Here is a 50,663-nt window from a genome sequence, read left to right on the forward strand (position 1 = left end):
AGGGCCATTTGGTTCATGCGGTGATCCATACCGCCGACATTCAGGACCGCGACGGCGCGCCGCTGGTCCTGCGTGAAATCATCCACCGCTTTCCATGGCTGCGCCATGTCTTTGCCGATGGCGGCTATGCTGGCGACAAGCTCAGGGAAGCGCTCCGGCGTACCGGCAAATGGACTGTCGAGATCGTCAAGCGATCCGATGTTGCAAAAGGCTTCGTGGTTCTTCCGCGCCGCTGGGTCGTCGAGCGAACACTCGCTTGGCTGAACCGCAACCGTCGGCTCGCCAAGGACTTTGAACAGACCATCGCATCGGCAACTGCGTGGCTGTTCATAGCTTCCATCCAGCTATTCGCGCGTCGCATCGCAAGACTATGAAATTTCATCGGATAATTATGAATCAGGCTCTTACCAGCTTCGATTGCAAGTTCGGGGATTGAGATATACTTTGGGACGACCCCTTGCCGAGAAAGGTAACCATCCCAGTATGAATAACGACGCTTCAGCGGATCGAGCGAATCGACGAAAATCGCTACCTTTGAGTCAGGTCGTATCATGCTGTGTCCTCGCGTACGATTATTCGGCAAGTGCGATTACTAAGGCATCTCAGATTGTTAACCGTTTTGTAGCTAAATTATCCAACAGGTAAAGGCAGCTTTCGACGATAGCTGCTATTTCTGTAATGTCTTTCAAAAGGCCGGACCTGGTCGCTTTGCGACCGGCAGCTTTCTCGCTCGAAACCAGACGGACTGCTCATCGGCGATACAGCCCAAACCGATAGCCGGCAACGGCGGCGCGGGGTGGATGGGGGACAGTCGGCTTTCAGTATGATCGTATTGAATAACCGACAACTAGCTATGCGGTTGGGGCTTCAACGTCATCCGACAACTTTCCACGAACCATCATGATCGACAGTGCCGAGTTTGCCTGTTCGCCAATTCTCATGGGCCACGCACTTGTGATCAGTTCCTCGTCTGTCACGTTCCGACCGGTACAGGATGCTGCGCGATCCATCAGGTCGAGCACTTCCGTCAGGGCTTCGCGTTCTTCTGACGATAGAGCAGTGTTAATCGGCAATGGCGGTTTATCGGGAAACACATTCCCTTGACCATCCAGGGAGGCGGTCTTGAGCAGCTGGGTTGGACGCCTGCTTCGCGACCCAATGAGATCACGCTGTTCGAAATCGATGCGCGCGCTGGCTTCGACAAGCCCGCACGCCTTACCAATACAACCATCAAGCGCGGGATCGAAGGCTTGCAGCAGGAGGTGCAATTTTCTGCAGCCACGCCCACGCAACTGCGCAGCGCATTTCGCCAGAATGCGATTGGCAACACATGGCCGACCATCGAGGATGTTCAGTGGCGCTATGACGCCAAAGCGCAGGCCAGCATATTGACCATCGTCGGCACCGGCACCGTCGACTGGGATGATGACGGTAATGGCGTAAAGTCGCTCGCATTGCCGGGTGGTGGTTTCAACCCGCCAGAAAGGCGGATACGCGCCAAAGAGCAGGACCAGGCACTCCCATTCTACAATAAGCGTACGCATCCGATAGCCGCCGCGAGTTGTCGCGGTGCGGGGGTTCAGGCGGCGATTTCTTCGGCGGCCTGCTGCTGAGCAGCTTTCCAATGCCAAGGGAGGAGTTCGTGAAGGCGGTTCTGTGGGATGTCGGCGATCCGTGCGAGGACGTCGGTGAACCAGGCGAGCGGATCAACGTCGTTGAGCCGAGCCGTGCCGAACAGGCTGAACATCATCGCGGCGCGCTGGCCGCCGCGGTCTGAGCCCACAAACAACCAGGCTTTTCTTCCCCGGGCAACGCTGCGCAGCTGGCGTTCCGCGGCGTTGTTCGAGAGGCAGATCCGGCCATCGGCGAGGAAGGTGGTGAAGCCTGCCCAGTCGTTCTGAAGGTAGGCGATGGCCTTGGCCACGGCATCGTGACGAGAGAGCTTGCTGCGCGTCTCGTGCATCCATGCCTCCAGTTCGGCAACGATCGGAGCGGACAGCTCCTGGCGAACGGCCAGGCGCTCGGCGGAAGGCTTGCCGTTGATGTCGCGCTCGATGACAAAGAGCCGATCGATGATCTCGAGCGCCTCGGTTGCCAGCGGCGAGATGAGCGGCGCGGTGCCCTTTTTCTTGTTGCGCTTGAGCTGCTGCCGGATGTCGACGAGCTTGAAGAATTCCCGGCGTGCATGAACCCAGCAATTTGCGCGCGTCATGGGCTTATCCGCCCAGCCTTCCGCGAACAGGGCATTGAAGCCGGCATATCTGTCGACCTGGAGAATACCGGTATAGCCGGCCAGGTGGGCGCGCGGATGCTCGCCCCTGCGATCGCTGGAGTAGTAGCACAGCGCCACTGGCGGCGCCGGGCCGCCGAACGGGCGATCGTCGCGCACATAGTCCCATATCCGCGCCACGCTGGTTTTCAGTTTGGCCAGAAGTGGAACGGTGGTGTCGTCGGCATGCAGGCGGTCAGCGGCGAGCCCATGAGCCTCCAGCAGCAGGAACAGGGGTTTCACCGCCACGCAGATCGCGCCGATCTGATCGGCGAGCGTCGAGAGGCTCAAACGACGGATATTGCGCCTCGCTTTCCCATCCGCATCCGGCTAGCTTTGGTTTCAACAAGAAAGCGGCTGACAAGCCTGCCAGTTCATTCGAGACGCTATGGAGCACATGATGCGGGCCCTTATCCTTTCATTGCTGCTATCGAGCGGTGCCGCAGGAGCAGGTGCGGCGCAAACCCCTCGTCCTGAGGACATTGTCAAGGCCGAGCCAGTTTCGCTCGCGCCTACACAAGATGGCAAACTCGACGTCACCCGTTTCCTGCTTGTACAGAGCCCGCGCGGTGCAGCCCTCTCCGCGGAAGGGACGCACATTGCCTGGATCAGCGACATCACCGGTTCGCCCCAGATCTGGACGATGCCCGTAAGCGGCGGCTTTCCAGACCAACTCACCTACGGATCGGGCGTAGACTGGCTGGAGCCCGGCCCATCGGGGCATTGGCTGTACGGCGCTGATACCGACGGAGACGAGCGCATTGGCATGCACCTACTCACCATCGACGGAAACAAAGAGCGGACAATCGTTGAGAAGTCGCCAGCGTTTCGCAGCTTTGGTGCTTGGAGCCGCGACAGGCGCCGCTTCGCCTATTCCTCGACCGAGCGCAACGGCACCGACTTCGACATCTACGTGACGGACGTCGAGACCGGCCAAAGTCGGCGCGTTTATGATGGAAAGGGAGGCTTTTACGCCGCCGCATGGCAGCCAGGTGGTGATTTGATCGCGGTTAACGAGACCCGCGGGGGTGGTAATAACCTTCACCTGCTCAACGCCGCGACCGGCGAGATGACAACCGTTTTCGAGCCGAAGACTATCGCCGAATACAGCTCTATCGCATGGAAGCCCGATGGCAGCGGTTTCTATCTTTCGACCAACCAATCCTCAGACTATCACGAGATCGCTTTTTATGATGTAGGCCGGGCTCGGCTCGAAACGATAATCAAGCCAGGCTTCGATGTCGGTCAGATCGCGCTCAGCCCCGATGGCCGCTACCTGGTCTGGACCACGATCGAGACTGGGTTCAGCCGTCTGCACGCGCGCGACTTAAGCACCGGCCACGACATCCCTGTGCCAAAACTGCCCTCAGGCACTATGTCTGTCCAGTTCGCTGGGGAGCGGCCAATGCTCCTGATCAGTGCAAACAGCCCGACTACGGCGGGCGAAGTGCTTTCCTGGGATATGTCCGCAAAGGATGTCGCCGCCCGTGTTCTGGTGCCGACCGATGCGCCCGGGCTCGACCTGTCGCAGATGGTGGTCCCAGAGCCAGTCCGCTTCGCCGCGCGTGACGGGGCACCGCTCACGGGGCTCCTGTATTTGCCGACGACATCGCCCGACGGCCGCAAGCCGCCAGTGTTCATGCGTATCCATGGCGGCCCCAGTGCTTATGCTACGCCAGGCTTTTCGGCGGACATCCAATATTATGTCGCCCGCGGCATTGCGGTACTCGACTTCAACTATCGCGGTTCGACGGGCCAGGGGAAGACGTTCGAGCAGCTGAATGACCGTGAGAAAAAGGTCGACGAGGTCGGAGATCTGGCCGACGCGGCGGAATGGTTGCGCAAGTCGGGCCGGGTCGATGGCACCCGTATCGCGGTCGGTGGCGGCTCTTATGGCGGCTATCTCACCAACCAGGCGCTTGGCACATATCCCGACATGTTCGTGGCCGGCGTTTCTATCGTAGGCGTATCGGACTGGGTAACAGCGCTTGAGCAAGCCAGCCCCGGACTGAAGGCCGCTGACAAGCTTGAATTCGGTGATATCGCAGATCCCAAGGTCCGTGCCTTTTTCGCCAAGCTGTCGCCGATCAATAACGTAGCCAAGATTTCCACGCCGATGCTGGTCATGCACGGAGCGAACGACCCGCGGGATCCGGTCGCCGAGAGCGACCGTTTGGTGGAGGGCATTCGAGCCAATGGTGGAACCGTCACCTATCTGCGCTTCCCGGACGAAGGACATGGTATCGCCCGCCTTGCCAACCGCGTTCACGGGTATCGCCGCATCGCCGCCTTCCTTGAAGATCGTTTCGGTCTGAGTCGCTGATCAGCCAGGGCCAATAGTGCCATCCCGCCGACAAGTAGAGAAGCGTCCTGCCTGGCTTGGACAAGGTGCAGCAGCCTCCTTGCGGCGCGGCAGTCCAGCACGATGGATGCGGACTTGTAGCAGTGTCCTTACCAATATCTCGGCGACAATGGGCCCAGCGAAGGCTGCCTGAAAGCTCGTAGACAGGCCGTGGAAGATCACGTCCATCGGCCTCCGAGACTGGGCGCACGGGTTCTGATCAATAAATCTTGGTATTAGACCTTCTCGATCTCGGGCTCTGGTTTCCCACGCCACGTCATTCGATAGACATTTCCTTGCGCAACAGATTGGACGGCATGAGGGAACAGAGCTGCAATACAGGTTCCACCTTCGTGCCGCACCGAAGGGTAAATGATGCCGTTCAAGCCTCGTGCCCGAGCCGCGTCGGCAAGTGCATTGCCTATCGGATAGCCGATCGCTTTTTCGGGATGCAGGCAAATGTGGTCGCTGTGCGATCGTAGATCGACGAACTCTCCCGCAAAACTCGCATAGAGTTCGGCATAGTCGACGACCGCTTCGTAGAGGCCAGCGAGCGAAAGCACCTCCGTCAAATGGTGACGCACTTCGGCAAGACAGGTTTCTAGTTCGAGTGCCGCGTACCATGCTCCGCGCGCCGCGCCGTTGAAGCGGTTCGGCTCGCGGGGCTTGACCATCACGCGGCCAGAAGCCGACGCGATCATCAAGCGTTCGACTGGTGGCTATGCGACCGCCCAGTCGGGACCTGCGCAACTGGCCTTCCTTATCGGCTCGCCGACCGACGATTCTCTCAAGGGCGGGGCATGCAGCATCTTCGATTTTCGCATGACACTCGATGTCGGCGAAGCCGATCGCCTGCGAGCGGTCAGGCTTGCGAGCTATTTTGCCGATGACTGGGTGCAAATACGGGTGGACGGAACGCTGGTCGCATCGGGCCCCACAGCCTGGACCGGTATGGGACCACCTCCGGGCAAATGCGAAAAGCGCAGTAGCTTTCATGCAGCGCCCGAGCTGGACATCAGCGCCGCCATGACGACGGGCCCCCATGAGATATGGATGCGCGTTGCCGTGGGGAACGAGGGTGAAGCACAGGCAAGGATCGTAGCTGACCTTGATCTTGGCTGCCGGGCGAGCGAACGGATCGTCGACCTGTGTGCAGGGATCGCAGGTCAGCAGCAATGCCGCCTGCATGATGAAACCGTAGATGACGTCGTCACTTTCCGGAATGGCGCAAGGACCGGCCTTGCCCCGCTGCCCCAGACCCGCACGCTCGGGACGCCCGCTTGCCAGGTTCAGATCACGCGCGACTTCTTTCGGCGCGATCGCCGCTATGCGTGCGCGATAGATACCGCAAGCCTGCCTCCGCCTGACCTGACGCGCGGCGCCTACATTATCGATCGCTCGACTGAGACCCTTCTGGCCGACCGGGCGCGCAGCGCCGAGGGCAGTTACCAGGAGAGCAGCCGCCCCTTTGCGATGCCCGATCGGGGCGCGGTTGCGGCCTGCGAGCCCATCTGCAAGACGCGCAAACTGCGGGTGAACAGTGATGTAGCGCCAGAAGGCGTGGTGGGATCACTTCAGAACGACCCGCAAGGTTGGGACGTCTTCTACCATAGTTGCACGTCGGATTCCCTTTGTCCGGCAGGTGAAGGCGAGGAACTGGTGTCGGCCTGCGGCTGCCTCGACGATTTCCCCGAAGCCGTCGCCATGATGCAGACGGTCCGCCTCGCTGGCGCCGACCTTGCCCGCGCTCGCCATGATCGCAGGCGACCCGACCAGACCCTATTGCGAGCGCGAGGATGATCCGCCCGCGCCCGCCGCCCATCTTGTCCTTGGCGACGCGGCGCTGTCGGGGCTTCTTGAAGAATATGGCCGGATTGGCGGCGGAAGGGAGGTTCGCGATGCTCAAGCTCGCCTTTCATCTTGGTAAGGCCGGGTCGATCCGTCTCGCAGCGCTTCCGCGCGAGGCAGCAATGGCCCTTGGCGGGGCGGTTGCCGATCAACCGTCAAGCCCTCGCCGTCTGTGGATCGCCAATGCCGTCATCCTTCCGCTCACCTGGATGATCTGGTTCGCCCTTCAGCACTGGGTTCTGGTGATGAGCCCATCGGTCAATGCGTGGGTTGTGCGACCCGCGCCGGGCTTGATCGCAAAGGGCGACCTTGTCTCGTTCGACCTCGTTCATCCGCTTGCAGGCCCGGTGCCGGTGCGCGTGACGAAGCGGGTCATGTGCGTGGGCGGAGAGGATCTGCGCCAGATCGCACTTCCAATCGACGCCAGACATCGCAATGCGCGATCTGCCTATTTGTGCGATGGCAGGCTGGTTGGCGTATCCCGGGCATTCGGGCGCAACGGACAAGCCCTCGCGCCCTATCGGTGGGGCGATCACCCTATCCCACCGGGACAGGTCTATCTTGGGTCTGATCATGACGACGGATTCGACAGCCGCTATTATGGTCTGGTCGCGATCGAGCGTCTCACACGTATGGAGCGGGTGCTGTGGATGTTCATAACGACTATCTGATGTCGCTCACGCTTCCCAAGGTGAAAGCTGGTTGCGGTGGTATCGACATGTTCCTTGGGGGCATGTCCTTCCTTGACCCGGACTATCTGGTCCAGAAGCTCGAGAGCATCCTCCAGGCGGCCCCGGCCGTGGCGTTCCAATATCTGCTCGAAACGCTCGACGAGAAGATGGGGAACATCATCTCGAAGATGGAGGCGGCCACCAATTTCCTCAATTCGATCCAGGTCAACGACTGTCGCCTGGCCAACCGCATGGTCCAGATTGCCCGGGGAGACGATAATATGTCGGGCATCATCGAGGAGATGACCGGCTACAAATCGGTGAAAGAGGGATTTGCCAAAAGCTACCAGCAAAGCCGCGAGAAAATTCAGTCCAACGGCAACAGTCCGACCGAGGATCTCAAGGACGCGCTCGCCAACTGCCCGGCCGAGGTTACCGACATCTTCAGGACCGGCTCGCTGCTCGCCCATGCCGCCCAGCGCGTGGGCGCGGGCAATTGGGCGAGCGTGATGCGCGCACGGGTCGGCGACGTCTATCTCCGGGCGGCTTGCTGAACCTGCGCTTTTCGAAGCCTATGCGCGCCAGACCTGCACGCGGACCGGTTTCAATGTCGCAGATGCCAACCAGTTTGCCCGCTGCAAAAGCCAGCTGGGGGAAATGGGCCAGATGATGATGGGCACACCGCTTTCGCTTCAGGCCTTCATGACCGACATCATGCTCGGCAACGCGGTAGGTGACGTTCTTTTCGAGGATTCGCCCGCGACCGCGGCGCGAGTGATGGCCAATCGTGCGGTGATGTCGAATGGGCTTTCGACCATGTCGGCCGTCAATGAATGGATGCCCACGATCCGGGCGACCATATTTGGGATCATGCTCTTCATGGTGCCGGTTGCCCTGCTCTTCGTGTTGACCCCGATCAACCTGCGCGTGCTCTCCTATGCCTTTGGTCTGTTCGTTTTCGTCGCATTGTGGGGCGTGATCGACGCGGGCATCTATCAGTTGACGCTTGGCCGGGCGATGGACGTGCTCGCCGAGATGCGCGCCAATCATGTGGCGGCCAATGCCTGGATGCTTGCCCCTTCGTCGGCCATGAAGGCACTGGCGATCTTTGGGACCTTCCGGACGGCGGCAGCGGGTCTTGCCGGCGCATTCGTGTTCACCGTCTTTCGCTTCTCCGGGAATATTTTCAGTTCCCTGACCGGCGGTTCGGCCAGTATCCAGGCCAGCGCCGCTGGCGCAGGCGCGCCGATGGCCACCAGCGAGGGCTATGCGTCCGCCCTTGAGGCACAAGGCGCGGCGATCGGGACGGGTCATCGCAGGTCGGCCTCTTCCAGTTTTGGCGATTTTGGCGAGCGTGCCTCCTTCTCCTCCTCCCGTTCATTTGGGCAGGCAGGCTCGATCATCGGCGAAGGCGTTCGCGGGGTGCCGGGAAAGACCGCCCTTGCCCTTGGCGGCATCGATGCGCAGCGCGAACTGGGCGGCCTTGCGCCGGCCCTTGCAAAAGGCGACCTGACAAGTCCTGCCACAGCTCAGACCGTCCGGGCGAATGCGGCCACTGCGGCCATTCACCAGTTTGCGCAAAAAGATGCTCTCAGATCGCTTGGCACCCGCTATTTCGGCGAGGGCCAGCAAGGCGAGCAGGCCCTTGCGGCATTCGCCCAGACCATGGTGCAGTGGAAGGCTTTCGGCGATCAGAATGCCTATGCGATGATGAAACAGGCGGCGACGCGCCATTTCGAGCGCGGGGGCTACAATGCCAGGGATGCTGACCTCAAGGCGGCGAGCGTTATTGGGGAGGCGTCGGCAGATCCGACCTTTGCCAAACTCATCGCAAATGCCTGGGATCAGGAACAAATGCTCAGAAACGACCTCACCGGTGCCCAGGTCCAGGTAGGCGCGATGGAAGGCCGCCGCGACTTCGCCGGCGATAGTATTGCCGGGATCGAGCGGGTCAACGTCTCCGCCGAACAGGCGCACCGCACCGGTTCGAACCAGGGGCAGCGCGATGCCTCTGCCATGCTCGGCCTGCCGCTGCAGGAAACCAGTCGCCGGATCGCCTTCATCAATACTCTTTCAGGAGAGGCGCGCTCGTCGGCCATCACGCAGCTCGCCCGGGCCACCGGCCGGAATGAAGCGCAGGTCGAAAGAGCTATGGCCACTTATTCGGCCGCAACCCAGCTGGGTACGGCCGACGGCGCAACCTCTGAAGCGGCGAGGGAAGGAACAAGCGTCTATGGCAGGGCGCGCGAGAGTGCTGGCTATGATTTTGCTGAACGGGCTGGCAAGCTCGACGCCCAGCGCGAGGTCGGTCTTGACGGAACGCGCAGCGCAGCGCGGATCGGCGAGCAACGACGGCAGTCGGAGAATTTCGGCTTTGCGCAAGGCGCCGCAGCTGCGGGGGCCTCGACGCGCGAGGCAGCCCGCCTCGATAGTTTCATCCGGACGCTCGCCGACACGTCGGGCAACCAGGTCGATATGGCTGAGGGTGGAGCAAAGGGCGTCGCGGATCGCGCGGGCAATGCGCGGATGACCTCGATCGTTGAGAAGGAGCGTCTTTCCCGGATGCAGGGACTGCTGCGCGCCAACGGCATCGACTTTACAAAGCGGCAGATCGCGATGGATCAGAATGGCGACTTCGCGCTCAATCTGACGCCCCAGGCCGCAGCCCAAATGTGGAAGGCCGGTCTTCTCAACGAAAGTCAGCTCGGTGCCGTCGCCAATGGCGGCCATGCGCGCTTCAGCCTCGCGCACAACGACCTTTTGGTTTCCAGCAGCGCACGGTTCGAGCGCTCGGCTCGCAATGACACGAGCACGAGGTTTGAAGCTGGCAAGCAAGCGGGTCCCGATACCATCGAACATTTCATGGGCGGTGGCGCGGAAGGGCGAGAATCCATGGCAAACTGGCTACGAGGCGGGTTCGAGATGGACCGAAAGGGCCAATGGCGGCTCAAGCCGCAGGTAGCCGACACCCTTCAGCGCGATGTTCAGGCAATCATGGTGCAGACCGGATGGCAGCGATCCATAGCGCGGAGTGCACAGGACCAGAACAGTTTCAGTATAGCTGTCCAGGGAGAGGTATCGGGCGCTAGCGAGAATGCTAGCTCTCCTCACAAAGCCGGACGTCACCGTACAACGGGGAGAGCCGGGGGAGCTCTGGCGATATCCAGTTCGGAAGCGGGAAGCACAAGCGAAACGGTTACCAGCGGTCTAAATATAGTCAATTTTGACGTCCGCCAGGCGATAGCGAACGCGGAGCGATCCGCATCCCGTTCTTCTTCGCCACATCACGCATTCTCAACGGAATTGTCCGAACAAATTCTCGGGAGAGACGGATTGCGTAACAGCTATTTGCGTGACGCTGACGGCGGCCGTGGTACGTTAGACATCAATGCTCCGATGACGTCATTGGAGCAATCATCGTTACTTTCTAAAGGGCGCCTTTCTACCGATCCGGCGGGCGGGCTGTCCGATGGCGACGGGTCTTTCAAGACCCGTGACTGATCTGCGAGGCGTTCAACGGATTGAGCGCATTTTCGGACCATAAGAGACCAGATCGCGGATCAAGCGGATCGATTTCGGCTCGAAGGCCGGAAGGACCAACTGGTCTGTAAGATAAATTATCTTCGAATACGCTGTCACAAGTGCCGTCAAGCTGACCGTCAAGATGCTGCTTAAGCCGATGAAAGCCAAGAATGAGGAGCATGAGGGGCGGGAAGAATGCTACCGTCAAATAGCCCGCAAGCCCCGGTTCGTTCAGCCACCTGAGCCAATCCAATTTGGAAGACATAGCTTTCGCGGCCCAGAAAAGGGTGGCAAGCGCCCACCAAATTTTGGGCAGCCGCGACGACCATACCCAATCGCGCATGCCATCAAACCGGACGGGCTCAGACATATCCGATTCCGCCCTATCCTCGGCCTCGTTCGTCATGTCGGTCCTCCATACGCCAGATATCCAGGAAATACCGGATATTTGATGCGATTTCCTGCCTGCATCCCCCCTTCCCTTCCCTCGCGTTCAAGGTGGATGGAGAAAAAATGCCTCGGAAACCTATGGCATCAATCAGGCGCATCTGCGCTGGCTCCACACAGATGCGATGATCCATCGTCACGGCACTGGACAGGCCTGGTCGTTGATGGCTATCGCGCCGCCATGAGCATCGTTGCAACCATCATGAATTCGGTCACCGGCCAGCCAATCCAGAAGATGACCTTCGGGCGGCTGCCAAGCGCTGGGCGACCTTCAAGTCGCCAGCGTGATGGTTTTGATATGGCCATGCGGACGCCCATGCCCCATCGCTCGCCTTTCGCGCAGCGGCCAATGCGCGGGTGACATTGGCGTCGGCCCCTGTCTCGTCGATGAAAACGAGCCGTTCGGCTCCCAAGTCGATCTGACCGTCGGACATCTCGTGAATTTGATTCAGGACGTCGGGCCGGCCTTGCTCGGTACGCGCTGGACGGAAGCTTGCGATTGCAAGTATGCCACCCGGGCTTTTCCCGGCAAGGCGAGAATGAGATATGAAGCTGCTGGTCGTGTTCGAAAACCGTCGTCTCGCAGCGCTACCAGCACCAAATTTGCCTTAAAAGCCGGCGTGCGATTGCGGCGCGTTCGCTTTGTCACCTCGCCTCCTGATCCGCAGAGACCCTCGCCGCATTCAGGCATGCTGTCCACTTAATCCTCTGCCCGGGGCTCCTCAGGCCACCTCTGTGAACGCAGCATTCATGCGTATCGGTCCGGCATTATGCGTGTGATCGTAATGGGTAGTGAACCGCGCGCAGCTATCGGTCGAATGGCATGCGTCCGGATGAACGTTACTGGATCGACCCGCTGCTCAAGCAGTACACCGCACTTTTCGCGCCCCAGCCAGATTACTCTCGCGCACAGTTCCAAACCCTCTGCCACCAGCGTCATAGGCGTTCCGATCGGTGGAAAACAGCTGCCGCTAAGCTGTGCGCCATAGATTGAGATATTCTTGATTGTTGCAGCTTCGCATTTTCCGTCCCACCAAATAAGGCAATCGACATCGATGGCCGAGCGCGGCTGTTGGCGGCGTTCGTTAGAGAGTATGTCGTCCATTATTCAGCTTTCCTGTCGCTACATCCTTCTCAAACATTGGTGATAATCAATAGTGATCAATGAACCGATGAGGTAATTTTTTCGTTCACCAAAGCCAACCACGTGAACATTTTTTGGTGTTCCGCGGATATGCCGCCGAATGGCAATTTCGCTGTAGGTGACATGATGATATGAAATTTTCTTATGATTGGCGTGTGGCTAATTAATATGTAAATATGCCTCGTTATTCTAGTAATAGTCGTTTGAATCGATCTTTTAAACATTTTATTATAGCCATGTAGAAAGATGGGTGATACTATAATTTCTTTATTATATCTGAACGGCATCACTGGACTAAAGATGCGCTTGCCCGTAGGCAGCAAGTGTCGGTTTTTCGGATATCGGCGGCTATGAATGCTAGCCTCATCCACTTTCAATAACGGTGGAAAGAACTGGGGGAATGGAACAACATGAAATTGCAAGCTTCAACGCGCTCCAATTCGTCCTCGGGCGGCGTTCCACTATTTGAGAAACTGAAGTACACCTGGCAACTGCTGAAGTTCCGTATCAGCGAGCCCGGTGCCATGGATTTTGCAATGCAAATCCGCAACGAGGTGGCCGGTGTTGCCGCAATTTACGAACGCGAAACCGGCAAGCCTGCGAGCCAGGCGCGCGTGTTGGAAATTGGCTTTGGACCGCGCCCACAGCGTGCCTTCGGCCTGACTGGTTTTTTTAAGGACGTTACTGCGGTTGATCTTGATGCCCCGGTGATGCGCCTCAGCGATCTGGTCCGTGTGTTCCGTAAGAACGGCCTCGAACGCGGAATCAAGAGTCTGGCCCGCTACGCTCTGTTCGACGCCCGCCAGTGGTCGACTTTCCACAAGGTTCTAACCGAAAGCACCCCGCATTATCGCCCCGATGCGGCCAAACTGGTGGTCGGCAATGCCGGCGACCACGCCACTTGGGATCAGTTTGGCGGCGCGATAGACATTGTGTTCTCGACCGACGTGTTCGAGCACATCCTTCCAGCCGAACTGGAAGTTCTTCTAACCACAATCCGCAGCCGCTTGGCGCCCGGGGGCATCGTCGTCACACGGCCGGTGGTGTATACTGGCATCAGCGGCGGTCACGCGGTATCCTGGTACCCACAGAATGTCGATGCTCAGACCGACGGCACGACGGCTTGGGGCCACCTGTTGGACCCGGACTTCACGATTAACACTTACCTAAACAAGCTAACCCGGCGCGACTTCGTCGAACTGTTTAAACGTGTCGGGTTCGAAATCCGGGGCGATTTCGCGGAATTCGGCCGGATGGGCGAACAGTGGATGACTGAAGAAAGACGCGCAGCCTTGGCGCATTATGATGATTACGAATTGTTTTCGAACCGGGTCGAGTTTTTGTTGCGATAGCTTAATATTTGCATTCTATATGATCAACACATTGTTACCAACCGCAAATGCACATAATTAATATTACGATTTTAGATTTCAGTCCCATCCCAGCTGGCAGGGAGGCAAATCTCAAAATCAATCCAATAGCCGCGCCCCGGCGCCAATCGTCCCGGGATGATGCATTCCTTCAATACCATATGCACGTTGACCATCAATATAACGCTGTATCAAACTGGTAGATAGTAATCCAATCTCCCGTCGAAAGATACAATAGCGTTACTGTAAATCAGGGAAGGAAGCGCGCGAGCATCTGCAACACTGCAGCATAATAGTCTGCGCTTAAGTCCAATGGCTCCTGCAGCCCGAGCGTGCGACTTGCAACAGCCATGCCGCCCGATGACAATGCATAAGGTGCCTCCTCACCTGACTCGACGTCAATCCATGCCGGGATCGGCTTGCCTTTGCCGACATAAGCTTGCCAAAAGTTCGCGACAGGTGCCAGCAAGCTGGTGCGCCTGCCCGATTTTGCATAAAGAGGCACGCGGATGGCATCAAATCCAAACCGCGCTGGACGTCCAGAAGCGGGCGACACGATGGCAGGCCCGCTAATATCTATCCAGTCGGTCGGTAGGTGCAATGGCCCAAAACGTGAAGCACTGGCGATCGCTTCACTGTCAGCGATGACTTTACCCCATACAGCATCGCCATCCAACAGGCGAAAGGCATCGAGCGCGGGCCAAATAAAATAAGCGGGATTAAGTGTAACCGCGTCAGGCTTCACGAACCCTTGTACCCCTGGCAACAGCAGCGATCTGCCATAACGTTCGAGAACAAGGCTCGACCTTATCGCACGCCGGATCTCAGCCGAGCGCGACGCGTAGGAAGGGTTCTTCCATTTGCGTGCGGCGTCGGCCAAAGCCCAGGCAATAAAAATATCACCGTCCGAAGCATTATTCTGATCACCTACGGGATTTGGCTGGCGCGGATCATATCGCCACGCATACAGCCCGGTATCGCGATTTGCCAGATTAGCCTCGGACCAGCGAAAAATGGTATCGAACGCGGCTTGATCCCCTCCCCGCAGTGCCAAAGCCATGCCATAGCCCTGTCCTTCGCTATGGCTGATCCCCCCATTGCCGTTATCGATAATCCGTCCCGAGGGATCGAGAAATGCAGCCTTGAAATTTGGCCAACTGATAGCGCCCGCCACGATTTTGCTGCCCCCCGCCTGGGCGCAGCCAGCCGTGGCCGCGAACAAAAGGCTCAGGCAGGCGGTGCGTCGATCAACGCCCATGACGCAACTCGATTTGGCCTTCATGCGTGTGAACTATCCAAGTCTTTAGTTGCGGGCCACTGCCCAAAGTACGGAACCACCCATCATAAGCGCCTTCGAGGATAGCGTTTTTGACGTCTGGCCAATGACCTTCGAGATCGCCTTCCAATGCGTCGGGCATACCATGATGATGAACGATAATGCCTTCATCATCCATCGATAACGACGCTTCTCCCCAATGCATAGCGTGCCAGACCCGATTAATCCGTTGCGTCAACGCGTCAAGGTCAGAGATATCCTCCACTGGAGCGAGGGACGCGATCCTTTTTCCCACAGCAACATAAAAGCCTCGCGCTTGCGCTGCCGTCGCACTCTTGAAAATCTCGCTGGCCGTCAATGCGGTCAGGAGAGACAGTCCAGCCACATCGGGCGCATGCGGTGCTGCGATTGGCGTTTCCATGAAGTCCTCTCTCATTTTGCGCCCCCTAATGACTGTCTGATGCCGATCAACGATTTGAACTCGTCATATGTCCCGAACGTGTTGATCCCAATCTCGCCCCCAACACGCGTGCCAGGAGACACGCGGTAATAGATTGATCCATCTGCAGAGAGAGCAAAGCCGGTCTTGCTGATGCTATCATAGAAGGATCGGACGTCGCTATTTCGAGCCTTCAAGCTGTCGAGAAGACCCTGACCGGACGGATCGGTGGGATAGAGCGCCACCTGGTCCTGGCTAAAGGATTGATAGCCCGGCGCGGCATTGGCGCGGATCTGCAGCTTGTCCTTTTCATAGCTGTAGCGGACCGGGAAGCTGACGCTGAGAAAGCTTTGCGGGCTGAAATAGCCGCCATGACCAAAGGTGAAGAAATTCTGGTTATTGTCGAAGCTTTGATAGTTGACGTTCACGCCCCCGGTCAGCACCGAATGATCGCCTCGATAGAAAGGCATATAGCCGCCCAGATTGACCTGCACCCCGCTGTTGCGGCGCACATTCGTCCCGTCATAGCGACTATAGGCGGCATCGCCATAAACCCCCGCTCCCTCACGATCATAGGAGAAGGACAGTCCGCCGCCCGTCCGCATCACCTGCCCCCACAATTGCCCCGTTACCGGATCGCGCGTACCGGCATAGGATATGACGCTGTCAGTCACAGCTTTGCTTTCTGCCCATAGTCTTGCCGTGGCGTTAGGCGAGAAACGCGGACTGATGGCGGCGCGCCAGGTCACTTCTGTATCTTCAAAACCAAGCGGAGTGACGCCCACCTCAAGTTGCAGGACCGGGCTCGTGTAGCTGGCCGAGATCGCAACGCCCGAAGCATGCTGCGTCGCAGCCTGCGTCAGGGAAGCTTCCTCTTCATCGACGATAGCCTGTGCCTCGGCCGTGCCGTTGCGACCAAAGCGCGCGAGTGCCGACCCGGTTGGACGCCCGCTGTCGAGTACGACCGCATCGACCTTTGCTCCAATGCGGCCATTGCCAAGCCCTGTCGAAATTTCGGCCGAACCGGTAACCTCCTTGAGCGCGCTCAGTCCGGTTTCGCCCGACCGCTCGCGATAGCCGGTCTGGACATCGGCCCGCGGTCCCGAACGCCGTGTCAAAGCATTGATGTCGGTCTGGATGGAGGCCAGAACCGGATCGCTGCTCACCATGCCATAGCTGTCGACTGATGGGCTGCGGCTCTCTTGGGCCCCGGAACCTTGCCATGCCTGTCCGGGAAAGGCTGTCGGGGGACTAGCGGTGACTTGATAGGGAGCAGGCTGCTGTCCCGCATTGTTCGCGCTCTCGTACGCCTGATCGCGATAGAGGGGCGCAGGCGTCGGCACGGCGATCGGCATACGCGCACCCCCTTGAAGAGCGAAGGGATTGATGGTCGGCGCAGCGGCCGCGGGCGCTTGATTGCGGAACGGATTATTGCCCTGCATGTTTGCCGCAAAGGGGTTGGCCGATGTCAGTTGGCCACCACCGCTGTTGGACTGGCGCGCATATATCTCCCTGGCGCGCTTGAGATATTTGACGGCTGCCCCCTCATCGCCGCGGGCCTGTTCCATGCGGGCTGCGGCCATGTAGATTTCATGATCATCGGGTGCAACCTTGATCGCCCGGTCTATCGCCTGCCGTGCCAGCCCCTTATCGCCCGCCGCACCGGCGGTCTCGATGAGGCCGATGAGCGCGCCCTTATTGTCGGGCGACTGTGCCAAAATCAGCTGATATGTCTGCGCTGCCTGCACATGCAAGCCGCCTGACTGGTATAAGCGCGCGAGCGCGGCAAGCACTTCCTGATTGCCAGGCGCAGCGTTCCAGGCTGCCTGCAACTGATCGAAGGCAGGCGCATATTGGCCGGCCGTACGCAACCTGTCGGCCTGCGAAGCGGCCATGATGCCGTTCAGGCGCGCAACCGTGCGTTGCCCATCCACAGAAGTCCCCGCCATCTGCGTTGCGCGCTGCACAGCCGCATTGGCAAAGCCGTCACGCCCGGTCTTGGCAAGCACGCGCACAATGGGCTCATAGCCTTCGGCGCTGCCTATCTCACCCGCCATCGCTTGCTGCGCCAGTGACGCCGCCGCTTCGCCGTCGCCCAGTTCATATAGGGCATCGGCGATCGCAGCTTGCTTGACGGCAGGCATGCCCGGCGTCGCGCCCAATTGCCGCAGCACCGCCAGCGCTTCGCCTTGCTGCCCTTGGCTCGCCATCGCCTTGGCACGCTCGATGGCGCTGTCGGTTTTCAGGCCGATCGCGAAGTTGCGCATCTGGACGCTACGCTGCGCTTGCGGAATACGCCCGATGAGCTTGTCGGCTGCTGCCAGACGCCCCAGATCCGCATTGATCAGCGCGGCTGCGTAAAGCGAATCTGGGGTTGCCAGGTTCGTGAGCGAATTGATCTGGGACTCGGTTTCTGGCAGCCGCCCCTTGGAGATCAGATAGCGTGCAAATTCGTACCGGATCCACGGATCATTTTGATCCAGCAATAAGCCCGCTTGAAATTCCTGCTCGGCCCTGAAGTCGTCTCCCTGAGCGGCCGCCTGAAGGGCCCGATCGCGCGCTGCCCGGCTGCGCAAACGATTGCCACCCTCGGGGCTGCCTTCGCTAGCCTGACGATAAATATCGGCAGCATCGGCATAACGGCCCTGCCGTTCATAAATCTCCGCCAGAAGCTCAAGCGCGGGACCACGCTGGGCAAAGCCCGATCGGGCGAGACCCTCTGCCTGGGCCTGGGATTGGTCGATCCGGCCATCAGCCAGCAACGCGCGGGCATCTGCCAGCCCTCCATAGAATTGAGCCGACGCCAACGCCTCGCTCCATTTGGCCGGCCCGCCCAGTCGCGTGGCCTGATTGAGCAAATCTCGCGCTTCACCAAAACGCCCCTGGCGCAAACGCACCAGTCCAAGACCCCCTTGTGCATCCGCGTCGCCACGATTGCGGGAAATCGCGCGCGTGAACAGCTCTTCGGCCACATCCAGTTGATTATCATCGAGCGCTCGAAATCCCGCTGCGCGGGCGTCATTCCCGGTCCGCGCTGGTTGCGCGACGCGTGGCGTCGGCTGCGCTGGCTGCGGCGTAGCAGCAGGCCGGGCGACAATGGCGGGCGTTGGAGCCGCAGGCTTGGCATTTGTGCGGGCACCCTGACCAGCCAGACCACGACGCGCTTCCCCATTGGTAGGATCGAGGAGCAGTGCCCGGCGGAAGGCTTGGTTTGCCAGATCCTGCCGTCCCTTCGACTGCCAATATTGTCCCTGCTGGATCAGCGTAGACACACCGGGCACCTCGGCCTGTGCCCTCGTCGGAACGATGGTTGTGGCCATTGCTGCGGTCAAAAGCAGTCGCAGGGAAAGAATTTTGCCCTTGGTCATTCCGCGTCACCTTCGCCCAAGCGCCGTTTTGCCTGGCGACTGAAATAGAGATAGGCAGGCCCGGCCAGCAGGACCGCAATGAGCAGCCCGGCCATGGCCATCAACAGCGGCCGCTGGCTGAACCAATAGGCAATCTTCATCCAGAACGGCATGGAGCCGACCCAATAGCCAGAGCCAACGGCAAAGCTGTTCATGCCATCGCCGCTGGCAACGGATAGGTCACCCTGGATCTGGGCATTGATCTTGGGCTCGGCCATCCCCCCCACCAGTTGCGGCAAGGCGCGCGGATCATCCGCGAGCAGCGCAACGACGCTGCGTCCCTTTTCGAAAGGCGACTCAAATCCGACAATGCCCTGGAAGCCGTTGGCGGCGTACAGCGCCTGTTCGACATCGTCCTGGCTTGCGCGGCTATAGGGGGACATCATGCCAAAGACGCGATCAACAGGCGTGCGTTCCTTTACCTGCAACTGGCCGTTTTGAAAATGAACGGGCGCGTCGCCGAACAACTGGGCCGATGTCGCAACGCTGCTGGCACCGATCACCAAGATGTCCTTGCCGCTCAGCCGCGAAGGATCGATCGTGCTGGTTACTGTGACCCCGGTGGTGGGCGCGCCGGTCGAATCGCCAAAGCGCCCCATCAACGTCAAAAATGCTTCAATCGCGCCCGGCGTTGCCCTTTGCCCCACAAGCACGGTCGTTTCCGTCAGGTCAGGACGTATGGTGAACGGATAGCCTGCACCGGCAAAGGTTGCGAGGTCCGGCATTTGCAGGGCATGATAGGCGTGGGTCAGATCTATCATACTGGTGGGTTCGATGCTGACCCGAACATTGTCCGGCAAAGTGCCTTCACACCGCTTCTTGTCGGCGATGATCAGATTATAATCGAAGGTCAGCTCATTCTGGCCGAACAAATTGTAGCGGGGGAGCACAACGGAGGCTCTGCCGTCCTGCGACGATGCCCCCCTGCTGCCAAACAACTGGTACCACCAGCCCGCGCCTGACAAGGGCAGCGTGCGAAGATACTGATTGTTGATCGACACATCGAGCCGCGATGCCCGCTTGTCGAGCCAGGGCGCTGAAGGGTAGCGATAGTGCAGGTTGAGCGTGCCACCGCTCCGCGGCCAGAAGAAGAGGTCGGGCGCGACGCGAAAGCGGGCACTGAGCGGGCCAGGCGGAAGCCCCATGCCCTGAAGGGCGTAGGCGTCCATCATTTCGCCAAGGCGGACGGGCCGATCCGTTTGCAGCCAGCGGGGCGCAGCATAGCGGGCATAGGTGGGAATGCGCACACCATCAAAGGCCATGCGCGATCCGCCCAACACGCCTCGCCCTGCTGCGATCGCCCCTGCGGCAAGCTTGAGTTCCTGATCGCTGCGCCCCATGACGACGAGCAATTCGCCAAAGCCATCGCGGGGATTGCGAACGACGCTGACCGACGGACCGGTCACGGCCATCGTCAGACCCGCAAGCGGCCTGCCCGCCTTGAGGAACACAATGGCATTGCCCTGCGGGATCTGATTGTAGAGCGGCTTGAACGAAAAGCCGCGATAGCTCGCCAGACTACCGAACCAGGACGCCATGCTTGCCGCCGCCTCCAATTCGCCGTTGCCTGGTTGACCCGCGAACACGAAAGGCAGGCGTAGCGGCCGGTTATCATTCTTGTCGAAGAAAGGCCCCGGCAGACGCGCGAGATCGGGACCAAGCGGCAGGGTCTGGACGGTCATGTCGAACCAGGACCGCACATTGCTGATGTTTGCCCATAGAGAGCTGTGGAAAGGATCTTCGCAATCGCGCGCATAATGGCCGATCAGACGAAGGTTCAACCTGTTGTCGCCCGGCAGGAACAGCGCCGGATTAACAGGAATGACAAGATTTTGACCGGCAGCCTCCGTTGGGCGCAGGGCAATGGTCTGCACCACCTCGCCATTGAGCAGCACGACCAATTGGCTGAGGTCACCCAGCAACGCTGGCGACCAGGCGAAATTGAGAGTGAGATTGGCCTGGGTCACAACGTCGTTGCGCCGGACCCCGAAGGGAATACCAATTTCACCGCGCGTACCGGCCAGACGAATGGGTGATTTGACCTGCAGGTCGCGGAAGGTCAGCCGCTCGCGTCGTGCGCCTGCGCCCTGAGCCAACGCCGCAGTGGTGGCGACGGGAGACTGGGCTTGAGCGCGTTCTGAGAAGCCGGCCGGTAAAAGCGCCAGCATGACGGCGACCGCCGCTATGGCCTGCTTGCCCTTGGAGGGCGCTGGCACCTGTGCCTGACGGAGCGCTCGACGCTCGCTGCGGTTGAGTCGGAACAAGCGTTTGAGCGTTGTGTAATCCACCACGATAATGTCCCAAAGTGAGCGTAAACCCGATACCGGCGCACGCGGCGCTGCGGGTTGCCAGGCGTCGGCGCGGCCAAGGACGGCGCGAACCAGTTGGCGCGAAAGCGTCATGTCGAGCGGCTGGAAGCGCAGATAGGCCTGCCCGCCTACGATCCTGATGGTCTCAACCGGAATAGTCAGCTTCTCATCACCCATGGGCAAGGACACATGGGTTATCGTGCGGCCAGCCAGCGCGAAATCTGACGGGACCAAAATCCCGGCCCCACCCATGGAAATGTCTGTGGTGCAGGCATCGATAACATAGCCGTCCTGCATATAGATCGTGACCGGAAGCTGTGCACCGATGCGAATATGCTCGCGCGACTGCCTGGTTTCGCGCGCGACGGACACCGCTGCCAAGAGAATGATGACGCTGAACAGCGCCCATGCTGCGTTCAGCAACAACGTATCGGTCTGAATGTTGAACAGATGCGAAAAGAATATTCGCTTCACCACGGCGAGCGCGACACCGAACAGGATCAATCCAATGCAGATCAGGTGTGGCTTGACCGTCCCAAGATCGAAATAGGTGCGGTCAAGCAAGCTGCCTTTATCGGTGACGTTGAACTTGCCTTTGCGCGGCTGAAATAGCGTCAGGACGGTTGGTGATACGAGATGGAAAGCAAGGATCGTCTCATAGATCTCACCCCACAGCGGTCGGCGGTCGCCGCCCTGGGCTCGCGTACCTGATACCATCGAGCAATAGAGATGTGGCAAAGCATAAGCGAAGATCAGCGAAGCCGAAGCATGAATGATGTTCTGGCCAAAGATCAGATAGGCCAGTGGTGATGTCAGGAACACGATCCGGGGCAGTGGAAACTGAAAGTGCAGCATCGCATTGAGATAGCAAAGCCGCTGCTGCCAGTTCAGCCCGCGTCCCAACAAGGGATTGTCGATCCGCAGAATCTGCGTCATCCCGCGCGCCCAGCGAATGCGCTGGCCGATATGCAAAACGAGCCGCTCGGTCGCGAGCCCGGCCGAAAGACGGGCACCAATATAGGCGGTGTTCCAGCCCATCCGCTGCAACTTGAGCGCGGTATGGGCGTCTTCGGTAACGGTCTCGCCCGCAAAACCGTTGGTCTGCGCCAATGCCTCCCGACGAATGACCGCGCAGGAGCCGCAGAAGAAGGTCGCGTTCCACAGGTCGTTGCCGGCCTGCACCGCGCCGTAAAACAGGTCACCTTCACCAGGCAGGTCGCGCACCGTGCCAAGATTACGCTGGGCTGGATCGGGAGAGTAGAAATGGTGCGGGGTCTGGAGCATCGCCAGCTTGGCGTCCTGCTGGAACCAGCCCACCGTCATCTGAAGAAAGGCGCGGGTCGGCACATGGTCGCAGTCGAAAATGGCGATCAGGCTGCCTTCGGTCTTCTTCATCGCGGCGTTCAGATTGCCGGCCTTGGCATGAAGATTGTCGGCGCGCGTGAGATAGCCGCAGCCTGCCTGCCGCGCAAAGGCGCGAAATTCCGGTCGACGTCCGTCGTCGAGGATGAACACCCGAAACCTGTCTGCCGGATAATCCATGTCCATCGCTGCGAACACAGTGTTGCTGACGATCTCCAGGCTTTCATTATAGGTCGGGATATACACATCGACGATTGGCCACTGCTCAGGCTCGCCCTGAATTTCCACCACCGGGCGATCGAGCGGCCAGCCGGTCTGGAGAAACCCCAAAATGAGAATGACCCAGGCATAAAGTTCGGCCAGATAGAGGCCGCTACCCAGCAGGAATTCGGGAACCGAGCCGAATTCCAGCGTCTGGGTTGTACGCCAGAACATATAACGGGATGAAACCAGAACCGACAATATCGCCAGGGTCAGGTTGGCCTTGCGCGTGTTCTTGCGCCCGATGATGATGGCACCCATTATGGTGATGCCAGCGCAAATCCATTGTGGCCCAAGGTCAAGCGGCACACCCACAAAGAGAATGCTCAAAAGGGTCACGCCCAGGATGAAGGCCCATTTTGTGAGGCCAGACCCAAGCGCCCTCACGGCTGATCCCCATCGGCCTGAGCCAAGCCACAACGCGCTTCGACGGCCAATGCCAACGTCTTCAAATCGACAAGGGCTGCGCTCGCCGGAGCGAATTTGGCGGTCGGCTCGAACATAGCCGCCGCCTCGTTGACGCCTTCATCGCGCCGTACGGTACCAATGAGTTTGTCTCCAAACAGCTCTCGAATGAAGACATGGCTGTGGCGCGAGAGGCGATGGGTATCGTCAAGCTGGTTCAGAACGAAGACAGTGCGCGGCAACTCGATCGTCGGCGTTCCTGGCTGTACCTTGGTGAGGGCAGCGAGCGAACCGGGACGTGGCAGCAAGGTGCAGATGTGCAACATCGCGTGGGGCAGCAAAAGCTCTTTCGTTTCGCGATCGCCAGCAGCAACGTCGGCGATGAACAGTTTGTCGCTCTCAAAGGGCGAGTGTCCGGGCCGAGCCAATAGCTCGCGAAAATGGGGATCCCTGCTCAGGCTATGGGCACTGAGCAACTCCACGCCGGAAACGACCATCGATTGGCTGGTCGCCTGCCCCATTTCCATCAACGGCTGTGTTGGCAGCAGTCCGAAGAAAAGCTTGAGGGCATCCTGATAGGTAAAATCAACGGCTGTGACATCATGCCCCTGCCCGGCTAGGGCGATGGCGAGCTGGGCCGCTATGAAGCTGGTGCCCACGCCGCCCTTTGGCGAATGGCATAGGATCAATGCCATCAGTCTTGCCGATCTGCTGTGTTGGCCGAAAGACCGGCCAGAAAATTGCGTACATCGACAGACGGACGCTGATCGCGGCCGTCTTGTGCTGGTGCATAAGCACCAAATATACCTGCTGTTCCTGTACCTGGTGGCGACGGCGTTGCAGCGCGCTGTCGCGCATCTGTGATGATGTTGCTGTCGTCGCGCGTATCGAGTGGCGAAAGCCGCCTGCCCACCACGCGTTCATCCTTCAACAACGCCTCGAAAATAGGCCATAATTCCATGTCGGCAAAGGAATCGCTAAACTCTCTATAACGAAAGTCCGTGCGCCCCAGCCGGGCCAGGAGAGTTTCAGCATCCGATCGCATAAACATATCCCCATGTTCCGCAGCGGCAAAGATAGGGTTCAATGGTTAACGAGATATTTAAAAAAGCAGGGATGCCGATGAGATCGATTAAGTGAGATCAAAAGACGATGACGCCTGGACCGGCCCTCGTGCTGAAATTCAAAACTATAGATTGGCGCAACACCAAAATCATGCAACATAGACATGTCTCATCTATGCTCGCCCGATCAGATTATCTACAGGTCGAGGGAGATTGGTGGGCATCGATTGCGTTGAATTCGCCGTTATGTCTTGGTCGCGCGGCCTGCTGTGCGAAGGAGCAGGCGACATCACGCGTTGCACCAAGGCGCAACTGCAGTCTGAATGACAGATCCTGCAGCTCGTTATCGCGCGATCTCTTGCGCCCGCGCGCTGTCCCTGTCCCTATGCGCCTTGAGTAGCTCTGAACAAGGCGATGAGCGCTGCGGGACTGGCAGTCCCGGTTTTCATAATGATCGCCGCCCGATGATCCTCAATCGTTTTAGGGCTAAGGCCCAGCGTGGAGGCAACCAACTTGTTACTCATTCCCTCGCCTAAGCAGGCAAAGACTTCGCGCTCACGCGGTGTCAGCATGCCGATACGCCCGAGCGCGTCGCGTCGTTTCAAGCTCCAGCCCACCCCCTCGGCTACAGCTGCAGCCAGGCGCACTTCGTCAAGTGGCTTCTCAAGATAGTCCAGGCCGCCATAGAGCCGAACGGCATCAACCGCGTTCGCCGTTGATGGCCAAGCCGTCATGAAGATGATGGCGATTGCTGGATCCTGCGCGCGGACCTGTTCAGCAAAGGCAAATCCGTCCAGCTCTGCCATCATGATGTCTGTCACCAAGCAGTGGGCCTGTTCGACGCGCTGATGGTTCATCATATCAACCGGATTATCAAACGCGGTAGCTCTGTGGCCAAGACGGGTCAGCAGGCGGGCGACAGCCCGTCCCAGATCATGATCATCGTCCACAACATGGACTATAGTGACAGGGCCCGGCTCAGCCATGAGACATCATTTCGAACGGCAGCTGTACCGTATGCCGCACCTTGTCGCTGTCCTTTTCGCGTACCAAGTCGCCACCGTGGGCATTGGCTATCGCCCTGGCAACCATCAGACCAATGCCCATGCCGCCAGGGTCTCGACCCGGCTGGACGAGCCTGTTTTCCACCGCAATGGCGACCGCGTCCTTGGCACATGTCACGCAAATGCTGATACTCGTTCCAGGAGAGGCTGCGATGGCATTGCGCAACAGATTAATCAGTATCTGCATGAGTTCGATTTCGTGTCCCATCACGACAAGCTGGCTGTCCACTGGTTCCAGCCTGATCTGACACTGTTTGTCCAGCGCTTCGCGTTCGAGAATGGTGACGCAGTCGCGCAGAAGCTGCGCCACCGAAATGGTCGACGGCTCATCAACGCTTCTCCCGCCAAAGCTTCGCAAGCGGCGGACCATATCTGCAATCAATGCCGTCTTGCGATCAATCAGTTCGATACTTTGGGCCATGTCGGCGCGGTCCCAGTCACCGTCATCGGCCAGCTTCGACAAATGTCGCGTCTCGATCGCCAGGGTTGATAAGGGTTGACTGATTTCATGAATGATGGCCACCGACATGGCACGCAGGGTCTTGAGGCGCTCAGCCTGGAACAACATGCGATCGCGCCGTCCGATATCCTGTCGTGCTGTGAGTTGCGCTTCGGCAAAGCTACCGGCGAGATAGGCTGCTATGGCCATAGCCGCGAGGGTCATATGGAGTGCCAGCCTGGTGGAAACAGATTGCTCGGCAGCGGACCAGGGAAGGATGATGGCAGCAGACAGGATGATGGCCGCCCAGGCGCCATGACGTCCACATCTGATCCCGGCCCATATTGCGGCGATCAGCACGGGCATGACAGCGATCTGCGGCTGGACCGGTGCCAGCGCCGCCGCCAGCAGCCATCCAGCGAGAAAAACGACAGCGGCCTCGACCGCGCGTGTCCCGCTCAATATTCCCAGCCCCCAACGATCTGAGGGGGCGAACAGCCATAGCAGCGCTGGCGCCAGTAGCAGGACGCCCAGAAGATCACCGATCAGGAAGGCAGCGATCATTGTTGCAAAAGGTTGCGTGGAAAGGTCGGTCGATAAGCCTGGCCATATCCATTCCCACAGGCCGGCCACGAATGCGGCTAAGGTCGGCGAAAGCACCGTAGCCAGGCCAAAGGGCATTGGGGCGATCGCCAGTTCCGACCGGCCTTTGGTTTCAATGAAGCGGACCAGGGCCACCATCGCTCCGTAGGCCAGAGGGGCGCGAGCGACGCCGCCCAGATGGTTCAGAAATTCAGGATGATGAAGTTCCACCGTGCCTGTCGCGACCTGGACAAGACATTCCTCGATCATGATCAGGGGCGTAAATCGTGCACCCACACGCCACAACAGCGCAAATCGGACGCCGGCTGCGGGAAACCAGAGACTGAAGAAATGCGCGCCGCCCCACGGGCTCGCCGCCATATGCGCGGCTTTGAACGCGAGCGGATAGATTATAAGCATCAACCAGGTCTCGGCGCGAACATGGCTGACCCGTTCGATAAGATGCTGATGAATGGCCCATATCTGCATTGGGCAGCTTCTATCGCCTGGGGCTACACAGCCAAGCCGGAATTTTCCCTGGCCTATCCATCCAGTCCGGGATTTGCCCGGATAGGCGTGGCACCGCTCCGGCGGCATCACGCTCTGATCGGACCCCAACAGGCTCCGATGTCCGGGCGGCGCTATGCGACCCGTGCCGCCCGGATTATAGCCAAGGAGACAAGTCGATGACCGTCATTGGGACGAACAGCGCCGCCTTGCGCGCGCAGCGCGCCATAGAGTCCGCCAACACCGCTCTGGGGCAGGCGAGCGAGCGTCTTTCGACGGGCAAGCGTATCAATTCTGCCAAGGATGATGCTGCAGGTCTTGCCATTGTGACCGGCATGACCAGCCAGATCAGGGGAATGGAGGTAGGTCAGCGCAATGCGTTGGACGGCATTTCGCTGGCTCAGACGGCTGAATCCACGCTCGCACAGGTCGAAGCAAGCTTGCAAAGGCTGCGGGAACTCGCGCTCTTGGGGGCCAACGGCACCAATAATGCCAATGATCGCGCCGCACTTCAGGCCGAATTTGTACAAACGGTCGCCCAGATCGATGAGGTGTTGGAAACGGCCCAATTTAACGGGACCAAGCTTTTTTCAGATACCTCCAATGGCATTTTGGCCATCGATCATAATCGCGATGGCGATCTGCGCGATACGGCGGTCTACCATGTGGGTCAGGATGAGACGGTCCACCGTGCAGGTGGCAAGGCAATCAAGATACAAACCGGGGCAAATGCGACTGACGCCGTGATGCTCGCACTGCCGACGCTCCGGAGCAGCGAAGATCAATTCACGCTGCTCGGCACTGAAACGGCCGTCGGTGGCACGATGCGTTTTGTCACAATCGCCAATATCGATCTTACGCTTGATGCCGATGTCGATGTTGCCCGGACCTGCGACTATGATAGTGGTGGGGTTCACGCCTGGGGTGATCCGTCAGGCTATGTGCAATACACCGATTCCGACTATAAGAGCTATGCCGATATCGGCGTCACGGCCGCCCATGGGCTTGATGTGATCGATGCGGCGATCGAGCAGATTTCCAACGGTCGCGTCGCACTTGGTGCCATGCAGCGGCGCCTTGAATCTGTTTCCGCGCATATGCAAAATGGGATGATCAATCTAACCGAGGCACGATCCCGCATTGAGGATGCGGATTTTTCAGCCGAGACAACCAATCTCGCCAAGAACCAGATCCTTTCCCAGGCATCGACCGCCATGCTCGCGCAGGCCAATGCCAGTCAAAGTGACGTGCTCAAGCTCATCGAATGAGGATGGTAGCGATAGACGCTGGTGAGGAATGATGAAGCTATGATGATCAATAGCGGCCTGTCGCTGCTCCACATTGGCAGCGTTCAAAATGATCATGCGCAAGCTCTATGCATCGTGCGCAAATTGTCGACCAGTCATGTCATGATTGCGACCCGCCTTTTGCTTGAGCCAGGCATGATCGTTCGCATAGGTTTGCGAGGAAATTATCTTCTACCCGGTCAGGTGGGGGACATTGCCGGCCCTCTCATTCCTGTCTTGTTTGATCGTCCCGTCAATCCGTCGGATGTGGTCGAAGCGGGCAAACGCGCCCATGGCGGACAGGAATCGGTTCGATTGCAATTGGAAAGACCCGTGCAGATTGTCGGCCCCCGCGCGACCCATTTGTGCCTGAGTGTCGATATATCGCTTGGTGGGATGAAAATCCGCGGTGTTGCGCCATGGCTTCATATCGGGGATCTGCTGCTCGTCGAGTTGCAGGGACTAGGTCGCCGGGAAGCCCGACTGGCCTGGATCAAAGGCAATGAGGCCGGCCTTCATTTCCGTCATACCCTGGGATATGATGACCTTGATCAATGGCTTCAAAATGGCCAGACGCATGTCGGGATAGCAGCTACGACCAGGCCACAGGCCTTGCCGAATGGATAGGACGCGTAAATCGCTGAGCATCTCCAACTCGATATTCGGAAACATCAGGCCCTTGCCAGTCTTGGCCCTATAGCCCAATCCCGTCGCGATATATCCTGTTCGAGCCACTCGATACGATTGCGACCGTTGCGTTTTGCGTCATAAAGAGCCGTGTCGAGATCACGGATAAGGGTCGCCATATCCTGGTGCACGCAATTTAGATAACAGGCGCCAATACTGACGGTTGCCCGGATTGCGGCACCTTCCCATATGAGGGTCTGCGCCGCGAACGCTTCACGTAGCCTATTGGCTATCTCCTGGGCGTCATCGGCGCTCGACACCTGCGCTACCAAAGCGAATTCTTCCCCTCCCAATCGTCCTACAAAATCATTCGCCCTACAACAGGAACGTGCCGTAGCGGCGAAGGCCTGCAAGACCGCATCGCCTGCCGGATGGCCATGGCGGTCATTGATCGACTTGAAGAAATCGATGTCGATCCAAAGAATGAGAAGGCTCGAACCCTGTCGCAGGGGAACGGCCAGTTGCGTGTCCAGCCGTTGTTCGAATGCCCGGCGGTTAAGAAGCCCTGTCAGACCATCATGATCTGCCGCTTTGCGCAATTCTCCCAACAAATCGTCGCGAACGGCCATTGCGCTACTGATGGTCAACGGCACCATGACCAAAAAGGCGACGGCTATACGGACCGAGACGACCATATAAGGGATCGCCATGTTCTGACCCATGTCTATCACGCCAAGACCAAGCATCATAAGAAATGCAGTACCAACGAACATGGACAACAGAGCTGTCACCGGAAGAGAATAGACAAGAGCGCAAAGCAGCAAGCCTGGCAGCGGGAAAATTATGCTGCCTGGACCATCAAATATTGTCGCCGCAGCACAAGAAACTATGAGGAAAACTGCCGTGCCGAGCTTGCCGATGCTGTTGATCGAATTGCTCTGCGATATGCGTCGTGCGATGTCCTTCCACCCTACGGTCAGCATGGCGGGAAGCATGATCAGATAGTTGACAAGTTCGCTCGCCGGCCAGGTCATGAGTGCCTGGCTCATTGACCCATGAAACTGGACCCTGACGAGCAACGCGCCACAGATCGCGGCGGCGAAACAGGCCGGGATCAGGCATGCGAGGATTCGGATCACGGAATGAACCCGCCTTAACGCCAGATCCCGTGAGTCAAGGCGGCGCAGCAATATCGTGGCCGTGAAGGCCCCAACGACATTGGTAGCAGCGAAGAAAGCGGCCAAAGACAATGTGCGCCCGAAAACGAGATCGGCCGCCATATAGCCAAGCAAGGCACCCAGCCATGCCGGTGCGTTGTGCAAAGAGCGGTCGCGCAGCAACAAGCCAACCAGAATGGCATTGGCTGGCCAGAAAGACACCGAGAAGGCATGACGCGACGACAAGCCAACGAGGCTTGCAACAAACACCGCCGCGCTGATGCCAAGGGCGCCGCGCAACCACTGATTCTCGCCAATATATCGATTGACGGACGACTCTGCTGGCGTACCGCGCAATATAGTGGGGGAGACGGCGGAGCAGGGCATTCCCTGTCGGTAGGTGAAGATAGTAAATATCGCGTAACCTACGGTCAGATAAACCCGGGAACAGCGCGCTTAACGCTCTTTCCAGATCAGCGCATAGGTGAACCGGTTGCGGGCGCTTTCGAAATAATTCTGTAATTGCAGCCACTGCATGCCGCAAATTTCGCGCTCAAAATACAATGCCGCATGGCGACAAAAGCGATTTGGTATGCAGACTGGATAGCGAAAGAGACTATAAAGCCATCCGACCAGCAGCCTGGTAGCTATCATGATCTGCTTTGCACAGCGTATGATACATCAGACAAAGAAAGAGAAATGATCAATGATGAGCGAATAAAAATAGACATAGATAAGTGAATGAATTTATAGCTTAAGCCAAATGGCTATCCGCCATAAATACCAAAATCTATGCTAACCTGGCCATCAGCCAATACATATAAGTACGACCGTCAGAGCCCATATAATCATTGCTAGCGGAATGCCAAAAATCATTCCTCTCAAAGGCGTATCCACGCGACCTCTCCTTTTCTTGACTATTCCAATACAGCAATTTTAACGTGACGTAAACGAAACATGTTCGAGCAAGAATACATATTGACGACGTGCATTTCATCCATGTCCAGCTCGCACAAATCTCCATTCCAACAGCCGCTCTACCTTTTATATATATGTAATTGGGCTACAATCAGTCCGCCGACATCACCAAGACCCCGTATCCCATCCGGCATTGTTCCGTTCCACTTCCAGCGGTCGACCTGTTGCTGAAACGCACATGTCGAATTTGGGTTTCCCTGCGCAGAGGCGCGCGCCTGATTTTCCTCGCCACATGCCTTGTGTGCGGCGCTGATGGGAGGCGGACCATCAAGCGATTGCGGCTCACATGCCCACCGCTGAGTTTGCTGCCGTGCGCTTCAGACTCCTGAACGTCATGGCCCCGTCATCGAGACCGTATCTTAAATCCGCATCGCATCGCTACAGCCTGCCATGATGCCGATATCTTCTGCGCAATCGCGACTTGCGCACAGGCTTGCCCCGACAAAGCCTGTGCGGCGGTGCCGCAGAAGTCCCGAACCGGGGCGTCCAGCCCAACAAGCCTCTCAGAAAGCCGCGGCGAACAAAAGGGGCCATGATCCGCCCCCCCCCCGCTGCACACGCCGCTGCGGCCAAGCTCGGCGAAGACCGACAAAATGGCGTCAAGACAGGTCCAGACTAGCAATCTGTAGACACAGTCCAGAGACTATCTTGAACTCATCCACTTGTTTGAATTCAAACGCTGTCGTTATCAGACTAAAGCCACGCACAAATGTCATTTTCATGACCATATATATCCGAAAAAAAAATCGCATTTTGTGTTGACGTTGCGATGCAGGGCAAGCAAGGAATTGGCCATAACTAAGCAAGTGGGGGCATATCTTGGTTAATCCTATTCGTAAGGCGATTTTCCCTGTAGCTGGCCTTGGTACGCGCTTCCTGCCAGCGACCAAAGCTGTGCCTAAAGAACTGCTACCAGTGGTTGATCGCCCTCTTATTCAATATGCGGTCGACGAAGCACGCGAAGCCGGCATCGAACAGATGATTTTCGTCACTGGCCGGGGAAAGGGGGCGATCGAAGACTATTTCGATATCGCGTTCGAAACCGAAGCAACGCAGCGCGAGCGCGGTAAGGATCTCTCTGCCCTGGAAGGCACACGGCTGATGCCTGGCAATGCTGTGTTCCTGCGGCAGCAGGAGCCGCTGGGCCTTGGCCATGCGATCTGGTGCGCGCGGGAGTTGATCGGCAATGAACCCTTTGCCGTTTTGCTACCAGACGAATTCATGAAAGGTGCCCCAGGCCAGGGCTGCATGCAGCAGATGGTCGATGCCTATGCTCAGGTAGGTGGCAATCTTGTCTGCGCGCTGGAGGTGCCGATGGAAGATACGCCAAGCTATGGCGTGATTGATCCTGGCATATGCGACGGGAAATTGACGCAGGTCCTTGGCCTGGTAGAGAAGCCTGCCCTTGGCACGGCACCATCCAACCTCATTTTGCCAGGGCGCTATATTTTGCAGCCCGAGATAATGGCGATACTGGAAAAGCAGGATAAGGGCGCTGGCGGTGAAATCCAGCTAACCGATGCCATGGCGTCGCTCATCGGTCGACAGGCCTTTCATGGCGTCACTTTTGACGGACGACGGTTCGATTGCGGCTCAAAGGCCGGTTATGTCGAAGCCAATTTCGCCCTCGCAATTGCGCGCGAAGACATAGGTGATCATATCCGTGAATTTGCCAGCGCAGAACTGGCAAAGATACGCCATCCATAGAAATCATCACATCCCTGGTATCGCGAGACCCTATCTGCAAGGATGGCCTGATCGGCATGTGCGGGTTAGAATTTCAGATTTCACGGTCCGATGATGGCGGGCATCCCCTTCCCTTGCGGTGACATATATTCCGATATCACCGCAATAATAGTAACGCCTCTTCAACGCCCTTGCTGGCAAAACAACTTTCCATAGACATTTTGCGGGCTAAGGCGTGCATGGCAGATGGAACCATCATTAAAATAGATGCTCGATCCGCGACAGTTTGGAGCAATAGCCACTATCTTTGCTCTATCAATCATCATGCCACCAAGCGGAAATAGCTCAGACCGCCGGCACTCTTTTGAAGTGTTCGAGATCATATATTGACCTATCCATAAGGGTAAGAAAAAATACCTGCCCGAGTGATCGATCAATGTCAACAAACGAGAATCATTCGATATTTTACATCTGGACAACAACCAAGGCCTCGATTGCACGCCGTTCATGGGTTCCGATCGTCAATTCATGACGCGTGGCGATGTTTGCAACGCCGGCTTTGGACCATCGGATTTTTCACCCTCCTGGCTTTCAACGGCCGCAAAAGGCATAACATTGAAATGCTTTAAATTTATGATTGGAACATTGGATTGCGAGCTATAGTCGAGCCACTGCGCTGATAGTGATTTTCAGGTAATTTGATGTTTCCGGTCAATATTTTTCACGCCTTGCGGCGTAGCAACCGCCAGGGCAAACAACGACCAGGCTTGGCGCGAGCAGCGGTGTCGCCTGCGGGCCAAACAATCTATGCTGTTGGGGACATTCATGGTCGATTGGACCTGCTTGACGCACTGATCGCTCAGTTGCAGGTTGATAGGGAGTCCATCCGGCAGTTCCCCCCGCTGATCATTTTTCTTGGCGATCTGATCGATCGCGGCCCTCAATCCGCGCAGGTCCTGGATCGATTGATAGGGCTTCAGGACCAAGCATCAACCAGGTTCATCCAGGGCAATCATGAAGAAGTTCTTTTACGACTTCTGGACGGTGACCCGGAAGCAGCGCGCCAATTTGCAAGGTTCGGCGGTCGCGCGACGGCGCTCAGCTATGGCATTGCCCCGTTGGAATATGATGCTTGTACCTTCGATGATTTGCCGGCCCTGATGAACAGGTACGTGCCTGCCTCCCACCGCATCTTTCTTGGCCAAATGGAAGAAATGATCATCATCGGCGATTATGCCTTTGTTCATGCAGGCATCGATCCCGCCCGCGCGCTCGCAGAACAGCTGTTGCCCCGAACGCGCTGGATACGTGCGCAATTTACCAGCCATCCCGGACCATTTGAGAAAATGATCGTCCACGGGCACTCCATCAGCGTAGACGCCGAATTGCTCGATCACCGTATCGGCCTCGACACCGGCGCTTACAGATCAGGCCTCCTGTCAGCCATTGGTTTGAGCGGACATGACCGTTGGCTGGTTCAGGTTCGATCAGCCCAACAATTGTGAGGTTGCCAATATTATGAGGCCCCACAATGAAAGACTTGCGCCCGACGCCAACAGGATCTTCCCCGCAGCGCTGCTGGCCTGAAAGCTTGGCACCAGCACGGCCAACCGCATGGCACCGTCCGTTTCCCTCAAACACATAATTTGACCTTCTACCGTGTCAGCCCAGCTGTAACAGCGATGTCTGAATCTTGTGTTAGCATCTTGCAAATAGCAGCGAATGCCGGGCACAAGCGTGACTGCCATAGAAATTTGGAAGCTGTTGCAACGATAATGAAACGCTTTATCGTCTTGCAAACATGTCTTTTCACTTGCTATCGCAGTGCAGCATAGCCATTATCATAGCATCGGGTCGCACTGATAGAATTCAATATGTTCAGGCGTATCTTCAATGAATATCATGAACGCGATCAGGGGTGATTCAATCACGAGCCCGGCTTTTAAGGCAAAGGGTGCCAGAGCTCATATTCGTGCGCGCTTGGTCCTCTATGTCGTAGCGTGCGATCTTGTTGCGATCTTCGCAGGGTCAGCGCTCGCAGGCGTCATTCGGTTCGGAACGGGCTGGATAGCCCCTGCCCTGTCCTTTGCCCTGGTGCTTGGGCTTCTCCATTTTCTGGTGGGATGCATCCTTCACGCTTTTTCCGGTCCCGCGCTGATAGAGCGCATGACCGCGGCAAAGCTGGCGACGGGCAGCCTTTTGTCTGCTCTTGCGATATTTTTCATGATTCTCTTTGCGACTCAGCAGAGCGAAGATGCTTCGCGGATCCAGATCGGGTTTGGCGCGCTTTTCGCCGTATTGCTTGTGATCGTTGGTCGGCTTGCAATGGTCAAAGTCGCGCGCAAAGCGCTTGGCGGCACGCTCTACGCAACCGTATTCATTGATGATCTGCCAGACGGTATTCGCATTGGAGGCGAAGCGCGAACACGTGCCAGATCCTTGCGTTGGAATATATGGACTGATGACCCCGGTGGTTATCATGAACTTGCCCAAATGATCGGCACCGCCGATCGTGCGGTCGTGCGATGTCCCGCTGATCGCAGGGTACGGTGGTCCCATATCCTCCAAGGCATGAATGTCCATGCAGAGATCGTGGCAAGCGAATTGACGGGATCGTCGATCTTAGGCGTGGGGCGCTGCGGCGACGATATCACTTTTGTGGTTGCCAGCGGTCCGCTCGGCCTATCGGATCGGATGATCAAGCGCATATTTGACATTTGCTTTGCCGGAGGCGCCTTGCTCATCCTGTTGCCGCTTCTGATTCTCATAGCCATTGCGATCAAAATCGATAGCCGAGGTCCTGTATTTTTTCGGCAGCCGCGAATCGGTCGCCAAAATAGCCTGTTCCAGATCATGAAGTTCCGATCGATGCGCGACGAGCGCAGCGATATGAAGGGTTTGCGCTCGACCGCTCGCGATGACGACAGGATTACGCGCGTTGGCCGCTTCATCCGGGCGACGAGCATTGATGAGCTTCCCCAGCTGCTCAATGTGATTAAGGGCGACATGAGCATCGTCGGGCCGCGCGTCCCCACGCCGTCCACTCCACCGCTCAGAACAAGCTCTTCTGGGAAGTCGATCCGACTTACTGGCATCGCCATGCCTGCAAGCCTGGCATTACCGGCCTTGCTCAGGTTCGCGGCCATCGCGGAGCCACGGAACGTGAGCAAGATCTGCGCGACAGGCTCGCAGCGGATCTGGAATATCTCAATGACTGGTCGATCTGGCTCGACATAGCGATATTGTTCAGGACATTGGGCGTTGTTGTCCATCGCAATGCCTTTTAGAGGCTAGGGGTGCGCCGCGCTCAAGCACGGATTTTGGAGGGGCGTAAAATTGTCAGACCGCCCGACCGTGCTTCATGCCGCTAGTCATGCGCGCATCATGCCTCACGCTTTTTTCCAGGTCGGCCTGTACCATGGACACGCTTGCCCATAGCATATCAGGCGACGGGGCATGAAGGTTCGATGGCACATAGGCCGATGAGCAACGCGTGCCTTTCATACACCTGCGCGATATCTCCAGCAAAAGCCTGGCTTTTCTCTATGCGGTTGCCGAGATGGTGATAATTTGACATGAGTTCGCCATGATCCCTCGCGACATCAACAATCCCGCCCAATCCCGATGGTCGAGCAGGACCAGCCGTGTTATCGACGCTGTATGTTTTGCTGTATTGCTGTTGGTATTGGGTACCGTCATTTATGGACTGTTCCTGCGCGCACATTATGAACATAGTTATTATGGTGCCGCGATTCTCGCGATCATCGGTGCTTTGGTGATGTTGATAGGCCTCGCGCAACAAGCGATCGCGGCGCGCGACGCGGCCACATGGCGGGACATGGCACAATGGCAGTTGCGGGCGGCCCGCACGCGCGTTGAAACGCGCATGGGACGGGCCGATGACAAGATACAGACGCTCGATCCGCATTCTGCGGTCTATTATGAGCATCTGATCGAAGCCTTGAGTGCCGATATGCAAATGCCGGTCTCGGAGACACTGCGCGATGGCCGGTAATCCGCAGGTTGAACTTGGAGAAACGATTCCGCGCTTTTTCACGCACTGGATCGCCTCCTGCTTCGGTCATTTTTTGATGGTGCTCTTGCCGCTCGTGGCCGAATGGCCGCATCCGCCAACTGATCCAAGCTTCCCGCGATGGTGGTCGGTGTTGCTTTTCGCCGGTGCCACCTCGCTTGTGTCTGCTATCATCAATGCCAACCTTCCCGTAACGGCGAGGGAACTTGTCAAGAGCGTAGCCCTTGGCTTTGCGCTCAATGCAACCAGCGTCATCCTCAAAATTGCATGACATGAGCGGTCTATCAGGCCCAGGCGCTGTTAAGGGATGTTGCCATGTCCAATGATCTCTACCTTCAGTTGCAATGGCTCCCTAAGCCACCTGAGGACTGGCGAATGCGCCTCAAGCAGCTGACGGACGCCCCCAATCAGGCCGAGGAAGTTCGCTATCTGGCGTCCCATGCCCTTTCGGCAAGCCAGCTTGAGCATCTTGCCCGGAGGCTGGGCCGCACAGGTGCATCGGAGCGCGAAAGCCTGGGGCTGACTCCATTTCGCTTAGGGATCGTCAGCAACGGCAATCTTGACCTCCTCGTGCCGCAGTTGGTCGCCAGTGCCGTGCGGCACGGCATATGGCTCGACTGTGTGGTCGGGCCCTATGGCCAAATTCATCAACAAGCGCTCGATCCGGCAGGCATTATCAACAGTGCGCAATGCCAGGCCGTGTTACTGGCGATCGATTATCGCGATCTTGTTCCCGAGGGGCAAACGGATGATCCCCCAGCAGCGTTGCGCATAGCCCAACAAAAGCTGTCTGCCATTCGAACGGCCTTTCTCGAGAACGCAGGCGCGCCCTCTATCGTCCAGACGCTCGTCCCTCCGCCCGAAAGCCTTTTTGGTAATTTCGACCGACGCTTGTCCGGGACACGGCGTGCACAGATTGCGGCCTTCAACCAGGACCTATTGGGCACCATGGCGCAAACGCCCGACTATCTGCTCGACGTGGCGGCCATGGCAGAACAGGTGGGCACGGCTAGCTGGTACGCGCCCGATGAATGGCATATGGCAAAGCTGTCCGTCTCCCTGCGGGCCAGCCCCTATTATGCCGATCAACTAGGTCGCTTGCTCGGCGCGATCCTGGGCAAATCGCGTCGCTGCCTCGTGCTTGACCTGGATAATACGATCTGGGGCGGCATCGTTGGCGATGATGGTATTGGGGGTCTGCGTCTTGGGCAGGGCGATCCTGTCGGCGAAGCCTTTGTTGCGGTACAACAGCTAGCGCGAGATCTTCACGGCCGCGGCGTTGCGCTGGCCATATCGTCAAAAAATGACGACACCCTGGCAAGGACGGTTTTTCGCGAACATCCCGATATGGTCTTGCGTGAAGACCATATTGCAGTCTTTCAGGCAAACTGGTCGGACAAGGCGAGCAATTTGGCTGCAATTGCCGGCAGTCTGTCGCTTGATCTTTCATCGCTCGTCTTTCTCGACGATAATCCGGCCGAACGCGCGCTCATACGCCAGCGACTGCCGGTCGTCGCTGTGCCGGAGCTGCCAAGCGACCCTGCATTGTTCGCCAGAACCTTGGCCGCGGCTGGCTATTTCGAGGCCATCGCATTTTCTCAAGAAGATGTGGCCCGCACCGGCTTTTATGCAAGCAATGCCCAACGGGCTGTGCTTGCGGGAAAGGCGGCGAACCTCGACGATTATCTGGGCTCGCTCGCCATGGAGATCCGCTTTGCGCCGTTTGATGCCATGGGACAGGAGCGGATTGCCCAGCTCATCGCCAAATCCAACCAGTTCAATCTGACCACGAAGCGGTATAGCGGACTTGAGGTGGGAAGGCTTGCCGTCGATCCGACGGTCCGGACAATACAGGTGCGACTTCAGGATTGTTTCGGTGACAATGGCATGGTCAGCATCGTCATATTACGGTGCGCAACGTCCGACCGGTGGGTGATAGACAGTTGGCTGATGAGTTGCCGGGTGCTGGGCCGCGGGGTCGAAAAAATGGTATTGGCAGAGATCGTGCGGATCGCGCGGGCGGAAGGCGCAAGCGAGATTGTGGGTGTCTATCGACCAACGAGCCGTAATGTCCTGGTACGAGATCATTATGAAGGGCTTGGCTTTTCGTCCCTGGGTGAGGATGAAGAGGGCAATTCGCGCTGGATACGCTCTACCGCGCCGGTGCTCGACCTTCCGCCAATCAAGGTTGCACAATCGGTGGAACAGGTAGAGCCTGCTTCGTTGGCGGCGCAATGACCGATCGTGTGGGAACCTGCGTTGTTGATGGTCGACTGGCCCTACCGGCAATCACCCAGCGCTCACCTGTCGGCGCTGCGCGGGGCGCGGTTGTCGCCTGACCAGCATTTGCGGCTACGCCGCTGCCTTGCTGTTCTATGGAATCAGGCTCGTCAGGAAGATTGGCGAGCACGGCACGTGGCCGGGGTTCCGCTACGCCCGATGCCCCCGCCTTGTCCACCGCATCGTCTGCCTCTCCAAGGCTTTGCCACACAGGCAAAGGCTCGATTCCTGAATATGCGGCCTTGAAAGCGGCTTGTTCGCCCCAGGCTCCTGCCCAGCGGTAAAAGATATGAGCGCCAACAGTATCGATTTTGACCAGCTTTGCTGCCCAATAAGGTACGACATAATCGGCGTGATAATGCGTCGCCCAGCCGACCGCAGGATAGACATAGCCGCCAAGTGCGGCCGCTGCGATCGATCGCGATCGTGCCCAGCCACCAGCCATCGGCTTTCGCGACAGCGACCCATCGCACGCAAAAGTGAACTGGCAGCCCGTCTCTCGCTGCGCGCCTTGATAAACGACACCGCAAATCGAGTTGGGATAGGCTGGATGGCGCACGCGGTTGAGAACGACTTGCGCCACGGCGCGTTGACCTTCGACGGGCTCATTACCCGCCTCATAATAGATGGCGGCGGTCAGGCAATCGAGCGAGCGCGTGAGCGTTGTGCCGTTGGCAAGATCAGCGAGAAATGCGCGCGCAGGCGAGATTACGCCATCGATCTGAGGCACCGTTTCGTTCCACTTCTGCGCATCCTGCCGGGTCAGCGTTCGCAGGGCAGCGGGCGCAAAGGGCGCGGCCACCAGAGGCGGCACCTCTTCCACATATCCATCTCTGATAGGAACGGTCAGCCCTTCAGAGTCCGCTCCCAGCCACCAAAATGATAGCAGCGCTCCTACTAGGCCAACAAGGAGCAAGCCTGTAGCGAACCTGCCCCGGAAGGTGTTCAGAAAGGAGCTGCGTCTCGGCGGAGATGTAAGCCATGCCAGCGCGGCACTATCCGGGGTGATGGCCCTTTGACCAGTGATCCCATCTTGTTCTTCCACGCAATTTGCATAAGGACAATCACCATAAGACGCAACCTATGACCGCCTACCGGCCGTTGACGTGTTCGCCTCGCAGGACAGTGCGAGACCCCATCAAGAGGATCCACCCCATGCCATCCCCGCTTCTTCTTCTTGCCTTGGCTGCCAGTCAGCCAACCGGTGCGATAGGCTATCTCAACGCCGGGGAATTGCTGGAGCGCTGTACCGCGACGTCAGCGCCCGACCTCTCCTACTGCTTTGCCTATGTCACGGGCGTTCATGATTCGGTCAAAGCCTATGAGGCGTGGCTTGCGATGCAGGAATATTGCCTACCACTTGCAACGCCCCAAGGCGATCTGCGCCGTGCTTTCATCGAATATATGGCTGGCCATCCCGGCGACCGTGCGGGCGAAGCAGCCTCTGTGGTCATCGTCGCTCTCAAGGAACGCTATGATTGCGAACCCGATGCAGTCCCCGAGCCATAAGGTCAGACGTCTGCCAGGGTTGTGACTGCAAGGAACTCACGCGCCTCACCCAAAAATCAGACCGATGTCCCATTCAAGGCAGGGCGCAACAGCAGGATCAGACTATCCTCCATGATAGCGGGCTACACATTTCCAACGTTGCCCCGACAGCCACATCTCACGGGCTCCTAAGTTTATGGTCGATCCTTGCTGTCAAGGTTCGCCGATCAGGCTGGGTCTTCGTCATAATTATAGCGATAATAGTCGCTATAGGGACCATAGCCCGTCTTGCGGCTGTTATATTTGGTGACAACAGCGCCAATCAAATTCCCATGAGCGCGATCGAGGCGGGTCACGGCTGCCCGTGTCTGCCCGAAATGCGCGCTGCCCGCAGCGCACACGAAGATCGTTGCCTGCACAGCGGCCGTCAATTCCGTCGCATCGGCCAGCGCCAGCACCGGTGGCCCATCCAGGATGATGATATCATAATCAGCGCTCAGAGACTCTAGCAGCGTCTCGACAGCATCGCCGGCAAACAGATTGGCCGGGTCAGGCGGCAACGGGCCGCTTGGCATGAAAAAGGCATTGGCCATGCCCATTCCCATGGGCAGGATCGACTCCAGCGCCGTACTGCTGCGGGCTAATAGCGTTGAGAGTCCCTTGTCAGATTGCCGCACATTAAGAAATTTGTGCAGCGAAGGGCGGCGCAGATCTGCGTCGATCAACAACACTTTGCGCCCCACCATGGCAAAGCCGCGGGCGAGCGCATAGGATGTCGTTGATTTGCCCTCCCCTTTGCTCGAACTGCTGACCAGGACGGACTTGAACAGTCCCTGATTGGAGGAGAGTTCGATGGCCGTGCGGATGCTGTTGTAGGCTTCGGTGATTTCAGATTTGCTGTCCTGCAAGTCCTCGACAGGTGTACTGCTTTCAACCTCCGGAACTACGCCGAGAAGCGGCATATGCAGCTTCGACTCGACATCTTCGGGATTTCGGATCGCATCGTCCAGCCGTTCGCGGGCAAATGCGTAGACAAGAGCAAGGCAAAGTCCGCTCAATGTCGCAAGTGCCAGATTGATCAGCGGCCTCGGCGAAATAGGACGACGGGGTGTTTCAGCAAGATCCACCATGGAAATGTTATTGGTCGCAATGCCGGCCTCCGCGCTGACTTCCTTGAAGCGCTGCAGGAGGCTTTCATAAAGTTGCCGGTTGGTATCGACTTCACGTTGCAGGATATTATATTGTACCGAACGATCCTGTTCGGCAAGCGTTGCGCCCTTGAGCGTCGCAACTTGCGCCGCAAGCGCTGTATATTGCCGTTCGGTCGTTAGATACTGGTTGCGGATTGAGTTGCGAATACTCTCGGCAAAACCGCGTATCTGCTGTTCGAGTTCGGCAACCTGCGCACCGACCTGGGACACTGTAGGATGCTCGGGTGTGAGCCGCTGGCGCAATTGACTGAAATCAGCATTGAGTTCAGCGCGGCGCTGCAACAGTCTTTGCATACCATCATTTGCCAGCACTTCGGGCAAAGTCATGAGCGCAGCGCCACGGGCCTGCTCCCACCGCTCCCTCGCCTGCGACCGTGCCGTCGCTGCCGCAGCATAGCTTTCATTGAGCTGGACAAGATTGGCTGTGACAAGCGAGCGGGGCCCGCTCGCCTCCCAATTCTGCTTTGCGCCTGAACTGGCGTCAATCAGTTGGGCTGAACGGGCGTAGCCGATCAGGCTGCGCTCGGAAGCTTCAAGACGCCCCTTTGCCAGGCCAAGTTGTTTTTCAAGAAAATTGCGCGAATAGGCCGAAGTTGAATATTTCCGCTGAATGTTTCCGGAAATAACATTTTCGGCATAGCTATTGGCTATACGGTCCGCCAGCGCGGGTTCGCGGCTACGGAACAATATGCCGACCACCCTCGAGTTTCGCTTGAGATCAACGTCCAGATTGCGTTGCAGCGTATCTAGTACCGTCTCTTCTCGCTTTCCCCGCTTATCGCCCAGAACAGCGCCAACGCCCATCTGCTCGAGGAACCTGTCGTTGGCAGCAAGACCAAGGCTGTCCGACACCTTCTTGGCCATGGAACGGCTTTTAACAATATCGACCTGGGTTTGCAGAAAGCGATCAGCGTCAGCGCCGCCAATCATCGTCTGGTCATCCTCGGTGCCAAGGACCTTGGCAATCTGCTGATCGATCTGGACGCTTGATCGCGCTTCATAGACGCGCGGCATGATCAAGATCGACAATATGCCAAGCGCGATGCATCCCGCCAGAATAAGTCCCATGACGAAGCGATTTCGATAAATGGTCGCCCATATCGCCCGCAGATCGATCATGGGTCTGCGCTCGACTGCGTCTATCTGGTCTTGCGCCATGGCGGAAGCGCCAGACTGATCGAACTCTATCCGATCGCGGGTCTTAGCGTTCATCGTCTTGCCCCCCAATGGCACGGCTAGAATTGAGCGAATACGTTAAGCAGCGGCGCTGCACGCAAAAAGTCGTGCCATGCTTGCTTGGTCCCGGAATGGCCAACAATGATGACGTCGCGCGCCATGATGGCAGGATCCTGATCCTCTGCGCGGCGGATGCGGCCAAGATCGAAAGCAGCAGCATAGCGTTTGTCACCGATGAAGCGAATGACCACGACCTTGTCGAGTGCGGCATTTTCCGTCTCACCCTTGGCCAGCGCTACAGTATCAAGCAAGGTCGTGGGCCCTTGTATCGGGAAGATACCAGGCTCAGTGACTTGCCCTTGGACAGTGACGTTCTGGGAAACCGAACTTGTTACACTGACGGTAACCTGCGGATCGACATAAAAGCGCGCGCTGCTCTGGCGCAGCTTCTCCGCCAATTCGGTTGTCGTAAGCCCGGCGGCATGAACCCGGCCAACCAACGGCATGGTGATATCGCCTGCCGCATCGACCTGCATGCCTTTTGCCGACATTTCCGCTTCCTGGAAGAAGGTGATATCGAGTCGGTCAAGCTCGCCAATGCGATACAATGCAACCTTGGGTTCGCCCGCAAAGGCGGGAATCCGCTCGTAGGCAAGACTGCCCTGCTCCACATTCTGGGATACATTGCGGCTGACGCACGCCGAAAGTGCCAGTCCAGTTGCGACTGCTGCAATAACCGATCGCTTCATGAACCATGCCCCCTTTGATACTTATGGCTTATCGAGGAAATGATGGCGCGTTGCAACATCTCGCAACGCCTCACGGCTGAACCGGACCTAATCTCTCGATGGCCACATCATCGATAAAGAGGCTACCCGATTGGCCATCATCCGTTTCCAGTTCGAGCCGCAGATCCTGGGCGGGACAACCAGCGTTGATCGCAAACGCGCCCTGCCCCTGTTTCCAATCGTCCCTTGCCGAATGCCAGCGCAATGCAATCGGTGTGATTGTCGCATCAGCGCCACCTGGATTGCAGGCGATAACCCATTGGGTGCTTGGTATCGTGGTGCTGCCGCCTTGTTGCATGAGCCGGAGTCGATATTGTCCCGGTTCAAGGACCAAGCCTTGAGCAAGAACAGTTCCGCGCGTCATCCCACTGCTCGTAACCATTACGGCCTCCTGCCGCCAAGGCAGGTCAGGCTCGGCTATGAGGGCATGTGCGCCAGGCAGCGCTGGCGCACGCCAGGCCAGTGGCGGTCCTGCCGCCGACAAATCTTCGCTGCCAAGCGAAAACGCGCCATCGCCGAGCAAATGTGCGCCGTGGCTTTGCACCCATACAGCACGAACGGCGGCCCACTCGGCCCGATCGGCAAGTTTCCAGCGAATAAGCGCCGTTTCCGTTGGGGCAATCGGTGCGGTTGTGGCGTTGACGCCTCTCAGCACCGCCATGATGGTCGGCAGTTGCGCTTGGCGCGCCATTGCATTGAAGAAGGCTTGACGCCAGCCAGGGCGGTCTGAAAGGGCCTCAACGATAGCCGCTCTGCCTCCTAGTGCCTGTGCTATCGCGACCAATCGATCCAGTTGGTGGTTAGATGCCCGGTTGAGGCGAAGCAGGGCATCGAGCCGCTGAACCGCCACATCAGAAGCACCAAAAGCCAAAGCGCGGTCAACCAGCCAATATTGGTTCACCGCCTCGCGCCATCCAAGGACAGCGCCCGCTTCGAGGAGCGCGTTGCCTCGAACAGTATCACCGGTCTCGATCAGGCCGAGGCCGAGCGCTCTTAAGGCGACAGCGTCGAGGGGAGCAATTGCAAGGGCAGTGCGGGCGGACTCTATACCAGCTCCCGGTAGCCCCTGCCCAGCCGCCTTGTCAGCGCGCAAGGACCAGCCTTGCGCCAGCCAAGGCGCGGACACAGTGGCCCCGGCCCCATCGCCTGCCAGCAGTTGATGACGCGCCCATTGGGTGGCTACGATCTGCCAACCTAAAAGCGATGCAAAAGCAAAAATCAGCGTCCGTGCAACCGGGCCTGCATTTCGATCTTTCCCTTCCTGCTGGCTGCTATTGTTGCGAACCAACAGACCAAGCAAAAGCGCCGCCAGAACCGCGATTGAGGTCATCCGCAAAGGATAATCAACCACCGAGCCGACCACCATCAGCAGGAAGGCGAAGCCGGCAGCCAGACTGAATGCCCGGCGCCAGCTTGTCTGCGCCTTGCGCATTCCCGCGATTACCGAGAAGAGGATGAGAGCCAGAACAAGACCCAGAATGACGAGGCCAGGCAGTCCTGCTTCCAGGGCCAGTTCCAGATAATCATTATGCGCATTGTTGACGCGAAGCAGACCGACCTGTTCGAGAGGTTCAACGGTTGGATAAATCGTGCGAAAGCTGCCGAGGCCCGTGCCAGCGGGAAAGCTGTGATCGATCGCCAAAAGCGTATTCGACCAGTAATCCTGCCTCTGGTCCTCAGCGACCGTGGCGAAGCGCGCCAGCGTATGCTGTACGACGGGCGTGGGCAGCAACCCGACACCGACCACGGCCAGTCCAATCAGCAGCTTTGGCCAATGACCGGTTGTAGCCCTGCCGAGATAGGCAACGGCCGCCGCACCCAGGATCGCGACGGGCAGCAGCGTTATGCCGGTGCGCGACGTTGTCGCCAGAATAGCGCCGGCGAGCAGCGTTGCCAGAAGGAACAACAGGAGACCAGCGCGCGTACCATCCGCGCCCTTCCGCATGCGGTCGGGCAGAACGACGCCGGGGATCGCCGCCAACACCAGCGCCACCAACAGGAATGTAGCCTGGTGATTACGATTGATGAACAGGCCAACCCCTATGCCTCGATGCGCGGTATCAAAGAGATAGATAGGACTAGCGGCTCCAGCCCCGAACTGGATTATACCCAATATGGCGCTGCCAATGGCGACCAGAAGTGCCAAGCGGATGAGGCGTATGGCGTCTTCGCGCGACATGGCGGCAGCGCTAAGAAACATCGCGATTGGGGCGACGCAGGCAAGGAGGGCTGCCCAGGTGAGGCCCGGCGTCAGACTGAGGGGATGCCATGCATCGTGCCACCCCATGATCTCGTAAAAGGCAAGTGGGATGGCGCGCCCAGGCAGGTCATGCCAGATCCCAGGGGGCAACGGCATGATTTGGCACAGGATAAACAGGACCCAAGCCAAGGCCAGGGCGCAACCGAACTTGAACGATATGGGCCTGCCAGCCCATCTGAAACGGGCAAGCTCGATGGCTAGAAGGCAAAGGCCTGCCAAGGCAATGAAAGCCGTTACGAGGGGATAACTTCTGCCACCCCCACCTACCACTAATGCAAGCAGAAGAAACAGCGGTGCCGCTCTGCCGTAAAGGCTGCTGCCCAAAAAGTGCAACGACCGCGTCAAGGTATCAAATTTCATGAGCCTAAAGCCACCGTTGCCGAGTTGGCCTACAAAGCCATCAGCCATTCAGCACGCTCAGCAATCACGTTAAGGCCATTGCTGGAAGGATGCCGCCGCAAAGAGGAGCGACACCGGAATCAAATTAGCGATAGAAGCAGCACAACAGACAATAATAAACCCTGGCTATTGCATACCAATAGCCAGGGCATGCCACAGCTGCACCCTATGGCAATATCAATCAGTTAGGGCTGGCGTCATCATCATCGCCACCCGATGCGACGAGCGCGATCAGGCCACCGGCAGCAAGCACACCGCCACCGATCAGCAATCCCTTCTTGGGACCGGCTTTTGCAACGCCAGAAGACGAACCTGCGTCCGAACCACCCTGCGCGACAGCGGCATCGCCGCCCATGGCGGCGGGCGCAGCAGCGGTCGACAAGGCAAGGAATGCCGGGCGCGTGTCACGGGCCTGAGCCGAAATCGCAGAGCCAAAGGCAACCGCGACAGCGGCAACGCCAAGAAAGATTTTCTTCATGTGCTTCTCGCTCCCAATATCGATTGCCTTTGATCAGAAAGGCCTTCTACGCTCTTTCCTATGACATTGCTGCATCGCAAGGTCAACAGGGATGAACCTGTGATAGCCAAAGGCATTTCGTGTCGCACGTCGCATTTTACAGCGACATGATAGCAATGACCAGCCAGTTACGGCTCGATCAGGTGCGGTCAAAGTCTTCCACACACCGCGATTCGCAAGCCATTGGCAAGGCTGCGGCGCTCGACTATGCCATGGATACCGAGATCAGTTCCTGCTTGTCACCTTCGAGGTAGATGGCAGTCAAAATGCCTGTGCGATAGGCACCTGTGTCGATCCCGATGCGATTATCCCGAAGCTGGACGTCGGTTTCGATACTATGGCCATGAACGATGACTGCGCCATGATGGCGTGGATCAGCAAGAAAATCATCGCGAATCCATAAAAGATCCTCCCGAGTCTGACGGCGCAAAGCCACCCCCGGACGCACACCGGCATGACAGAAAAAATAATCACCCGAACGTGCTGTCAGCGGCAAACGCCGTATCCATTCTATATAAAGAGCAGGAATGGCTGACCGCACCTCGCGTAAATAAAGCCGCAGATCATCTCCTGCCCCTGGAGGTGCCAGCCCAAAGCTTTCTAGCGTTTGTGCGCCACCAAAGCGCAGCCAGCCCTCGAGCACTTCGAGATTGCCATCGATCGACTGGAGCAGCGCCTCCTCATGATTGCCCTGCAGCACGAGAATGCGGCTCGTCTTGCGCTGTAGATCATGCAGGTATTTGAGCACTTGCGCGCTTTGCGGTCCGCGATCGATAAGGTCGCCCAGAAAGAGCATATGCAGGGATTTGGCTGGGGGAAGCGCACCATTATGCTCGCCGATACGCTCGATCAATTTCTGAAGGAGATCGAACCGGCCATGCACATCCCCTACGGCATAAATGCGCTCACCGGCATCTGTACTTGGCAATTGAATAATTCCCGATATAGCGTCATTTGAACGAGGGGGCGTGAGCGGCATCTATTCCCGGCACATATAAGAGGTCAATGGAGGCTTGCCACTTTGTCCATCATAGGTGCCTTGGACCCAGCTCCGATCGCAACCTGATGGATTTTGCGCAGGCTTTGGTCCATATATTTGATAGCGGTGGTGATGTCGGAAATCGGGGGACACAAGGCAGCATGCTGGCAGATGGAGACCATGGTCGCTTTGACACAGGCAGATCGAACCGGACTGATCATACAGAACCGAGAGAGTGGCGTGTCGCGCGGTCTGAGCCAAACCTTTGCGTTCAAAATTCGCCCGTTGCCCACCAGCGTATGAAACGGGCATTACTGGTGGCCTCGGCCGGCGGCCACTGGATCGAATTATGCCGTCTTGAAGCAGCATTCCGCCAATGGGACTGCCAGTTTGTAAGTACGGCAGGCAATATGGCAGCGCCCCTCGGGACGAGGCCAGTGCTGCAGATCAAGGACAGTTCGCGCGATAATTATATCACGATGCTACGATCCATGACGCAGTTGCTCCGTGTCATTCGAGACTTTCGTCCTGATCTTGTCGTTTCGACCGGCGCTGCTCCTGGCGCGATCGCCCTGTTGATCGGGAAAGCTATTGGGGCGCGAACGATCTGGATCGACTCCATTGCCAATAGCGAGGAATTGTCGCTGTCTGGACGAGCTGTAAGATGGGTCGCTGATTTACGACTGACCCAATGGCCAGACCTTGCAGACGATCGCAATGGCATCAGCTATTTCGGGCAGGTTCTGTGATCCTTCTGTCTGTCGGCACGCAACTGCCATTTGATCGCCTTGTCAGCGCGGTGGACCGCTGGGCCGCGGAGCGGGACCGCGATGACATCGTCGCGCAGGTAGGGCCCGCCACCTATCAACCTACGAAGATCAAGACGTTTCCATTTGTGGACCACGACGCCTTCCGCAAGCTTCAGAGCGAGGCGACGCTCATGATCAGCCATGCTGGAATGGGTTCGATCATCACGGCTATGGAACTGGGCATCCCGATCATCATTCTCGCGCGCGATCACAGGCTTGGAGAGCACCGCAACGGACATCAAATGGCAACGTTGCGCCGGTTTCGCAATTATCCAGGCGTTTTCGCTGCTGAAGATGAAGCCCATTTGGCGCAATTGCTCGATCGCGCTGACACGCTAAGCGCCAGTCCACAATTGACGGCCGAGGCGCCCGAGAGCTTCATAGCCATGCTCAACGGCTATATCGAACAGCCCCTGCCCGCCTCACGATTGAGTCTGGTACAGCGATGGCTGCGGGGCGCCTGACGTATCAAGGAACCGCCGATAATCGGCGTGGTGTCAGATCGCTGCGTTGCGGTATGCGGCATCAATTTTTTTCTGCCCGGGGATGTGCAGCCCTACGTTCGTCATAATCGAGCGCCCGAAAAAGACGCCACCCTTCAGGCATTCGCACCATGGGACGTTTACAGCCCTTGGTACGCCTCCGTTGAGAGTCGCCTTCCCCCGGGCGTGATGGACCGCTCTTAAGTTCGCTCTTGAGAGTGATCGTAGGAGCGGTTTTGTGGGTCAGATCACGGTTTTCGGCGGGCCTGAGCGTCGGCGGCGCTGGCATGAGGACGAGCGGGCGAAGATTCTGTCCGAGGCCTTTTCTCCTGGCGCCTGCGTGGCGCGTGTAGCTCGCCAGCATGATGTATCGACGGCGCTGATTTACACTTGGCGCCGCAAGGCTGAAGTGCAGGCCGCTGCGGCGCCGGCGGAGGTCGCCTTCGTCGAAGCCGTCGTGCTTGACGACGCAGACGGCAACCCGTTGCCATCGGCGCCAGCTGTTGTGGTGGATTTGCCTGGCGGGCGCCGCGTGAACATCTTCGCTTCGGCGCCGCCCGATGTGGCCGCCGCTGTTCTGAAGGCGCTGATCCGATGATCCCGGTCCCGAGCGGCGGTAAGGTCTGGCTCGCGCTGGGGCATACAGACATGCGCCGGGGAATGAGGTCGCTGGCCTTGCAGGTTCAGCAGTCGCTTAACAAGGACGTCCATGCAGGCGACCTGTATGTCTTCCGAGGTCGGAGCGGGTCGCTTTGCAAAATTCTGTGGCATGACGGCCTCGGGATGTCATTGTATTCAAAGCGCTTGGAAAAGGGGCGTTTTGTGTGGCCCGCAGCAAAGGACGGGACGGTTGCGATATCTGCTTCCGCAATGGCTTGCCTGCTCGAGGGCATAGACTGGCGTAATCCCCTGGAGACCTGTCGCCCGACACAGGTCGGCTGATCCCCAGCGTCAATCAAGGTGCGGGAACTCCCGCCTGTTCGGGCTGTCAACGGGCACCTTGGCGGGACAAAATATGCGGGGAAACTGGCTTAAAACCTAGGGTTTACGGCAGGTTCGTGCTACAGAAACAGCATGGCCGCAAGCGACCCATCCGACGAGATCCTCCAGCTTCGCGCTGAGGTTGCCGCCGTTCGGGAGCGGGCCGACCAGGCTCAGGTGAAGCTGTTCGTAGCCGAGGCCGAGGTCGCCAAGGTTTGGGCAATTAACGCTGATCTGCTGGCCCGCAACGCCCACCCCGAGCTAATGAACGAGGCGATGCGCCGCGACAAATACGGCGCGAGTTCCGAGCGCAGTCGGCGCCTGCTCAATCAGCTCGAACTCACCTTCGAGGAACTCGAGGCCAATGCCAGCGAGGCCGAACGGCTTGGCCAAATTGCGGCCGACAAGACCACCACGGTTGCAGCGTTCACCCGCAAGCGGTCCACCCGCCGCGACTTCCCGGCCGACGTACCGCGCGAGAAGGTCATCATCCCAGCGCCAGAGCTGTGCCCGTGCTGCGGCTCGGACGATCTGAGCCATCTTCCCCCGGTGATCACCGAAACGCTCGAGAGAGTTCCCGCTCGCCACAAGGTGGTCCAGACGGTCCGGGAAAAGGTCTCGTGCCGTAAGTGCGAGAAGATCAGCCAGCCACCAGCGCCCTTCCACGTGACACCGCGCGGGATGTTCGGGCCGCACTTCCTGGCAAACCTGGCCTTCCAGAAGTACGGTCTGCACCAGCCCCTCAATAGCCAGCGTGATCGGCTCGAGGCCGAAGGCATCCCCTTGAGCCTCTCGACGC

At 58.2% G+C, this 50,663-nt stretch carries 38 protein-coding genes and 4 pseudogenes; 21 read left to right on the top strand and 21 right to left on the bottom strand.

Going from position 1 to position 50,663, the window contains the following annotated elements; genetic code table 11:
• On the top strand, positions 1-374 hold a 374-nt coding region (locus SxD43FB_RS19015), incomplete at its 5' end, for a transposase (RefSeq protein WP_141249545.1).
• Positions 375-851: 477 nt separating this feature from the next.
• On the opposite strand, the gene SxD43FB_RS25360 is transcribed toward SxD43FB_RS19015, so the two are convergent.
• On the bottom strand, positions 852-1,544 hold the full coding sequence (locus tag SxD43FB_RS25360; RefSeq protein WP_176482843.1) for a hypothetical protein: 693 nt from the start codon (positions 1,542-1,544) through the stop codon (positions 852-854).
• Between the two features lie 35 nt (positions 1,545-1,579).
• A pseudogene (locus SxD43FB_RS19025) lies at positions 1,580-2,560 on the bottom strand (IS66 family transposase); the annotation flags it as partial.
• A 106-nt stretch (positions 2,561-2,666) separates the two neighbouring features.
• Between SxD43FB_RS19025 and SxD43FB_RS19030 the strand changes: the two are divergent.
• Positions 2,667-4,592, top strand: a complete 1,926-nt coding sequence (locus tag SxD43FB_RS19030) for a S9 family peptidase (RefSeq protein ID WP_176482844.1) — start codon at positions 2,667-2,669, stop codon at positions 4,590-4,592.
• 254 nt (positions 4,593-4,846) lie between these two features.
• Here SxD43FB_RS19030 and SxD43FB_RS19035 read toward each other — a convergent pair whose 3' ends face one another.
• Positions 4,847-5,284, bottom strand: a complete 438-nt coding sequence (locus SxD43FB_RS19035; protein ID WP_255245809.1) for an RES family NAD+ phosphorylase — start codon at positions 5,282-5,284, stop codon at positions 4,847-4,849.
• On the opposite strand from SxD43FB_RS19035, the gene SxD43FB_RS19040 reads away from it, so the two are divergent.
• The 4 genes and pseudogenes from SxD43FB_RS19040 to SxD43FB_RS19060 form a co-directional block, all read left to right on the top strand.
• On the top strand, positions 5,277-6,410 hold the full coding sequence (locus tag SxD43FB_RS19040; RefSeq protein WP_141249546.1) for a hypothetical protein: 1,134 nt from the start codon (positions 5,277-5,279) through the stop codon (positions 6,408-6,410). The two genes, SxD43FB_RS19035 and SxD43FB_RS19040, sit on opposite strands and share 8 nt — an antisense overlap.
• Before the next feature lie 98 nt (positions 6,411-6,508).
• Positions 6,509-7,129: a S26 family signal peptidase gene (locus SxD43FB_RS19050; protein WP_096063569.1), complete on the top strand. Its 621-nt coding sequence runs from the start codon at positions 6,509-6,511 to the stop codon at positions 7,127-7,129.
• Positions 7,096-7,671, top strand: a pseudogene (locus SxD43FB_RS19055) (conjugal transfer protein TraH); the annotation flags it as partial. The gene SxD43FB_RS19050 and the pseudogene SxD43FB_RS19055, both read left to right, overlap by 34 nt.
• Positions 7,664-10,630 (top strand): annotated as a pseudogene (locus SxD43FB_RS19060) (conjugal transfer protein TraG N-terminal domain-containing protein); the annotation flags it as partial. The pseudogenes SxD43FB_RS19055 and SxD43FB_RS19060, both read left to right, overlap by 8 nt.
• Here SxD43FB_RS19060 and SxD43FB_RS19065 read toward each other — a convergent pair.
• From SxD43FB_RS19065 to SxD43FB_RS24900, 3 genes and pseudogenes are all read right to left on the bottom strand, one after another.
• A complete protein-coding gene (locus tag SxD43FB_RS19065) occupies positions 10,614-11,057 on the bottom strand; it encodes a hypothetical protein (RefSeq protein ID WP_096063539.1) in 444 nt (147 codons plus the stop codon). The pseudogene SxD43FB_RS19060 and the gene SxD43FB_RS19065 overlap by 17 nt on opposite strands.
• Positions 11,058-11,378: 321 nt before the next feature.
• A pseudogene (locus tag SxD43FB_RS26015) lies at positions 11,379-11,571 on the bottom strand (IS630 family transposase); the annotation flags it as partial.
• Between the two features lie 275 nt (positions 11,572-11,846).
• On the bottom strand, positions 11,847-12,203 hold the full coding sequence (locus tag SxD43FB_RS24900) for a PilZ domain-containing protein (protein ID WP_141249547.1): 357 nt from the start codon (positions 12,201-12,203) through the stop codon (positions 11,847-11,849).
• A 449-nt stretch (positions 12,204-12,652) separates the two neighbouring features.
• On the opposite strand from SxD43FB_RS24900, the gene SxD43FB_RS19075 reads away from it, so the two are divergent.
• Positions 12,653-13,594 (top strand): class I SAM-dependent methyltransferase, encoded by a 942-nt coding sequence (locus tag SxD43FB_RS19075; protein WP_096063541.1) that lies wholly within the window; start codon positions 12,653-12,655, stop codon positions 13,592-13,594.
• A 268-nt stretch (positions 13,595-13,862) separates the two neighbouring features.
• On the opposite strand, the gene SxD43FB_RS19080 is transcribed toward SxD43FB_RS19075, so the two are convergent.
• The 8 genes from SxD43FB_RS19080 to SxD43FB_RS19115 form a co-directional block, all read right to left on the bottom strand.
• Complete coding sequence (locus tag SxD43FB_RS19080) at positions 13,863-14,894, bottom strand: glycosyl hydrolase family 8 (protein WP_328804735.1); 1,032 nt, start codon at positions 14,892-14,894, stop codon at positions 13,863-13,865.
• Entirely contained in the window at positions 14,860-15,309 is a 450-nt protein-coding gene (locus SxD43FB_RS19085; protein WP_235955233.1) for a hypothetical protein, read from the bottom strand. The genes SxD43FB_RS19080 and SxD43FB_RS19085 overlap by 35 nt, the downstream gene beginning before the upstream one ends.
• A gap of 11 nt (positions 15,310-15,320) precedes the next feature.
• Positions 15,321-18,647, bottom strand: a complete 3,327-nt coding sequence (locus SxD43FB_RS19090; RefSeq protein WP_255245810.1) for a cellulose biosynthesis protein BcsC — start codon at positions 18,645-18,647, stop codon at positions 15,321-15,323.
• Between the two features lie 44 nt (positions 18,648-18,691).
• Positions 18,692-23,053 carry a UDP-forming cellulose synthase catalytic subunit gene (gene bcsA, locus SxD43FB_RS19095; RefSeq protein WP_096063545.1) on the bottom strand — a complete coding sequence of 1,454 codons (4,362 nt, stop codon included), beginning with the start codon at positions 23,051-23,053 and terminating at the stop codon, positions 18,692-18,694.
• Positions 23,050-23,766: a cellulose synthase operon protein YhjQ/BcsQ gene (locus SxD43FB_RS19100; protein ID WP_096063546.1), complete on the bottom strand. Its 717-nt coding sequence runs from the start codon at positions 23,764-23,766 to the stop codon at positions 23,050-23,052. Before SxD43FB_RS19100 ends, bcsA begins: the two co-directional genes overlap by 4 nt.
• The gene (locus SxD43FB_RS19105; protein ID WP_096063570.1) at positions 23,766-24,116 is read right to left on the bottom strand and encodes a hypothetical protein; all 351 of its coding nucleotides are present in this window, start codon (positions 24,114-24,116) and stop codon (positions 23,766-23,768) included. The genes SxD43FB_RS19100 and SxD43FB_RS19105 overlap by 1 nt, the downstream gene beginning before the upstream one ends.
• Positions 24,117-24,518: 402 nt before the next feature.
• The gene (locus tag SxD43FB_RS19110; protein WP_096063547.1) at positions 24,519-25,121 is read right to left on the bottom strand and encodes a response regulator; all 603 of its coding nucleotides are present in this window, start codon (positions 25,119-25,121) and stop codon (positions 24,519-24,521) included.
• Positions 25,114-26,709, bottom strand: coding sequence for a HAMP domain-containing sensor histidine kinase (locus tag SxD43FB_RS19115; protein WP_096063548.1), 1,596 nt, complete (start codon positions 26,707-26,709; stop codon positions 25,114-25,116). Before SxD43FB_RS19115 ends, SxD43FB_RS19110 begins: the two co-directional genes overlap by 8 nt.
• Before the next feature lie 197 nt (positions 26,710-26,906).
• On the opposite strand from SxD43FB_RS19115, the gene SxD43FB_RS19120 reads away from it, so the two are divergent.
• Entirely contained in the window at positions 26,907-27,995 is a 1,089-nt protein-coding gene (locus tag SxD43FB_RS19120) for a flagellin (RefSeq protein ID WP_096063549.1), read from the top strand.
• A 39-nt stretch (positions 27,996-28,034) separates the two neighbouring features.
• Positions 28,035-28,640, top strand: coding sequence for a PilZ domain-containing protein (locus SxD43FB_RS19125; protein ID WP_096063550.1), 606 nt, complete (start codon positions 28,035-28,037; stop codon positions 28,638-28,640).
• A gap of 44 nt (positions 28,641-28,684) precedes the next feature.
• Here the strand turns inward: SxD43FB_RS19125 and SxD43FB_RS19130 are convergent, their stop codons facing one another.
• Positions 28,685-30,097 (bottom strand): GGDEF domain-containing protein, encoded by a 1,413-nt coding sequence (locus tag SxD43FB_RS19130; protein WP_176482845.1) that lies wholly within the window; start codon positions 30,095-30,097, stop codon positions 28,685-28,687.
• A gap of 1,494 nt (positions 30,098-31,591) precedes the next feature.
• Between SxD43FB_RS19130 and SxD43FB_RS19140 the strand changes: the two genes are divergently transcribed.
• The 6 genes from SxD43FB_RS19140 to SxD43FB_RS19165 all read left to right on the top strand — a co-directional run bounded on the left by SxD43FB_RS19140 (position 31,592) and on the right by SxD43FB_RS19165 (position 38,732).
• Positions 31,592-32,482 (top strand): UTP--glucose-1-phosphate uridylyltransferase, encoded by an 891-nt coding sequence (locus SxD43FB_RS19140; protein WP_096063553.1) that lies wholly within the window; start codon positions 31,592-31,594, stop codon positions 32,480-32,482.
• A 680-nt stretch (positions 32,483-33,162) separates the two neighbouring features.
• Entirely contained in the window at positions 33,163-33,966 is an 804-nt protein-coding gene (locus tag SxD43FB_RS19145; protein ID WP_096063554.1) for a metallophosphoesterase, read from the top strand.
• A 388-nt stretch (positions 33,967-34,354) separates the two neighbouring features.
• The gene (locus SxD43FB_RS26305) at positions 34,355-35,698 is read left to right on the top strand and encodes a sugar transferase (protein ID WP_096063555.1); all 1,344 of its coding nucleotides are present in this window, start codon (positions 34,355-34,357) and stop codon (positions 35,696-35,698) included.
• Positions 35,699-36,047: 349 nt separating this feature from the next.
• Positions 36,048-36,476: a hypothetical protein gene (locus SxD43FB_RS19155; RefSeq protein WP_096063556.1), complete on the top strand. Its 429-nt coding sequence runs from the start codon at positions 36,048-36,050 to the stop codon at positions 36,474-36,476.
• Positions 36,466-36,765 (top strand): hypothetical protein, encoded by a 300-nt coding sequence (locus SxD43FB_RS19160; protein ID WP_096063557.1) that lies wholly within the window; start codon positions 36,466-36,468, stop codon positions 36,763-36,765. The genes SxD43FB_RS19155 and SxD43FB_RS19160 overlap by 11 nt, the downstream gene beginning before the upstream one ends.
• 44 nt (positions 36,766-36,809) lie before the next feature.
• The gene (locus SxD43FB_RS19165; protein WP_096063558.1) at positions 36,810-38,732 is read left to right on the top strand and encodes an HAD-IIIC family phosphatase; all 1,923 of its coding nucleotides are present in this window, start codon (positions 36,810-36,812) and stop codon (positions 38,730-38,732) included.
• Here SxD43FB_RS19165 and SxD43FB_RS19170 read toward each other — a convergent pair.
• Positions 38,677-39,597 carry a cell wall hydrolase gene (locus SxD43FB_RS19170; RefSeq protein WP_255245811.1) on the bottom strand — a complete coding sequence of 307 codons (921 nt, stop codon included), beginning with the start codon at positions 39,595-39,597 and terminating at the stop codon, positions 38,677-38,679. The genes SxD43FB_RS19165 and SxD43FB_RS19170 overlap by 56 nt on opposite strands.
• Before the next feature lie 332 nt (positions 39,598-39,929).
• On the opposite strand from SxD43FB_RS19170, the gene SxD43FB_RS19175 reads away from it, so the two are divergent.
• Positions 39,930-40,283: a Rap1a/Tai family immunity protein gene (locus SxD43FB_RS19175; protein WP_096063560.1), complete on the top strand. Its 354-nt coding sequence runs from the start codon at positions 39,930-39,932 to the stop codon at positions 40,281-40,283.
• A gap of 206 nt (positions 40,284-40,489) precedes the next feature.
• On the opposite strand, the gene SxD43FB_RS19180 is transcribed toward SxD43FB_RS19175, so the two are convergent.
• From SxD43FB_RS19180 to SxD43FB_RS19200, 5 genes are all read right to left on the bottom strand, one after another.
• Positions 40,490-42,631, bottom strand: coding sequence for a polysaccharide biosynthesis tyrosine autokinase (locus SxD43FB_RS19180; RefSeq protein ID WP_176482846.1), 2,142 nt, complete (start codon positions 42,629-42,631; stop codon positions 40,490-40,492).
• A 77-nt stretch (positions 42,632-42,708) separates the two neighbouring features.
• Complete coding sequence (locus SxD43FB_RS19185; RefSeq protein ID WP_096063562.1) at positions 42,709-43,398, bottom strand: polysaccharide biosynthesis/export family protein; 690 nt, start codon at positions 43,396-43,398, stop codon at positions 42,709-42,711.
• A 70-nt stretch (positions 43,399-43,468) separates the two neighbouring features.
• On the bottom strand, positions 43,469-46,057 hold the full coding sequence (locus SxD43FB_RS19190; RefSeq protein WP_176482847.1) for an O-antigen ligase family protein: 2,589 nt from the start codon (positions 46,055-46,057) through the stop codon (positions 43,469-43,471).
• A gap of 220 nt (positions 46,058-46,277) precedes the next feature.
• A complete protein-coding gene (locus SxD43FB_RS19195) occupies positions 46,278-46,574 on the bottom strand; it encodes a hypothetical protein (protein ID WP_096063564.1) in 297 nt (98 codons plus the stop codon).
• 244 nt (positions 46,575-46,818) lie between these two features.
• The gene (locus tag SxD43FB_RS19200) at positions 46,819-47,592 is read right to left on the bottom strand and encodes a metallophosphoesterase family protein (protein ID WP_255245812.1); all 774 of its coding nucleotides are present in this window, start codon (positions 47,590-47,592) and stop codon (positions 46,819-46,821) included.
• A gap of 86 nt (positions 47,593-47,678) precedes the next feature.
• On the opposite strand from SxD43FB_RS19200, the gene SxD43FB_RS19205 reads away from it, so the two are divergent.
• The 5 genes from SxD43FB_RS19205 to SxD43FB_RS19225 all read left to right on the top strand — a co-directional run.
• Positions 47,679-48,341, top strand: coding sequence for a hypothetical protein (locus SxD43FB_RS19205; protein ID WP_176482848.1), 663 nt, complete (start codon positions 47,679-47,681; stop codon positions 48,339-48,341).
• On the top strand, positions 48,338-48,865 hold the full coding sequence (locus SxD43FB_RS19210) for a glycosyltransferase (protein ID WP_096063566.1): 528 nt from the start codon (positions 48,338-48,340) through the stop codon (positions 48,863-48,865). The genes SxD43FB_RS19205 and SxD43FB_RS19210 overlap by 4 nt, the downstream gene beginning before the upstream one ends.
• A gap of 256 nt (positions 48,866-49,121) precedes the next feature.
• On the top strand, positions 49,122-49,481 hold the full coding sequence (locus SxD43FB_RS19215) for a transposase (protein ID WP_096063567.1): 360 nt from the start codon (positions 49,122-49,124) through the stop codon (positions 49,479-49,481).
• Positions 49,478-49,825, top strand: coding sequence for an IS66 family insertion sequence element accessory protein TnpB (gene tnpB / locus SxD43FB_RS19220; protein WP_096063568.1), 348 nt, complete (start codon positions 49,478-49,480; stop codon positions 49,823-49,825). The genes SxD43FB_RS19215 and tnpB overlap by 4 nt, the downstream gene beginning before the upstream one ends.
• A gap of 132 nt (positions 49,826-49,957) precedes the next feature.
• Positions 49,958-50,663 (top strand): IS66 family transposase zinc-finger binding domain-containing protein (locus tag SxD43FB_RS19225; RefSeq protein WP_176482849.1); only part of this gene is annotated, 706 nt, incomplete at its 3' end.

Source organism: Sphingobium sp. D43FB (assembly GCF_002312805.1).
Taxonomy (GTDB): domain Bacteria; phylum Pseudomonadota; class Alphaproteobacteria; order Sphingomonadales; family Sphingomonadaceae; genus Sphingobium.

Bases quoted from the DNA above. Each gene is read 5' to 3' on its own strand.
- SxD43FB_RS25360 (WP_176482843.1), bottom strand. From the start codon at position 1,544: ATGCGTACGCTTATTGTAGAATGGGAGTGCCTGGTCCTGCTCTTTGGC.
- SxD43FB_RS19030 (WP_176482844.1), top strand. From the start codon at position 2,667: ATGATGCGGGCCCTTATCCTTTCATTGCTGCTATCGAGCGGTGCCGCA.
- SxD43FB_RS19035 (WP_255245809.1), bottom strand. From the start codon at position 5,284: ATGGTCAAGCCCCGCGAGCCGAACCGCTTCAACGGCGCGGCGCGCGGA.
- SxD43FB_RS19050 (WP_096063569.1), top strand. From the start codon at position 6,509: ATGCTCAAGCTCGCCTTTCATCTTGGTAAGGCCGGGTCGATCCGTCTC.
- SxD43FB_RS19065 (WP_096063539.1), bottom strand. From the start codon at position 11,057: ATGACGAACGAGGCCGAGGATAGGGCGGAATCGGATATGTCTGAGCCC.
- SxD43FB_RS24900 (WP_141249547.1), bottom strand. From the start codon at position 12,203: ATGGACGACATACTCTCTAACGAACGCCGCCAACAGCCGCGCTCGGCC.
- SxD43FB_RS19075 (WP_096063541.1), top strand. From the start codon at position 12,653: ATGAAATTGCAAGCTTCAACGCGCTCCAATTCGTCCTCGGGCGGCGTT.
- SxD43FB_RS19080 (WP_328804735.1), bottom strand. From the start codon at position 14,894: ATGAAGGCCAAATCGAGTTGCGTCATGGGCGTTGATCGACGCACCGCC.
- SxD43FB_RS19085 (WP_235955233.1), bottom strand. From the start codon at position 15,309: ATGGAAACGCCAATCGCAGCACCGCATGCGCCCGATGTGGCTGGACTG.
- SxD43FB_RS19090 (WP_255245810.1), bottom strand. From the start codon at position 18,647: ATGGCCACAACCATCGTTCCGACGAGGGCACAGGCCGAGGTGCCCGGT.
- SxD43FB_RS19100 (WP_096063546.1), bottom strand. From the start codon at position 23,766: ATGGCATTGATCCTATGCCATTCGCCAAAGGGCGGCGTGGGCACCAGC.
- SxD43FB_RS19105 (WP_096063570.1), bottom strand. From the start codon at position 24,116: ATGCGATCGGATGCTGAAACTCTCCTGGCCCGGCTGGGGCGCACGGAC.
- SxD43FB_RS19110 (WP_096063547.1), bottom strand. From the start codon at position 25,121: ATGGCTGAGCCGGGCCCTGTCACTATAGTCCATGTTGTGGACGATGAT.
- SxD43FB_RS19115 (WP_096063548.1), bottom strand. From the start codon at position 26,709: ATGCAGATATGGGCCATTCATCAGCATCTTATCGAACGGGTCAGCCAT.
- SxD43FB_RS19120 (WP_096063549.1), top strand. From the start codon at position 26,907: ATGACCGTCATTGGGACGAACAGCGCCGCCTTGCGCGCGCAGCGCGCC.
- SxD43FB_RS19125 (WP_096063550.1), top strand. From the start codon at position 28,035: ATGATGATCAATAGCGGCCTGTCGCTGCTCCACATTGGCAGCGTTCAA.
- SxD43FB_RS19145 (WP_096063554.1), top strand. From the start codon at position 33,163: ATGTTTCCGGTCAATATTTTTCACGCCTTGCGGCGTAGCAACCGCCAG.
- SxD43FB_RS26305 (WP_096063555.1), top strand. From the start codon at position 34,355: ATGAATATCATGAACGCGATCAGGGGTGATTCAATCACGAGCCCGGCT.
- SxD43FB_RS19155 (WP_096063556.1), top strand. From the start codon at position 36,048: ATGATCCCTCGCGACATCAACAATCCCGCCCAATCCCGATGGTCGAGC.
- SxD43FB_RS19160 (WP_096063557.1), top strand. From the start codon at position 36,466: ATGGCCGGTAATCCGCAGGTTGAACTTGGAGAAACGATTCCGCGCTTT.
- SxD43FB_RS19165 (WP_096063558.1), top strand. From the start codon at position 36,810: ATGTCCAATGATCTCTACCTTCAGTTGCAATGGCTCCCTAAGCCACCT.
- SxD43FB_RS19175 (WP_096063560.1), top strand. From the start codon at position 39,930: ATGCCATCCCCGCTTCTTCTTCTTGCCTTGGCTGCCAGTCAGCCAACC.
- SxD43FB_RS19180 (WP_176482846.1), bottom strand. From the start codon at position 42,631: ATGGCGCAAGACCAGATAGACGCAGTCGAGCGCAGACCCATGATCGAT.
- SxD43FB_RS19185 (WP_096063562.1), bottom strand. From the start codon at position 43,398: ATGAAGCGATCGGTTATTGCAGCAGTCGCAACTGGACTGGCACTTTCG.
- SxD43FB_RS19190 (WP_176482847.1), bottom strand. From the start codon at position 46,057: ATGAAATTTGATACCTTGACGCGGTCGTTGCACTTTTTGGGCAGCAGC.
- SxD43FB_RS19195 (WP_096063564.1), bottom strand. From the start codon at position 46,574: ATGAAGAAAATCTTTCTTGGCGTTGCCGCTGTCGCGGTTGCCTTTGGC.
- SxD43FB_RS19200 (WP_255245812.1), bottom strand. From the start codon at position 47,592: ATGCCGCTCACGCCCCCTCGTTCAAATGACGCTATATCGGGAATTATT.
- SxD43FB_RS19205 (WP_176482848.1), top strand. From the start codon at position 47,679: ATGGATTTTGCGCAGGCTTTGGTCCATATATTTGATAGCGGTGGTGAT.
- tnpB (WP_096063568.1), top strand. From the start codon at position 49,478: ATGATCCCGGTCCCGAGCGGCGGTAAGGTCTGGCTCGCGCTGGGGCAT.